34 protein-coding genes are annotated in these 43,411 nt (G+C 54.3%); 15 read left to right on the plus strand and 19 right to left on the minus strand.

What is annotated here, in order from left to right:
* Positions 1-66 precede the first annotated feature (66 nt).
* Positions 67-675, minus strand: a complete 609-nt coding sequence (locus EYC98_RS18775; RefSeq protein WP_279246930.1) for a glutathione S-transferase family protein — start codon at positions 673-675, stop codon at positions 67-69.
* A 22-nt stretch (positions 676-697) separates the two neighbouring features.
* Entirely contained in the window at positions 698-1,666 is a 969-nt protein-coding gene (locus EYC98_RS18780) for a potassium channel beta subunit family protein (RefSeq protein ID WP_279246931.1), read from the minus strand.
* A 204-nt stretch (positions 1,667-1,870) separates the two neighbouring features.
* Between EYC98_RS18780 and EYC98_RS18785 the strand changes: the two genes are divergently transcribed.
* The 4 genes from EYC98_RS18785 (at position 1,871) to EYC98_RS18800 (ending at position 5,946) form a co-directional block, all read left to right on the plus strand.
* A complete protein-coding gene (locus tag EYC98_RS18785) occupies positions 1,871-2,281 on the plus strand; it encodes a VOC family protein (RefSeq protein ID WP_279246932.1) in 411 nt (136 codons plus the stop codon).
* Positions 2,282-2,797: 516 nt separating this feature from the next.
* On the plus strand, positions 2,798-3,982 hold the full coding sequence (locus EYC98_RS18790; RefSeq protein ID WP_279246933.1) for a Fic family protein: 1,185 nt from the start codon (positions 2,798-2,800) through the stop codon (positions 3,980-3,982).
* A gap of 99 nt (positions 3,983-4,081) precedes the next feature.
* Complete coding sequence (locus EYC98_RS18795) at positions 4,082-5,065, plus strand: phosphotransferase (RefSeq protein WP_279246934.1); 984 nt, start codon at positions 4,082-4,084, stop codon at positions 5,063-5,065.
* Positions 5,062-5,946 carry a 3'(2'),5'-bisphosphate nucleotidase CysQ family protein gene (locus EYC98_RS18800; RefSeq protein ID WP_279246935.1) on the plus strand — a complete coding sequence of 295 codons (885 nt, stop codon included), beginning with the start codon at positions 5,062-5,064 and terminating at the stop codon, positions 5,944-5,946. Before EYC98_RS18795 ends, EYC98_RS18800 begins: the two co-directional genes overlap by 4 nt.
* A 25-nt stretch (positions 5,947-5,971) precedes the next feature.
* Here EYC98_RS18800 and EYC98_RS18805 read toward each other — a convergent pair whose 3' ends face one another.
* The 5 genes from EYC98_RS18805 to EYC98_RS18825 form a co-directional block, all read right to left on the minus strand.
* Positions 5,972-7,384, minus strand: a complete 1,413-nt coding sequence (locus EYC98_RS18805; RefSeq protein WP_279246936.1) for a spinster family MFS transporter — start codon at positions 7,382-7,384, stop codon at positions 5,972-5,974.
* A 55-nt stretch (positions 7,385-7,439) separates the two neighbouring features.
* The gene (locus EYC98_RS18810) at positions 7,440-8,186 is read right to left on the minus strand and encodes a ThuA domain-containing protein (RefSeq protein WP_279246937.1); all 747 of its coding nucleotides are present in this window, start codon (positions 8,184-8,186) and stop codon (positions 7,440-7,442) included.
* A gap of 71 nt (positions 8,187-8,257) precedes the next feature.
* A complete protein-coding gene (locus EYC98_RS18815) occupies positions 8,258-9,178 on the minus strand; it encodes a phytanoyl-CoA dioxygenase family protein (RefSeq protein ID WP_279246938.1) in 921 nt (306 codons plus the stop codon).
* An 83-nt stretch (positions 9,179-9,261) separates the two neighbouring features.
* Entirely contained in the window at positions 9,262-11,205 is a 1,944-nt protein-coding gene (locus tag EYC98_RS18820; RefSeq protein ID WP_279246939.1) for an outer membrane protein assembly factor BamB family protein, read from the minus strand.
* A gap of 97 nt (positions 11,206-11,302) precedes the next feature.
* On the minus strand, positions 11,303-12,109 hold the full coding sequence (locus tag EYC98_RS18825) for an acetoacetate decarboxylase family protein (RefSeq protein ID WP_279246940.1): 807 nt from the start codon (positions 12,107-12,109) through the stop codon (positions 11,303-11,305).
* Between the two features lie 327 nt (positions 12,110-12,436).
* Between EYC98_RS18825 and EYC98_RS18830 the strand changes: the two genes are divergently transcribed.
* The 4 genes from EYC98_RS18830 (at position 12,437) to EYC98_RS18845 (ending at position 17,456) form a co-directional block, all read left to right on the plus strand.
* Positions 12,437-13,288, plus strand: a complete 852-nt coding sequence (locus tag EYC98_RS18830) for a type 1 glutamine amidotransferase domain-containing protein (protein WP_279246941.1) — start codon at positions 12,437-12,439, stop codon at positions 13,286-13,288.
* A gap of 5 nt (positions 13,289-13,293) precedes the next feature.
* Entirely contained in the window at positions 13,294-13,683 is a 390-nt protein-coding gene (locus EYC98_RS18835; RefSeq protein WP_279246942.1) for a hypothetical protein, read from the plus strand.
* Positions 13,684-13,687: 4 nt separating this feature from the next.
* A complete protein-coding gene (locus EYC98_RS18840; RefSeq protein WP_279246943.1) occupies positions 13,688-15,547 on the plus strand; it encodes an arylsulfatase in 1,860 nt (619 codons plus the stop codon).
* A gap of 235 nt (positions 15,548-15,782) precedes the next feature.
* Positions 15,783-17,456 carry an AMP-binding protein gene (locus EYC98_RS18845; protein WP_279246944.1) on the plus strand — a complete coding sequence of 558 codons (1,674 nt, stop codon included), beginning with the start codon at positions 15,783-15,785 and terminating at the stop codon, positions 17,454-17,456.
* 12 nt (positions 17,457-17,468) lie between these two features.
* Here the strand turns inward: EYC98_RS18845 and EYC98_RS18850 are convergent, their stop codons facing one another.
* Positions 17,469-19,397: a glycoside hydrolase family 2 protein gene (locus tag EYC98_RS18850; protein ID WP_279246945.1), complete on the minus strand. Its 1,929-nt coding sequence runs from the start codon at positions 19,395-19,397 to the stop codon at positions 17,469-17,471.
* A gap of 278 nt (positions 19,398-19,675) precedes the next feature.
* Positions 19,676-21,010 carry a spinster family MFS transporter gene (locus tag EYC98_RS18855; protein ID WP_279246946.1) on the minus strand — a complete coding sequence of 445 codons (1,335 nt, stop codon included), beginning with the start codon at positions 21,008-21,010 and terminating at the stop codon, positions 19,676-19,678.
* Positions 21,011-21,156: 146 nt separating this feature from the next.
* Here EYC98_RS18855 and EYC98_RS18860 point away from each other — a divergent pair, with 146 nt between their 5' ends.
* Positions 21,157-22,164, plus strand: a complete 1,008-nt coding sequence (locus EYC98_RS18860) for an AraC family transcriptional regulator (protein WP_279246947.1) — start codon at positions 21,157-21,159, stop codon at positions 22,162-22,164.
* A gap of 32 nt (positions 22,165-22,196) precedes the next feature.
* On the opposite strand, the gene EYC98_RS18865 is transcribed toward EYC98_RS18860, so the two are convergent.
* From EYC98_RS18865 to EYC98_RS18875, 3 genes are all read right to left on the minus strand, one after another.
* On the minus strand, positions 22,197-22,655 hold the full coding sequence (locus EYC98_RS18865; protein ID WP_279246948.1) for a nuclear transport factor 2 family protein: 459 nt from the start codon (positions 22,653-22,655) through the stop codon (positions 22,197-22,199).
* 2 nt (positions 22,656-22,657) lie between these two features.
* Complete coding sequence (locus EYC98_RS18870; RefSeq protein WP_279246949.1) at positions 22,658-23,920, minus strand: aromatic ring-hydroxylating oxygenase subunit alpha; 1,263 nt, start codon at positions 23,918-23,920, stop codon at positions 22,658-22,660.
* 160 nt (positions 23,921-24,080) lie between these two features.
* Positions 24,081-25,421: an MFS transporter gene (locus EYC98_RS18875; protein WP_279246950.1), complete on the minus strand. Its 1,341-nt coding sequence runs from the start codon at positions 25,419-25,421 to the stop codon at positions 24,081-24,083.
* Between the two features lie 197 nt (positions 25,422-25,618).
* Here EYC98_RS18875 and EYC98_RS18880 point away from each other — a divergent pair, with 197 nt between their 5' ends.
* Complete coding sequence (locus EYC98_RS18880; RefSeq protein WP_279246951.1) at positions 25,619-26,383, plus strand: peptidylprolyl isomerase; 765 nt, start codon at positions 25,619-25,621, stop codon at positions 26,381-26,383.
* A gap of 19 nt (positions 26,384-26,402) precedes the next feature.
* The gene (locus tag EYC98_RS18885; protein ID WP_279246952.1) at positions 26,403-27,323 is read left to right on the plus strand and encodes a HupE/UreJ family protein; all 921 of its coding nucleotides are present in this window, start codon (positions 26,403-26,405) and stop codon (positions 27,321-27,323) included.
* Positions 27,324-27,399: 76 nt separating this feature from the next.
* Here EYC98_RS18885 and EYC98_RS18890 read toward each other — a convergent pair whose 3' ends face one another.
* Positions 27,400-28,680 (minus strand): spinster family MFS transporter, encoded by a 1,281-nt coding sequence (locus EYC98_RS18890; protein ID WP_279246953.1) that lies wholly within the window; start codon positions 28,678-28,680, stop codon positions 27,400-27,402.
* A gap of 324 nt (positions 28,681-29,004) precedes the next feature.
* On the opposite strand from EYC98_RS18890, the gene EYC98_RS18895 reads away from it, so the two are divergent.
* Positions 29,005-30,894 (plus strand): DUF3604 domain-containing protein, encoded by a 1,890-nt coding sequence (locus EYC98_RS18895; protein WP_279246954.1) that lies wholly within the window; start codon positions 29,005-29,007, stop codon positions 30,892-30,894.
* 62 nt (positions 30,895-30,956) lie between these two features.
* Here the strand turns inward: EYC98_RS18895 and EYC98_RS18900 are convergent, their stop codons facing one another.
* The 6 genes from EYC98_RS18900 to EYC98_RS18925 all read right to left on the minus strand — a co-directional run bounded on the left by EYC98_RS18900 (position 30,957) and on the right by EYC98_RS18925 (position 41,296).
* The gene (locus EYC98_RS18900; RefSeq protein WP_279246955.1) at positions 30,957-31,997 is read right to left on the minus strand and encodes an MBL fold metallo-hydrolase; all 1,041 of its coding nucleotides are present in this window, start codon (positions 31,995-31,997) and stop codon (positions 30,957-30,959) included.
* A gap of 67 nt (positions 31,998-32,064) precedes the next feature.
* On the minus strand, positions 32,065-33,522 hold the full coding sequence (locus tag EYC98_RS18905; protein ID WP_279246956.1) for a flavin-containing monooxygenase: 1,458 nt from the start codon (positions 33,520-33,522) through the stop codon (positions 32,065-32,067).
* A gap of 7 nt (positions 33,523-33,529) precedes the next feature.
* Positions 33,530-35,572, minus strand: coding sequence for a DUF3604 domain-containing protein (locus tag EYC98_RS18910; RefSeq protein WP_279246957.1), 2,043 nt, complete (start codon positions 35,570-35,572; stop codon positions 33,530-33,532).
* Positions 35,573-35,630: 58 nt separating this feature from the next.
* Positions 35,631-36,785 carry a glutathione S-transferase family protein gene (locus EYC98_RS18915; RefSeq protein ID WP_279246958.1) on the minus strand — a complete coding sequence of 385 codons (1,155 nt, stop codon included), beginning with the start codon at positions 36,783-36,785 and terminating at the stop codon, positions 35,631-35,633.
* Positions 36,786-36,794: 9 nt separating this feature from the next.
* On the minus strand, positions 36,795-38,828 hold the full coding sequence (locus EYC98_RS18920; RefSeq protein ID WP_279246959.1) for a DUF3604 domain-containing protein: 2,034 nt from the start codon (positions 38,826-38,828) through the stop codon (positions 36,795-36,797).
* A 92-nt stretch (positions 38,829-38,920) separates the two neighbouring features.
* Positions 38,921-41,296, minus strand: a complete 2,376-nt coding sequence (locus EYC98_RS18925) for a TonB-dependent receptor (RefSeq protein ID WP_279246960.1) — start codon at positions 41,294-41,296, stop codon at positions 38,921-38,923.
* 393 nt (positions 41,297-41,689) lie between these two features.
* Here EYC98_RS18925 and EYC98_RS18930 point away from each other — a divergent pair, with 393 nt between their 5' ends.
* The 3 genes from EYC98_RS18930 to EYC98_RS18940 are packed head-to-tail and all read left to right on the plus strand — an operon-like array spanning position 41,690 to position 43,102.
* The gene (locus tag EYC98_RS18930) at positions 41,690-41,986 is read left to right on the plus strand and encodes a hypothetical protein (protein WP_279246961.1); all 297 of its coding nucleotides are present in this window, start codon (positions 41,690-41,692) and stop codon (positions 41,984-41,986) included.
* A 39-nt stretch (positions 41,987-42,025) separates the two neighbouring features.
* On the plus strand, positions 42,026-42,556 hold the full coding sequence (locus EYC98_RS18935; protein ID WP_279246962.1) for a demethoxyubiquinone hydroxylase family protein: 531 nt from the start codon (positions 42,026-42,028) through the stop codon (positions 42,554-42,556).
* A gap of 15 nt (positions 42,557-42,571) precedes the next feature.
* On the plus strand, positions 42,572-43,102 hold the full coding sequence (locus EYC98_RS18940; protein ID WP_279246963.1) for a GNAT family N-acetyltransferase: 531 nt from the start codon (positions 42,572-42,574) through the stop codon (positions 43,100-43,102).
* Positions 43,103-43,411: the final 309 nt, after the last annotated feature.

Genomic DNA, 43,411 nt, shown 5'->3' on the forward strand with positions numbered 1-43,411 from the left:
TCGATACTTCGTTGGGCAACTGCGGGTCGTATTCGTGACTATAAGCGCCAGTGTCACCCTGAAACGTCACCCTAAAGCCCGCTGGAAGGCAGGTCGCGCCATCGCGCGTTCCAGATAAGCGCGCACCCGCTGGGAATCGGCAGTAATGTAGCCCAGATGGTCGGCGATCATCAACCCGAACACCAGCATAATATCGGCGGCACTGAAGCTGTCGCCGAGTATCCATTCCTGCTTCCCCAGTGCCTTCTCGACGACCTGTACAAGCGTTGGAGCAATCTGCTGGCCACGCTCTACCAGTGCCGGTATGCGTCTGTCCTCGGGCATTGGGCCGCTGTGGGCCGCTATCTCGCCCATGATCACAGTCAGTGGGTTCTCGCCATACTCCAGCCATTGGATAGCCAGCGCGCCCGCTTGCGTGTCGCGTGGCGGAATAAGTTGTCCTCCGCCGTATTTTGCATCCAGATACTGCAATATGGCGCTGGTCTCCCAGAGTACAAAGCCGTCGTCGTCGATGGCGGGTACTTTACCCAGCGGATTGACCTTCAGGTATTCCGGCTGTTGCATGGCATCGCTGAACATCTCAATGGTCTCCAGTCGATACTCGAGACCAATTTCCTCACAGAACCACACCACGCGCATGGAGCGCGACAGGGGTGAGTGGTGAATGGTTATCATGGTTTTGAGTCTCCGCTTTGCGCTATATCGCCGCCAACTTGGCCTGCACTTCTTCAGTCAACAGCGGCACCACATCCAACGCCTTCAAGTTCTCTTCCAGTTGTTCAATTCTGGAGGCCCCCAGTATGACTGTGGATACTTTGTCGTTGAGCAGGCACCAGGCCAGTGCCACCAGGGTGGGGGTTGTCTGCAACTCTGCGGCAATGGGTAGCAGATTTTCGACGCGCTTCATGCGCCCCTGTCCGCGCTCAGATTCGACCATGGATTTTTTCAGCCACTCGTAACCAGCCAGAGAGGCGCGTGAGCCTTCGGGAATCTCTTGCAGATACTTACCGGTCAGTGCGCCGGACGCCAGCGGCGACCAGGTCGTGGTGCCCATGCCGTATTTTTCATACAGCGGTGCGTATTCCACTTCAAAGCGCTCCCGGTCCAGCAGGTTGTATTGGGGTTGTTCCATGGCGGGTGGTGTCAGGTGGTTGGCCAGCGCAAACTCATAGGCTTCGGTAATCTCTGCCGCGCTCCACTCCGAGGTGCCCCAGTACAACACCTTGCCTTGTGCGACCAGGTTGTGCATGGCCCACACAGTCTCGCCGATGGGCGTGTCGGGGTCGGCGCGGTGGCAAAAGTACAAATCGAGGTAATCCACCTGTAAGCGTTTCAGGGCCTGATGGCAGGCTTCGGTGACGTGCTTTTTACTCAGGCCTTGTTGGGTGGGTGACGGGTTTGGGGTGCCGCCAAAAAACACTTTAGACGAGACGCAATAACTGTCGCGGGGTCGGGCCAGGGCTTTTAGCGCCTTGCCCATCACCACTTCTGATTCACCGGCTTCATAGCCTTCGGCGTTGTCAAAAAAGTTAATGCCGGCGTCAAAGCAGGTACCAAACATTCGCTCGGCCAATTGGGTATCAACCTGTTTATTGAAGGTGACCCAGGAGCCGAAGGAAAACTCCGAGAGTTTGAGGCCTGAGTTACCGAGCTTTCGATACTGCATGGTGCGTCTCCAATCAATGGCCGGTTTTAGTGGCCGGCAGGTGTGGCCCCTCTCAAGGGCGGTGGTGCCTAGCATAGAGCCGTGATCGTCGATATGCGACCCACGGGTTCAATAATCTGTATCGGGGGGTGGTTGATTGCCTCTGGTATCTTGCCTACGCTGATTGAGGTGAACTCAACTAATCTGTCGCAGGTGATAACAACTATGAAAACCAGCATCGATCAGTACTGCATTAACGTGTCCGACCTGGACAAGTCCATTGCCTTCTGGGAAGGGGCGCTACAGCTTACGATTACTCACCGTATTGAAACGGAAGGTTTCACGGAGATTGTGTTGGCAGGGGACAATGGCCATCGCATACAACTGGCCAGCCACCATGACCAGACCGGTCCTATTGAGCACGGCAACGGCTTTTGGAAGCTCTACTTGAATACCGATGATTGCGCGGGCTTGTACCAGCGCTGCATCGATGCGGGTGCAGAATCCATCTCAGCGCCAGAGCGCCTGGAGCACTGGCCGGTTACGGCGGCGTTTGTGCGCGACCCCGATGGTTATATGGTCGAGATACTGGAACACCATGGTGAAGCACCGGCACTGAGTGGGCCGGCGGCGTGACCCTGGGTCTATGCCGATTACTGTCTACCGAAATGTTCGGTTACGGCGACGTGTGCCCAAAGTGATACACCTCTAGTTGATAGAGTTGAGTTATACGACAGCAATGGCCGTGCCTCACGGGTATGGGCGTGTTGATTCGTGTTCAGGGCGTACGAAACATAATCGCTGGCGTTGGGTACACGTCTGATCTGATCGATTGGCCCTCTTTAGTGCGCTGGCTAGCGGCTTAGGCTCGCCTGGGCCATGCCATGCGGGACGGTATGAACACGGTCATGGCTTTGGGGTGCTCTAACTGAATACCAATGATTGCGCGGCTCGGGTGGGTATCGGTTAGATATTCTGGAGTACCATGACGAAGCACGGGTAGGGAGTCGATTGCTGGCGTTAAAGTGGCCATTTAAGCGGTCATATAGACGGTAATAATCTCTATATTTTACTTTTTAAATATATGATTATAATAGGAAATATGGATATTTTTATGTGGCCTATTAAGTGGCCATAAATGTGGCCACTATTATGGATCAGAAAGAAGACAAGGCTCTAATGGAGCCGATGAAGATTGCTGCCGATTCCGCTGGATACATGGGGTTGGTGGATTTGGCGCTAGATTTGGCCAGCGCGTCCGAAGGCTTCAAGCGCAGCATGCCAGAGGGCACGGTGCGCGCCGTGGCCGATATGGTCCGCTCAATGAATTGTTATTACAGCAATCTGATTGAGGGTCACGATACGCACCCGATCGACATAGAGCGTGCACTGGCCAACGACTACAGTGAGGATGCGCACAAGCGTGAGCTCCAATTGGAAGCTAAAGCGCACATTGAGGTGCAGCAATGGATAGATGCGGGCGGCTTGGCGGGGCGGGCGGTATCGGAAGTCGGGCTTCGAGAGACGCATAGACGCTTTTGTGAGCTTTTGCCGGCGGAGCTACTGTGGGTGAAAAGCCCAATGTCTGAAGAGCGAATTGCAGTCGTCCCGGGAGAGCTTAGACAAAGCGATGTGCAAGTTGGGCGCCACGTTGCAGTCAGCCCCGGTGCGGTGCCGCGTTTTCTGCAGCACTTTGAGAGTGCTTATGGCAACTTGGGTAAAACGGAAGCTCTGGTTTCTCTTGCGGCATCTCACCATCGTCTTTTATGGATACATCCGTTCGTGGATGGCAATGGTCGTGTCGCTCGTTTGATGTCTCATGCGCTGTTATTGGACGTGTTGGATACGGGTGGGGTCTGGTCGATAGCGCGTGGGCTGGCCAGGTCTGCTGCAGAATATAAGGCTACGCTACAGGACTGTGATTCTGAGCGCAGGGGGGGGCTGGATGGGCGCGGCAATTTGAGTCAATCCGCGCTGACAGGTTTTACTCACTATTTTTTGTCGACCTGTATTGATCAAATTAAATTTATGGAAGGTCTGGTGAGTCCAAATAAAGTGCGAGACCGAATTCAGAGTTGGTGTCGCTTGCAAATAGAGTCAGGCATCTTGCACAAAAAGTCGCCCTTGTTATTGGATGCGGTGTTGTTTCAAGGGCAAGTAAAGAGGGGTGAGGTTGAGCACGTTTTGCAGGTGGCTCCGCGTACCTCCAGAAGGGTCGTAGCTGATTTACTGGGTGCCGGTATCCTCGCCTCAGACGGAGTTAAGTCGCCATTGAGAATAGCGTTCCCAGCAAAGCTCGCTGCTGAGATTATGCCGGGGTTGTTTCCCGAGGTTTGAGGTTAGGTCACAGCAACAGTTGGGTTTAGGGGGTGCTCGCCGGGGACTAATTCGAGATATTGAGCTGAACATCTGCCCATTCATGGTTATATTGGCGGTATGCATGCAGCTATAACTGACACAGTCCTTGCGGCAACGGGGGCGCAGACAATTCGCAGCGCCACCGTCATTCAATCGCTATGGAGTGGCTACGGTGAGATCGTGCGCCTGGAGCTCGAAGGCAGTCGCTATCCCTCGGTGATTCTCAAGCACATCAAACTGCCAGAAGCGGGTCACCATCCCCGTGGTTGGAACACCGGGCTGTCGCACAATCGCAAAATACGCTCGTATCAGATAGAAGCTCGCTGGTATCAGGACTACGCGCATCGGTGCGACCAGCGCTGTCCGGTGCCTGACTGTCTGGCGGTCAATGCTGTAGAGGATGAAACCGTGCTGCTGCTAACAGACCTTGATTCGGCTGGCTTCGACCTGCGCAAAGAGCGTGTGACGATTGAGGACATCCATGCGTGTCTGGATTGGCTGGCGAGTTTTCATGCGACCTTCCTCAATAGTTCGGCAGACGGGCTGTGGGAGTGCGGTAGCTATTGGCATCTGGATACTCGTCCTGATGAATTGGCTGCCCTTGAGGATGTAAGTCTGCGGCAAGCGGCACCGTTGATTGACCAGCAATTGCGAGAATGTCGCTATCAAACTTTGGTGCACGGTGATGCCAAGCTGGCCAACTTTTGTTTCACGGGGGCTACCCCGAAACCCGGCGTGGCGGCGGTGGACTTTCAATACGTGGGACGTGGCTGCGGCATGAGGGACGTGGCCTATTTTATCGGCAGTTGTTTGCGTGAAGACGAATGCGAAGCGTTGGAAGAAACCCTACTGGATTACTATTTTGCCAGGCTGGGTGAGCAGGTTGCCGAGAAGCACCCCGGTGTAGATGCCAACGATTTGGAAACAGAGTGGCGCGGACTTTTTGATGTGGCCTGGGCGGATTTTCATCGCTTTCTCAAGGGCTGGAGCCCGGGCCACTGGAAGCTCAATAGCTATAGCGAACGGCTGACCCGCAGAGTCATCGAGCGGCTGCAAGCATGAATCAGAGCGACCTGCCTTTACAGCAGTTGTGTGATGTCGCTATGCAGGCGGCGAGACAGGCTGGTGAGTTTATTCAAAGCACCGACCGTAGCACCTTGCAGCGACAGTACAAAGACGCCGGCAGTAGCGCAGCATCCCAGCTGGTGACCGAGGTGGATGTGCGCAGTGAAGCCATTATCCGCCAGTGTCTGCAGGCAAGCTGCGAGCAGTGGGAGATTGCTTTCGTGGGCGAGGAGTCGTCGCAGAGCGTTTCTGACGCTATTCCCGAGCGCTTGCAAAAGCCCTATTACTGGTGCGTAGATCCGTTAGACGGCACGCTACCTTTTATGGAGGGCAGTTCAGGCTATGCGGTTTCGATCGCGCTGGTCGACCAATCAGGCGTGCCCTTGATGGGTGTGGTTTATGATCCGGTGAACGCTACGCTGATGCATGCCATTAAGGGGCAGGGCGCTTATCGAGATCAGATTCTAATCAGCGGGGCCGTATCAGTGTCGTCAGCGTTAATAGTATTCGCAGATACAAGCTTTAAGGCACATGAACATTACGCTGACGTACTCGACACCTTAAACCGCTGTGCACAGGGTTCAGGTCTGGGTGGCGTTGAATTGGTGTATGGCAGCGGGGCAGTGAAAAATGCCTGCCAGGTGTTGGACTATCCCGCTGCTTGCTACCTAAAACTGCCCAAGCCTGAAGACGGCGGCGGCAGTATTTGGGATTTCGCCGCCACCGCTTGTATCGTCAGCGAAGCCGGCGGCTGGGTCAGTAATATTCATGGGCAACCGCTAGACCTTAATCGTCAGGAATCCAACTTTATGAATCATCAGGGTGTGGTTTATGCGTCCAACGAACGCATAGCACGTTACCTGATCGATGCGCTTTGACCCCATGTCTTCCATCAGGGCCTTTCTAGTTCATTTTTGATGTCAGGTCTTTCTGCAACGTTTTGCAGGTAATGAGATAAAGCACACCCCCCACTCCGTACAACGACACCGCATACAGAATCGACTGGCCAAGCCCCTGTGCTCTGGCAGTCTGGCAGATTTCTGTCTGGGCTGCGCCCAGCGTTGCCAGCAGTTCTGCCGCAGTACCGTCACAGGCTTGGGCGCTGATCATTGCACCGCTTTGTAGCGACTCCAGTTGACTGCTCATCAGCACGTCGCTGAGAAAACCGACGAAGATTGGCCCCAAACCGTAACCGATCAGATTGACCACAAACAACATGATGGCGATGGCTGTGGCGCGGGAGCGTGGACTGGCAACCCCCTGGCAGATCGTATATTGGGCACCAAGATAGGAGTAGTGCAGCAGATTGCCGACCAGCAAGCAGGCCAGTGCAACATTGACACTGTCAGCGGAAAATCCTATCCAGTAAAAGGGCACGCACAGTATCAGGCTGACTCCCGGGATTACTGCCACCGCATTGGGGTACCTGCCACTGGCGCGCTCGGTCAAGTAGCCTGCCGCCAATGCGCCGACGGAGGCAGCGAGCCCTAGCGGAACGGCGATCTGGGTGGCTACTTCCGCCACATTCAAGCCGTGTGTGCGCTGGAAAAATGGCGCCGAAAAATTGCCGACTCCGTAGCCAACGAAGGCGAGAACTGTGGCGGCGGTGATGTTCATCCAGAAGGTGGTCTTCTGGGATAACTCCCGTAACGTTTCGCGCAGGCCCGTTCTCTCCTCGTGCTGGGTACCTGGCTGGTCAGAGTATCCACGCGGAGGTTCTTTGACGCTAAACAGTACGATAAACCCTATCACAATGCCGGGTATTCCCAACGCCAGGAAGGCTTCGCGCCAAGAGAACATCTGGGCAATAGGGCCTCCGAAGGCATTGGCGAGAACGCCGCCCAGCGTGACGCCCAGGGCGTAAATGGCCAGAGCCCTGGCGCGACTGCGCGCCGGGAAATAGTCCGCAATGATGGAGTTAGCCGGGGGGGTGCAGCCGGCTTCACCAATACCGACACCGATGCGAAATACCAGCAGGGCCACGAAGCTGCCGGCTATTCCACACAAGGCGGTCATTAGCGACCACAAGATAACACTACCGGCAATGATCCTTACCCGATTGTAGCGTTCTGCCCAGCGGGCGATGGGTATACCCATCACGGTATACATCAGCGCGAAGCCAAATCCTGACAGCAATCCAAACTGCCAGTCCTGCAGTTTGAACTCCTCAATGATTGGCTGCGCGACCACGCCTATCAGTACTCGGTCAATGAAGTTGAGGGTATAGACCAGAGTCAGTGAAATCAGCACGAAATTGCGATACCCACTCGTGCCGTAAGCCTGCCCTGTATTGATCAATGGTGTTGCCGCGCCCATCGGTATTCCTTACTGTTATTTTTATTTAGTACACAGTGTAACTTATTAGCGGCTACTACTTGCCACATCCCCAGGCAATACCACGCCGCAGCAATTCGTAGTAAGTGGGCGAATTCCAGGACCCTCTGACCACGGGAACAATGTCCGCAAGCGGTTTCATGTCGTGCTTGCCCGTGCAGTGACCTAGCGATAAGTACAGTACCTCTCCTTGGCCGTAGGGGTGCAGATACATCTGTGGATGCCTGTCCCGGTCTGTCCCGTAGTCTGACCGGACGTAACCTGTCGATGGCTCGTTGTAGCTGGCTTCAAGCAGTACTTTTTGTTCGCCCATAGGCTCACAGTAATAGGGTTCTTCATCTTCCACGACAAAATCGCTAATCCCTGCTGTCAATGGATGGCTGAAGTCCGTCACCTTAATTTCGATTGTTTGGTTCGCCGGATGCGCGATAAAACGGCTGCCCAGCAGTTCCATAAACTTGGGGGCTAAATTGGGTGTATCGGCCTTACCGTCGACAAACTCGAGCAATGCGTTGGTTGCATGCAACGCGAACCAGCGACCGCCCGACTCAAGGAAATCGGCTAGCGCGCTCTGCTGCGCAAGTGTCGGTCGTAGATCACAGGTGTAGGTAATCAGCAATTTGCTGGCGGCGATGCCGTCGGTGTCAGCAAAGCTGTCGGCAACCCTCGTGTGCACGTCCTCATCTTCAGCCAGTAACTTGAGCAATTCGAGTCTGGCAAAATTGGTGTCGTGATATTTCGCGTTGCATATCAGATAAACATCGGTCTGTTTACTTACTGTCACGAAGATCCCTATTCAGCTAGCGTCCATCGAACCTATTAAAGCACACCGTTGGGGCTTGCCTGGTTTGGCATTCAATCCTCAGGCGCCCAGGCAATCGGAAATACCTCAGGAAACTCGCCAAGGCTCTGGCCGTTTTCGGGTGTGTAGTCGTAAAGCGGCAACGGATCCGGTATTGCCTGGCTACGACGTTTCAGATAGGTGACATCCGGTCCTGCCCACAATGAAGCATGAGATCGGCGTGGGTGCGGTAGCTCCGCACCACCCAGCGCTGCGTGCAGGATGTCGCCGTGAAAGAGTATGACGTCGCCGGGTTGATAGTCCCAGCCCATGATATCAAAGGAGTCTTTCGCCGCTTCAATGTCCGGCAGTTGGGGTAGACCCGGGTCCAGAAACGAATCGAAGTAAGTCCAATGCTCATGGGCCTCTCGGCCAATCAAAATCTTGCCGGCTGCAAAATCATCTTCCAGGGCCTGAGCGGCTTCCGGATCGTCGGCAGGATCCATGCCCACGGGTGGACGGTAAGTCACATTCCACAGATGTGAGCCGCGCACCACTTCAAGGCTCGCGTTGCGTGGCGTCGGGTCCGCACAAATCCACGCTCGCGCCAATTGGTGCCCCTGCACATTGTAGTAACAGGTATCTTGATGCCAAGAGCTTGGAGATATCTTCCCTGCCGGTTTGTAGAACATCTGATCCATATAGAAGCGCACCGGTGCATTCAGCACGGTGCCGACAATCTCTGCGACCGGTGATTGGTCCAAAAACTGTTTTAGCAGCGGTGAATGACTTGCGGGGAACTGATCAATGCGCAGTGGCTCAGCAACTCCTGCGGACATGCCATCGGGATGATTGTTGGCGTGTTCTAAACCTTCTGCCAGCACCTCAATCCATTCTGGCCCGATAACGCCCTTTAGCAACACGGCGCCGTCACGATGATATCTGTCTATTTCATCGTCAGTAATATCTCGCACTAATCCGCTTAGCTGGCCCACGGTATCCTCCTGCGTTCAATGCCTATTAGCATACGCAAAAATCAGAACACATACAGGTGGATCATCTACGCATGATTTTGACCTCAGTCAAACATAGCGCAGGCCCTGGTCAGGTCCTGCGCCGCATGCTGTAGATTCGTCGGCGTCAAATTGACAACGCTTTGCTCCAGTATATTACCGAGAGTGTCGGCATCTTTAGACGTCATGTCGCCATCGCTGACGGCCTGGGTGATGGCGACACCGGCCTGCTTGAGCAATACCTGTATTTGCCGGATATCGGTGTTGATGGCCGCTGACTCGGTAGTCTGGTTCAGGGAGCTGGCATTGCCACCGCGCGCTTCGGCAGCGCAGATGGCGTCACGCGCCAGCAGGTCCAGGCGAATCGGTTTGAAACGTGCAATACCGCCGGTGATATCGGCTGTTAAATCAGGATACATGGCTTTGCCTACCGCGCGCCGTAAGGGCGAGTGGGCAACATAAAGACTGCCGTCGGGCGCTACCACGCTCATGGCCAGGGAATCTTCCCGGCCTTCGGCAAAGTAGCGTAGCTTGCCGGTTTGGCGGTCTAGCAGGCCCATACCCATATGCAACATCAGGGTCCTGCCCAGCAATTTTTTGCCCCCGCCGATCATAATAACCACACCGTTGGCGGTTACCGTTGCCGTCAACGCGTTGGATTGCACATCGACATTGGCATAACCATCAAAGCCCGTTAGCTCAGCCGTCCAGGTTCTGCTGCCGTGGTCACCGTGGTCGATGAGCTGGATTACATCACTGGCAGTGACGGCGTACAGCTCGTTGTTATCCGGTGACACCGTGATGGAGCCCACCAGCGGCTCGCCCACATCCACGCGCCACACTTCGTTTAATGCACTATCCAGCGCAATAACGTTACCCGCGTTATCAGATACATACAGGCGATGGCCGTCTGCACTTAGCGCCGGTGTTGATCCGGTACCGCCCTTGAAGGTCTTGCGGTTTAATACCTGGAATTGGAGACCACTGTTACCGTCGTCAATCAGGTCCAGGGCGTAAATGGCACCCAGTTCGGACCTGCCGTCTTCTGTACCGTCTGCTGCATCTTCCGCAGTAGCGGCCATATAGATGCGGCTGCTGTCAGGGTCGATACTGAAAAAGTTGGTCACAATACCGCCACCACCATAAATATAGTTCACGGCGGAGGAGAACAAGCTCAAGCCTTCGTCGGTTTTGCCAAAGGCTTCATCCATTAGCGGGTCGACCTTGTTAAGCACAAATTTGGGTATATTCGTGCCGTTGCCACTGATGGCGGGTGCGCCGGGGATTTGACCGATAGGGGCTATTAGCTCACCGGTCTTGCGGCTGAAGGCGAATAGCGCGCCAGCTTTGGTTATCGATACCAGTGAATCTGTTGCCGGGTGATAATTGAGACTATGGAATTTGGTGTTCGCTGTGTTGCCGGGGTCCGAGGGGGGCAGGCTTAAACCGGTAGCTTTACTCCATATCACGGAGCCGTCCGGGCGCAGGGCCATGACGCGGTTATAGCCCACGATATAAATGATCTGGGAGCCGGGGTTGTCCGGGTCGTTCAATATAAAGGCCGGGCTGCTTGCCTGTATATCGTTGTCGGCGGGCAGCGCCCAACGCCGTTCGCCGCTTTTGGCATCGAGTGACACCAGCACCACGCGTTCACCGTGGTAAAACTGTGGGCTAAAGTAGAGATTACCTTGGTTATCAAAGAGCGGGCCATTACCAATGAAGTACGCAGGTTCTGCCACCCAGTCCAGTTCAAACATCGGTGCGGCGACGCCCCAGACGCTGTCTGAATTGGCCACGCCAACATGTATGGCGTTGAATTTGTCGGGCTCGGGGATGATGTCGTAGTTGTGCTGCCCCGCCGCGCGAGCGCCAACTGGCTTCCACTGGGTTTTCTCCGGTGGGCCGAAGACCTTGGGGTTATGGGGCCGACCCTCGTCAAAGAAGATTTTAAACACGGCGAAGCCAACGATTGTGATCAATAACAAAGTGACTACTTTTCGGGTCTTCATTTTCAAGGCGCTCATTTTCACGTTAACCAATGTACCAAAATTGAAGCAGGCGAGTGGCTAGTCGATGCTACGTTGATAAGCCCATGTACACTCCTACTTATAATTTACCCCATTCCCATTTCAGAAATGCGTAGGGTGCAAATTCAATGGGATCCAGTTCTGCCAGCACCTTTCCGTCGTTTAACATGCTGTTATCACCTACGGAATAGAAGCCGCCCAGCATGCGCTTCACTGGCACTTCATGCCAGGGATCAAACTCGGATGGGGTCAGTTCGATTTCTACCTCTGCGAGAATAAACGTCTTTGGCCTGAACACAGTTTCTCCCTGAATTAACCGGGGCGGGTAGTCAAAAGCTTCACTTGCTACCGGAGAGGGGGAATGTTTGAAATTAAAAGCCAGGTTGGAGTATTCCCCTTTCGGATTCAAACCTAAACTCAGCATTTCATCCATTGCCGCGTTGTCGTTGAGCTTGCCCGTCAAGTTTGCCTTGACCTTCATGAATTGGATGCCATGTCGCTCTGTCCAGCCCTCAACTGTGTCACCTTCACGCTGCAATGCAATATTCGCCAGCTTCTTGGGGTAGCCCCATATTTCTCGCCCACCGGCCATGGCCATATCATTGGTTACCGGCATGGACAGGCAGTAAAAACCCTCCGTACCCTCAAAGCTCGCCCTTATCAAAAGAGCGGATTCCAAATACGGAAGACTAAAGTTGGTAGACGGATAATTGGCGACAAAAGCGAGTACCACAGGCCTCGAAGCTGGTTTCAGCGGGGGAGGCAGCAGTTTCTCAATCGCCTCAGGTGTGGTTTCCCAGACAAGCGTCAGCATCTCGGCATCGTAGAAATCACCACTGGCGGTAGAATTTCCCAAAATTTCTTCATAGGTCTTTACAAAGCTCATAATGGATATCCTGTGCAAATTTTCATGACAGTGCTTTCAGATTTCTAATGGGTTCGATTATAGAGATTGCAGGAGAATCTATAGAATCATATTCGGCCACGTTCGCTTCGGCTGTCCTTGCTGGAGAAATCAGGGGTTAGCTCCGAGCAACTGTTTAATGGGTTCTGCCAAGTTAATGCGTCGATTCTACCAATATCAGCGCATTAACTTGGCAGAACCACCTATTGAGAAAACTGCCGATAAAGCTTATTATGGCATATAGGCTGCCATAATAATTAGAAGCCAGAGAGTCAGCCAACTTCTATCTGATTACCAAGGATGCTACCCATGAGAAAGTCACTTACCGTCGTCATTGTGCTCATAGCTGTGGTGGGGACCCTGCTACTGTCATTGCCCACAATTTTGCACAAGGCCGGCCTACACCCTGAGTATGATGGACCATCGGTTGCATTACCCGGCAAGCGTGCCCTGATTATCACTACCAGCCACGGCGTGCTGGCGGCCCCGGGGGAAACCGAGGGCCCGGCCACCGGGGTGATGGCCTCTGAGTTTACCCACCCCTACTATACGTTCCTTGATGGTGGCATGGAGGTGGACATTGCCAGTATCCAGGGCGGTGAAATCCCCATTGACCCCCAGACTTTGCAATTTATGATTCGGTCGCCGGAAGACGATCGCTACCTCAATGATGCCATTGCCCAGGCCAAGGTGGAGAACTCCATCCCCATTGCCGACGTGGATATCGGCCAGTACGACATCGTGTTCATATCGGGTGGTTGGGGCGCAGCCTACGACCTGGCGCAATCCCCCGTGTTGGCGGCGAAGGTGAGCGAGTCCTACTACGCTGACAAGGCTGCAATGATTGGTGGCGTGTGCCACGGTGTGCTGGGCCTGGTTAACGCGCTCGACCGTGACGGCAAGCTGCTGATCGCCGGGCGCCGTATGACCGGGGTGACCGACAAGCAGATCAAGGAACTCGGTATAGAACTCACACCACTGCACCCGGAGTCGGAGCTGCGCAAGGCGGGTGTCGTATTCGAAAGCCAGACCGCATTCAGGGATATCTTAGCCACCCATGTTACTGTCGACGACGAGCAACGCTTTGTGACCGGGCAAAACCAGAATTCCGGGCTGGAAACAGCGCATCGCATGATGCAGGTTTTAGCTGCTCGGGAGTAAAGGCCATGAATAACGCGATGAATAAAGTACTAAAACTATTGGTATTGCTACCGGCAGTACTTTTTTTGGTGACCGGTATCCGCTGGCTGGTTGCTCCTGCAGGAGTAGCGCCGGAGTTTGGGGTGGTGCTGGGCCACGGAGTGGGCCTGAGTTCACAGGTGGGCGATATGTCCGGTTTTTTCCTGACGCTGGGCATCTGTATGCTCGTTGCACTGGTGACCGGTCGCCGCACTTGGTACTACCCACCCGTTCTTCTTCTTTCCATCACCGCCCTGGGGCGAATTGTTGCCTGGCTCTTCCACGATGCCACTTTGGCTGTGGACCTGATTGCTCCCGAAGTGGTGGTGTCGATTATTTTGTTGGTGGCTTCCCGCCGCTTGCCTGACGAGGCCTGAGCGAGTGAAGCGGTGTTCTGTTGTTAGTCAATTCATGGCAGGCGCAGTGTTGGCCGGCGCCTTGGCCGCTGGTTTTACCGCGACCGCAGCTTCTGCCCTGCAGTCAGAGAATGGCCAAAGTATTGGCGGCTCGGCGCCAGTGCCAGTAAACAGGCCGAACATTGTGTTAATTCTTGCCGATGACTTGGGTTTTACCGATATTGCGCCCTACGGTAGTGAGATCAATACACCCACCTTGTCTGCAATGGCGCAGCGGGGAATGAGTTTCACCAACTATCATACCGCCGCCAATTGCGCGCCGGCGCGGGCTATGTTGTTAACCGGTGTCGATGCGCATGTCGCCGGAGTGCCCAATATCCCCGAGATGCTGGGGCCGGAGCAACGGCGCCATGATCACTATCAGGGTGTACTGGGCAACAATGTTGTTACCGTGGCGACCCTGCTGGAGGATGCGGGCTATCACACCTACATGGCCGGCAAGTGGCACCTGGGTGCAGGGGCAGGCAAGCTGCCCAGCCAACGCGGTTTTGAAAGAACGGTGGCGCTTGCAGATTCCGGTGCAGATAACTGGGAACAGCGCCCGTACATACCCATCTATGACAAGGCCAACTGGTACGCCGATGGCAAGGAATATGAGCTGCCGGAGGATTTCTACTCGTCACGTTTCCTGGTGGATAAAACCATTGAGTTTATCGACAGCAATGTGTCGAACCAACGTCCGTTTTTTGCCTACCTGCCTTTCCAGGCGGTTCACATTCCTGTGCAAGCGCCCCAGCACTTTATCGATCCGTATATGGCTACCTACGAAGGTGGCTGGGATGAGTTGCGGGAACAGCGTCTGGCGCGAGCGATAGCACTTGGCATAGTCCCAGAGCGTACTGGTACCGTGCGCATGCAGACCACTGACGACTGGGAATTGCTCGATGAAGAGAGGCGGCGCTATGAAGCCAAGCGCATGGCGGTGTACGCGGGTATGGTGGAGGCAATGGATTTTCACATCGGTCGCTTAATCGAGTATCTCAAGGCGAGCGGCCAGTACGACAATACGATATTTATTTTTACGTCTGACAACGGTGCCGAAGCTAGTGGACCGGCCGACCTGCAGGATTTCGCCACCCAACGGATGGTCTCTTCCCTTGGCTATCGTACCGACTACGAAACCCTTGGCTTGAAGGGCAGTTACAATGCTATCAGCCCAAGTTTTGCCAGCGCTGCGGCGAGCCCGCTGGCGTATTACAAATTCTATGCCGGGGAGGGTGGCATGCGGGTGCCGCTGATCATAGCGGGGGCATCGTTACCCGCAAAGGGTGTGCTCAGTTCGGCCTTTTCTTTTGTCACGGATATCACACCTACGATTCTTTCCTTTGCGGGAGTCACACCACCAGGAGAACGTCATGGCGGGCGGCCAGTAGAGCCGATGATCGGTCGCAGTCTTGCACCTCTGCTGCTGGATAATGCTGCCGGTGTCTACGGACCGGAGGATGCCGTTGGTTATGAACTGGCCGGTCACGCGGCGCTGTTTCAGGGTGACTACAAAATTGTATTTAATCGAGGGCCGTTAGGAGATGACCGTTGGCATCTCTTCAATATCGTGGAAGACCCCGGTGAGAGTCACGAACTGTCGAGTGAAATGCCGCAGCGGTTTCAGAGCATGCTTTCAGCCTATGAACGCTATGCCAAAGATAGCCGGGTTGTGCCGGTTCCGCCGGGTTACGATCACCGCAAACAGTTGGTATTGAACATATTGTATGGTGGGCTGCGTACGCCGTTTGTCGTCGCCTGCCTGAGCGTGTTGATGTTGCTGCCGTTCTATGTGGCTTACCGGATGAGACGCCGGGATATGCGTCGACCGACAACACTTTAGTCGGGCGTTAGTGGCAGATTCAGCTTTCAAGTGCCAGTTTTTCAGAAAACCGTAAGGTAAGCTGTCAGTAACCCTAAACCAGCAACCTGCGGTTGCTGGGCGTAGCCAAGCGTTTTAACATGGACCCTACAGCGCCGTAGCTTCGTCGGCGGCAGTTCGTGCGATCCGCATTGGCCGCTGCAAGAGAGGCGGGCTAACGGCGCTAATCGACCCGCACCTTGAGAGTGGTAAAGCTATGAATCAACCGGCAACCAAATTGGTACTGCAAGCTGTTTACGAGTGGGAGCGCAGCGATCCGCAGCGCATCTATATGACGCAGCCCACAGGTAACGGTGGCGTGGTGGAATACAGTTGGGCTGAGACGCTTGACGAGGCGCGTCGTATGGCGGCTTACATCACGTCGCTGGACCTGCCGCCCTGCAGCCATATCGCCATGATATCTAAAAACTGTGCGCACTTTATTATTGCCGAGCTGGCGATCTGGATGGCCGGGCATGTAACCGTAGCCCTCTATCCAACCCTCAATGCAGATACCGTTAACTACATTCTCGAGCACTCAGAGGCCAAGCTGCTGTTTGTGGGCAAACTGGACGATTGGGACACAATGAGCGCCGGCGTGCCCGCGACGCTGCCGGCGATTGCTTTGCCGCTGGCACCGCCTACAGATTACCCGCAGTGGGATGATGTGATCGCTGGACAGGCGCCGCTGGGTGGAGAACCCTGTCCGCCGCCTGAGCAGTTGGCGCTGATCTGTTATACCTCTGGCAGTACCGGGCGCCCCAAGGGCGTGATGCATTCCTTTGAATCCATTTCGGCGCCGGCGCACCTGATGCTGGCCGAGCTGGATATCCGGGCCGATGACCGTATTCTCTCTTACCTGCCGCTGGCGCATGTTATGGAGCGATTGACCGTAGAATGTGGCTCCTTTTACAGTGGCCTGCATATCTACTTTGCCGACCAGCTGGATACTTTTTTACAGGATCTGCGCCGGGCGCGGCCGACCCTGTTTATCTCTGTGCCGCGGTTATGGCTAAAATTCCAGGGTGGTGTGCTGCAGAAGTTCCCTGAGCAGCGGTTGAATCTGCTGTTGAAAATACCGCTGTTGGGTGGGGTGGTCAGGCGCAAGATTCTTGATGGCCTTGGTTTGGCCGACGTGCGTTTGGCCGGCAGCGGCTCGGCACCGCTGCCAGCAGAGCTGATTGACTGGTACGACCGACTGGGGCTGCCCATCACTGAGGGCTATGGTATGAGCGAAGACTTTGCCTACTCGCACTTGTCCACCGCCCAAAGGCGCCGCCCGGGTTATGTCGGCTTTCCCTGCCAAGGCGTAGAGACACGCATCAGCGACAGCGGCGAAATAGAGATACGTTCGCCGGGTAATATGTTGGGGTACCTTAAAGAGCCGGAAATGACGGCCGAATGCTATACCGAGGACGGCTTTTTCAAAACCGGCGATCGCGGGCATTATTCCGACGACGGTTTGCTGCTGATTACCGGTCGCGTAAAAGAGCTGTTTAAGACCAGCAAAGGCAAGTACGTGGCGCCGGTTCCAATAGAAAACCTGCTCAATTCCGATGGCCTGATTGAACAATGCTGTGTGTCTGGCCCCGGCCGAGCGGCCTGCTACGCAACGCTACAACTGGCTGAAGACCTGCGCCCCAAATTGGCCGATCCGCAGTTCCAGGAAGAGATCACACCGCGGCTCGAGGCTTTACTGAAGTCGGTTAATACCCAGGTAGAGCCTTTTGAAAAACTGCAGTTCCTGGCGATTGTGAGCGAGGACTGGCAAGTCGCCAATGACTTTCTGACGCCAACGCTGAAGATCAAGCGTAACGTGATCGAGGACGCCTACGATCCACATCTGGACGCCTGGTATGCGAGCGGCCAAAAAGTGATTTGGCCGTCGTAAGGTTTCGCAGTTTCAATCTCTACTTAAGGGCTCTGACCCCTTAAGTACTGGCCACCGTGTCAGCCGGTCGTTTATCTGCGTAAGCCGCTCGGGCGGTATTTTGAATTTTTTGCGATCATAGGTGATAAGACCGTTTATCTCACTTTCGACATCCGTCGTCTGGGTATAGATCGCTCCGGCCAGACCGCGAGGCAACAGGCTTTCGATCAAGCCAAGTAAGTCCGCGTAAGCAGCCTCAAAATCCGCCTGACTGTCGAACGCCGAGTATCCCCAGCCCGCCTCAACGGCCAGATGACCATCAACAGGGTAGCCGAGGCCGCCAAACTCACCGTAGACCAGGGGCCGCCCGGGAATTTGCCTGGCAGGGAATTCTGCCTCGCGGCCATACATATGAAAGTCGCGTATATCGCCGGTACCTGTATCGGTCCAACCGCTGGGGCCGTCGACCAGCCGCGTCGGATCCAGTTCGCTCACCTCAGCAAGAATTTTATCGGTGTCGAACTGCCCCCAGGCCTCGTTGAAAGGTACCCACGCGACAATACTGGGAAAGGCCTGCAGCCCTGTTACCATCGATGACAGTTCCCGCCTGAAGTGATCCGCTGATTCAGGAGAACGCGCAAGGCTTACATTCCTTGAATCAAACAGCTGTGCCGAGAAAAAATCCCCTAACTGGTCGAATATCTGCGCAAATCTGCTGGAATCCCGGTCGCTGCCTGTAGGCATATCCTGCCAAACCAGTACGCCGAGGCGATCCGCGTGCCAGTACCAGCGTGCTGGCTCTACCTTTACATGCTTGCGAATGGTGTTGAAGCCCATTCGCTTCGTTGCCTCGATATCAAAGGCCAACGCCTCGTCCGTGGGCGCGGTGTAAAGCCCGTCCGGCCACCACCCCTGGTCCAGCAATCCTAGGTGGAAAACCGGACTGCCATTAAGCATCAGGCGCCAGGCTCCCTCGCTATCGCGGGCAACTGCAACCTCTCTGGCGCCGAAGTAGCTTTCCACTGTGTCGAGGAGTTTACCGTCTCTCCAAAGGCTTACCTGCAGATCGTAGAGAAAGGGATCGTCAGGTGACCAGGCTCGCAGGCCAGGCGGCGCCAGGCGCATTTGGATACCTTCTGCTTGCACAACATCACGTACGGTCATGACGACCTCTGCATCAGCCAGCACCTGAACCTCTACCTCGTCGCCGGGCCGGATATCGTTAGCCTCGATGGCCAGTGTTACAGCCCCCATCGTCAAGTTGGTATCAGTTACCGCTACTTTCTGGATGTGCTGTACAGGAACCGGCTCAAGCCAGACTGTTTGCCAAATGCCGCTAACCGCTGTGTAGCGAATACCATGGGGCACAAGGTGCTGCTTACCCACTGCGCCATTACCTTTGTTGGTCGGGTCCCACACGGCGACCACCAACTCCTGTGCATCGCCTTCGATTAGTGCCTGTGTTATATCAAATGAAAATGGATCAAAGCCCCCCTGGTGAACACCCATTTTTTGGCCATTGAGCCAGACCTCGGCCTCCCAGTCGACGGCACCAAAGTGCAGCATAAGTCGCTCATTACTATGGGATGGCGGCGCCTCGAATACACGCCGATACCAGAGTCTGTCTTGCGGCAACAACTTACGCTGCACACCCGAAAGGCGCGACTCGATGGCAAAGGGCACAACAATGGTCCCGTCATAATCAACCGGCACAGGCGCCTCGCGGGCTGTGATTGCATACTGCCAGGGGCCATTAAGGCTTTGCCAGCGATCACGACGCAATTGTGGGCGAGGATACTCTGGTAGCGGCGCCTCCTTATCGACTTTGTCGGTCCAGGGCGTGGATAGCGCCATAACCGTAACCGGTCGAGTGAATTTATAAAGCTGATAGCCTGCGGTCAAAGCTAACCCCGCGACAAAAATCAGCAGTACTAAGAGGGCTCTGGCCACAATTTTATTCATCTGCATATCCCAATGGATGAGTGCTACAGCGCTTTTCTGTACATAACGAAAGAGGTCCCTGAATGGGGCTCATGCAAAAGCGAAGCAACTACGCCATCAGTTTAGATGAGAAGTAGTTTACTTCGCCAGTCGGCCTGGTGTGACGGCGAAGGTACTGACAAGTGAATCTGCTTTCTCATGATCTGTACTTAAGGGCTCTGACCCCTTAAGTATGTTAAGTAGTAAAGGGCTCCGACCCCTTAAGTATGACCACTTAAGTAGTAAAGGGCTCTGACCCCTTAAGTAGATCCCTTAAGTAGTGTTTGCTGTTGCGCCAGGGCTCGGCCGCAGAGCCAGAAGTGCAATGAACCCCATAGGCCCACGAGCGTAAAGTAGGCAAGCGCCACGCTCAGGGCATCTTCGCCATAGCGAGGGCTGAGCAAATCGCTTAGCACACCCACCAGCAGCGGGCCCATACCCAGGCCGATGAGGTTGATGCACAGCATCTTGATGGCCGAGGAAACGGCGCGCATGTGCACCGGCGACAGGGTTTGCACCATGGCTATGGTTGGACCGAGAAAACAATTGCCGATCAAGCCTGGAATAATAAACAGCAGCATGGCCGTGGTCAGATTGTTAGCAAATAGACCCATAATAAAAAATGGTATGGAGACGAACGGAATAAGAGCAAGCATCCACAGGCCGTATTGGAAACCACGGATGGAAAGGCGATCAAACCACTTGCCGGCCAACAGCGCGCCGATCGCCCCTAATATGCCGAACACGCCTGCCATCATCATGCCGGTCTGGGATTGGCTGAGGTCGTGTGTTCTGATAAAGAAGGTCGGTAACCACTGGGTGAGGCCGTAAGACATCAGCCCTGCTACTGTCGAGCCCGCGATCAGGTGTCGCATCGCGGGGTTGGCCCACATATGGGCTGCGGTGGTGAGTATGGGTGGGGGCGGTGGAGGCGTCTCCGTTTCAAAGGCACCCCTGACAGGCTCTCGCAGTAATCTGGCCATACCCACTGCCAACAAAAGGCCAGGAACACCTACCGATACCATGGCGATTCGCCAGCCATAGGTTTCCGCAATAAGACCGCCGCCCATAAAACCCAGCATCATGCCAAAACTCCCGCCCAGCATTAACGTGGCCATGGCGAGCGCCCGACGCCGGGGCGGGAAGTAATCAGCGAGAATCGAGTGGCTGGCGGGGTTCACCCCAGCCTCACCAATTCCCACACCGATTCGAAATAGCAGTAGGCTAATAAAGCCGGCGGCCAGGCCGCTGAAGGCGGTCATCAGGGAGAAGATAATCAGGCTCGCGATAATGATCCACTTGCGGCTGTATTGATCAGACAACCGCGCAATAGGCAGTCCCATGGTGGCGTAAAACAGGGCGAATGAAATTCCACCTAACAACCCCAGCTGGGTATCGCTTAAGCCAAACTCTGCCTTTATATCCGGAAACAAGATCGACAGAATCATCCGGTCGCACATCGACAGGGTATAGGCCAGTACGAGTAGAGTCAGGGTGGTGCGGTAGCCGGCGATGGGTTGACTGGCTTTCTCAGCAGTCATGTCACCATCGTCTACTGCGTTGTAGAGTAGTTTCATGCCTTTTATGAAACTCATCGTGAATATCCTTGGTAAGTTTTAGTGCCTAATTTTTATTAGGCTGAAGTATAGTGTTCGATGAAATAAGTAGGGAATCATATCCGGCCAGGTTTTGATCTGCTTCCTTGATGACTGATTGCAGTTAGATTCACTGAGAGCGAGCGATGAGAGCAAATCGACTTCAGCGTGATCTTTTTACGCAGCTATTGTCCGAGTTAGAAAAGGTACGGGTTACCCCGGAACAATTGCTTACCCACGCCCACAAAAAGGGGATGTCGGACTCAGTTTCAGGTCAAAGTGAATTGGCAGGAGCTGATGCGTTAGTTCTGTTAGAGGCCGCGGTGGAGGCCACAGGTGATCCCGGCCTGCCACTACGACTTGGCCAGCGGGTTGGAATTGACAGTTATGGCACCTTTGGTTTTGCCCTGATGAGCTGTGCCAACCAAAGAGAATCTATCGAACTGTTGCTGCGCTATGGCAAAGTGTTTTTTGAGCCTACATGGGAGTCGCAGGAACATGATGGCGGACTATTGTTGCTAATGAGCATCACTCAAGGTACCCCGGCACAACAGCAGCTTGTTACTGAGCTGTGTTTTTCACAGTTAAGTTTTATTGGGCGCTCTCTTTTGCGGGCGCCCATACAGGGTGCAGAGGTACACTTTACATTTCCCAAACCTTCCAATGCTTCCATTTATCAGTCTATCCTTGACGCAAAAATAACCTTTGGGGCGCTGCGCAATCAGCTGTTTCTGCCAGCAAGCGTTCTCGATACGCCCGTTAAAACCGCCAATAAATCTGACCATGTGGTCTTTCATCAGCAATGCGAGGAAATGCTGCGCGGTCTCAACAGTGTCGAGCCAATCACCGCCGCCGTGCGGCAGTTGCTGATCCAATCCGCTGGTGACTTCCTCGATATTGCACAGGTGGCTGAGCGTCTGCACGTCAGTGAGCGTACCCTGAGGCGACGTCTGGAGGCCGAATCCACCAGTTTTAGAGCGACCTTTGAAGAAGTCAGGGATCTACTTGCTCGGGAGTATCTTGCAGAGACCGAGTTGACCGTTGCCGAAATAGCGCACTTGCTGGACTATAGCGAGACGGTAAATTTTCGCCGGGCGTTTGCGCGCTGGAACGGTGCAACGCCTAGTCAGTATCGCCAGCATCAAGTTGTGTAGCCCTGCCTCTTTTTAGAGAACCTGCCAAAGGTTCAAAAATCAAACGGCCGCTCCGGTAGTTCTCGTGACTGCTGCAAAGGGTTCCCGAACAGGCATCGTTCAACCAGGGCAGTATCAAAGAACGCATGGAGTTCCTTGACTTTGTCGTTCTCGAAACGAAATATCTCACAATACGTCTGGTAGTACATATCGCCCGATACCGTCGGGCCACCGCCCTGCATGATTCCGACCCCGCCCTCGTCATCCACGCACATGATCCGCCACTTCTGACTGAACCGTACTTCCTCGGGCACCAGCTGACCCAGCAGTTTTTTGTTGATCATTTCGCCCAGACATTCGTCCTTGCCTTCAAGCTTGCCGCTGACGGGAGTGCTACCTACCATGTAATAGACAACGTCATCGGCGTGCATGTCGCCTATTGTTTCCCAATCACCTGCAGCTAATGCCGTATACCATTGGGTTATTAGCTCTCGATTTCTTTCTGCTCCCACTGTCATTTCTCCTCAATGTATCTCATCAGGTTTTCATGAAAATGCCCCAGGCGACTCTCATCTTCGCCAAGCCGCAGAACATCGAAACTATCAGAACTCATTCCTGCCTGGACCAGCGGCAGCAGTGCTATATCCTGCTCCAGCACTTCATCAGAAGCGGGAAAACTACGTACCCCCCACTCCAGTACATCGCCAACGGTATCGACACCACCTTTGGCGATCTTGTAGGTAAAGGGTTCAATGTCTTCACCAGGTGCAAGCGGGGCAAACATGAGAAAATCAAAAAACATTCTCCCGGGGTCTCCACTCGGGTGGGGGCGGTAGCGCATAGCAACATGGAATTCAGCAAAACAGTTGAAATGGACGTTGGGAAATACCAGATAATGATAAGCGTCAGTAAGCTGACCGTCTTCAAGCGATTGGTAAGAGAAATGAGTGTCGTTCTGAAGTTTACGCTTGTGCTTCTGCACAGCTCCCCTGACGTCGAGACCCCGGCCATCGAACATCTCGGGGTCGATTCCCTGCCCGCGCAGGTATTCCTCAAGTTGTGCGCCAATCGTCTCTCGATCTTCCAAGGATGGACTGGGCACGCCATACTCATTGATCATCATACTATGCAGACCCAGTAGGGTTATCGGTGCATCTTCGTTTCCCCAGGGGAGCAACTGTCGGTGCAGCGCGGGGAAGTGGTAGCTTTCATTAAACGCATCAAGGCATGTCTTCCAATTACAGTCAAATTCAAACGTCTTGTAATCGATTAGCGTGGCTCTTTCAAACTGATAGCCGGCGAGTTTCTCGGGTATCTCACCGAGGAAATCCATCAGCGGTGCAGCGCCGGGGTTCAGGTTGAACCAGATCCATCCTCCCCATACATCAACTAGCAGAGGTGTCAGGTTAAGCTTTTCCAGTTCGTCGGGGTCGTCCAATTCCGCGAAGCGCTCCCGATGGGGAATATCGGTAACCGCTCCATCAAGGTCATACTTCCATCCATGGAAGGCACAGTAGAACGTTTTCATATTGCCGCTATAACGACGGCAAAGCACGTTCCCCCGGTGACGACAAACATTGAAAAATCCGCGTACCTCGCCTTGCTTGTTCAGCACAAATACCAGGCGCTCTTTACCCAGTGTATGGGTGACGTAGTCGCCCGGGTTGCGCAATTCATCTAGCCTGGGACCCATATTCCACACGCGGCCCCACAATCGTTGCCACTCCAGCTGCTGGAATTCATTACTCTTGTAACGATCTGCCGGTATCTCTGGCATGACTATCTTTCACCTCCCCAATGACTTGGATGACAACTCAACTCGCCAGTAACTATACGTGAGCTTACGCCGACTTTGGGCTATTTAACTCACTGGGCGTTGCCCCTGCAAAGGCTATTGTTGCCAGTATTGCTAATCGCCTTTACTGAGTCTGTCCCCGCTATCTTCCATTGCTCAGACGGGCGATGCTGCAAATTCCTGCCAAGAAGGTTAGCACCGCGCCGATGACAGCGGGTGAGCTGTCACTGCCGTGGCCTGTAGCGAGTAGGGCCGCTACCAGAGCGGCGCCCAGCGCCTGACCCGCGAGCCTATTTGTAGAGATCAAGCCTCCAGCCGAAGCTGCTCGAGCAATGGGCGCCGCAGAAATAACCAGCTTCGCATTGGGCGACAAAAATAGACCGTAACCAGCGCCACACACCGCCATGCGCCAAGCAATATCTATCTGCGTTGCACCCTCCGGTATTAGGGCGAGTAAAAGCATTCCCGCGGTTGCGATTGCCATGCCAATGCCGCCCAGAATGCCCGGGTGATAGCGATCAGATAGCATGCCGGCAAGAGGTGCAGTCACCATCATCGCCAGTGGAAAGGGTGCAATAGCTGCACCCACTTCGCTGGGCAAGAAGCCAAAATGTTCCTGCAGTCGAAAGGGCAGTGAGAGAATAAACGTCATTGAGCCGATAAATGCGAATTGTGCCCCCACTATAGACAGAGCCACCACGCGATCGGCCAAGAGGTCTACCGGCAGAATAGGCAAAGCCTGGGTCAGTTCGCGGCGCACAAAAACAACGGTGGCAAGTGCGCCCAATATGAGTACCGTCAGGGACGTAGGCAGGTGATCCCCCCGGGCCAAGGCCAGCAGCCCGGAAATTGTCAGTCCGAATGCCAGTGCACATAACAAAGCCCCTAATGGGCTTATTGGCTGGTCATGACCCTCCACATCAGGCAGGGCGCGTTGACCCACGACCAGTGCGAGTAAACCCAGCGGAACGGTAGCGACAAAGATCCAGTGCCAGTCCACCACGGAGACGATGTATCCGCCAAGAATGGGAGCCACGGCTGCCGCGCTTGCCACTATGATGGTGTTAAAGCCCAGGCCACGCCCTAATTGATTGAATGGATAAATGGCACGTACCAGCGCACTGCCAACACTGAGCGCTGCGGCGGCCCCAAGCGCCTGCAGCGCGCGAGCCGCAAGCAGCAGAGGTAAGTTGGGTGCCAGAAAGCACAGCAGCGCAGAGCCAATAAAGACACACAGACCCAGTTGGTACATTTTGCGTAAGCCGATACGACTGCCCAGCGCCGACAGGGGCAGCAGCGTCATCACCAAAACCAGCTGGTAAACACTGACAATCATAATCGCAGAGGACGAATCAATATTCATCTCGCGTGCAATCGTCGGCAGTGCGACATTAGGCAGAGCGCCATCCATTACCATTAGCGCTGTGCCGCAGGAAATTGCGAATATCGCCAGGTAGCGCTTGGGTTTGTCTAGCCCGTCCATAGTGTCTGTCTGTAATGCCTAAGGGGAAATCTGCTGATCGTGAATGGTTGCGCGAGATTGTACCCCGAAGCGTGGCGCCTGCTCGTATATTTAGAAGCTACGAGTCCCTTTTCTTTTAATCAATTGATAGGCGCCTGTAATGCATCAAATTGGACAGTTGTTACCCCTGAACTACTGCAGCTGGTAGGATACGCGCCATGAAAGAACCCCTGTTATGGTTTGTGCTGATCGGCATATTGCTATTCGCTGTCGATCGGTCAAGAGCGCCTGATGCAATCATCGTCAACACGGCGGTGAAGAGCCAGATTGCCACACTCTGGGAAACCCAGACGGGTACAAAACCTGGTGATGAAGCACTCGATTCGCTGGTGCACGACTGGGTGCGCGAGGAGGTGTTTTACCGGGAGGCGCTGAGGCTGGGTCTGGATCGGGAAGATACTATTGTTCGCAAACGCCTGGTACAGAAACTCGGATTTCTCGCGCGGTCGGTCGACGAAGACTCTATCACTGCTGAAGATATTCAGGCGTATTACAAGGTAAACATCGCCGACTACACTCTGCCGGTTCGATATTCGCTGTCGCAAGTCTATTTCAAAAATGCTGCGCAGTACGACGCATTAATGCAGCTGCTGAATGCTGGTGACAACTGGATGGAGGTGGGCGACGGCACAATGCTGCCGCTCCGTCTCGTGAAAAAAACTGAACGTGAGATCAAGTCGACTTTGGGTATCGAGTTTGCCGCTCAATTAGCCGGTTTGCGTCAGGGTGTATGGGTTGGACCCGTCACCAGCAGTTTTGGATTCCATATAGTCAGACTGGATGAACTGACACCCCAGACTCAGCGGCCGTTGGCACTCATAGAGAATCAGCTGATTGCGGAACTGTTACAGCAACGCCGGGAACAATCCCTCGATGACTATTACCAGGAACTAATGGATCAGTATGAAGTGGTGTACGAGTAGCCTTCTCTTTGTCGCTGCGTTGCTGCTCACCCAGACGTCCTGGGCCCATGAAATGCGCCCGGCGATATTGACGGTCAAACAGAGCGATGACTTCACCTACCAGGCGCTGTTCAAGCAACCCCAGGTTCAGGGCCGCTTTCTTGATCTGTCTGTCATAACCAATTGCGACAGCACACTCGTAAAATCCACCACCAATGCCAGTGCACTGGAGGAGACTTTTTCTCTGACCTGCGACGATGCTCTGGCAACTATTGAAGTTGTCGGTCTCGAAAGAACCTTGATTGATACGATTATCACTGTCGAAGACCGCAGTGGATCAACCGAAAACTACCTCGTCAACGGACGTGTGCCCAAAGTTAATCTTGGAGGCGGCACCGCCACGCCCGTCTATCTCATACTGGGCGTCGAGCATTTGTTCTTTGGTATCGACCATGTGTTGTTCGTGCTGCTGCTTGTTTATCTGGTGAGCGGATGGAGGAATCTGATCAAAGTGGTGACGAGTTTTACCGTAGCCCACTCCATCACGCTGGGCTTATCGGCATTCAACATCCTCTCCGTGTCACAACAACCTGTCGAAGCATTAATAGCGTTGAGTATCGTGCTACTGGCGGCGGAAGCGCTGCGCGGGGAAGAGGGGCTTATTTATCGCAAACCCTGGCTGATCACGTTCGCCTTCGGGCTTCTGCACGGGCTTGGTTTTGCGGGTGCACTGGCGGAGATAGGGCTACCGCAGGCAGGCGCCGCGATGGCGCTGTTGCTATTCAATGTCGGTATTGAAATCGGGCAACTGGCGATTATTGCAGCTGCCCTGGCGCTGACCTTTCTTGTTAGCAGGGCCGGATTACGGCCCACCGGTGCGATAATCGCTTTGCCGGTCTACCTTATCGGGGGCGTGTCTTTTTTCTGGTTTATCGACCGCAGCTTACAGGTTCTTGTCTGAACGACTCTTCAAATCGAGCCAGTTGGGGCTGAAAGAAACGCGCGGTTTTGATTCTGGCTATGTTCTGCTGACGCAATTAGTCGGCTGTATCGGTAAGCCCTTCGTCTAAATCCAGTACAGACGGCATCGCTGTCGAGGTCCAAAAATAACATAGCGCCGCAATGGTGGCTGCCGTGCCGCAAACCGCCATCAAAGCGTGGTTTAAGGACTTTGTTCCATAGGTGGGGGCCAACATGTCACTTAATAGACCGATCAGTAACGGGCCTATGGCCATACCGATCATAGTGGTAATCAGTAAGGTAAATGAGGTTCCCAGCGCTCGCTCTCCTGAGCCCACTGAAGATTGCAACATAGACATACTTGCGCCTTGGGGAATCATGAAAATCGCATAGGTCAGTGCAAAAAATCCGAGAAATTCCTCGAGGCTGTCGGCAGACAAACAGAACCAAAAGGCACTGACAGAACACACGATAGCGATAGCGGGTATCCATGCGCGCCAGCGTTCATCGCGCTTAACCATGTGGTCAGTCAAGTAGCCGCCGATTAATGGGCCAGGTATACCGCCGAGAATATAGGTTGTTCCCAGGTATAGGCCTACCTTGCCTAAAGATACATCAAAATTGCGCAGCATAATGGGCGCTAACCAAAGGGCCATCGCATAACCGACCATCGTCAGCATCGCAAAAGAAATACTAACGCGCACATAGACCTTATTGCCTGCTAAGGATTTTAAGGTACGCTTTAAGTCAGTGGCCTGCTTAGCGGATTCAACCCCCGCATCATAGCGACCTCGTTGCGGTTCCTTTACGGTGAAATACAGCAGAACTCCCAGCAGTATGCCAGGCACACCAAGCACGAAAAATGTCATGCGCCATCCCAGCCATTCGCCCAGTAAGCCGCCTATAATCAAACCTCCACCGGTGCCCAGTACTGCACCTGTAACATACACGCCCATGGCTCGCGCGCGCTCACTCGGCTTAAAATAATCGGCGATTATTGAATAGCTTGGAGGGCTGCCACCGGCCTCTCCAATACCGACTCCGAGTCGAGCGAGGAAGAGGCTCACAAAGCCAGTAGCTGCTCCGCATAGGGCTGTCATGCCACTCCAGATAATCAACGCGGTGGCTAGAATATTTTTCCGGTTAGAGACATCTGCCCAGCGTGCAATAGGGATACTCATAAGCGCATAAAATAACGCGAAGGCCAAGCCCGCGAGAACCCCGAGTTGAGTGTCCGTCAGCGTGAATTCAGCCTTAATATCTTCCAGCAAGATCGACAGTATCAAGCGATCCATAATGTTGATCATTGACACAATGGTCAAAATGATCAGTACGTAATATCGATAGTACTTGCCCATCTTTTGTTCCTGGTTTATCTCATTATATTTATATATCCCAATAGGTATTTGATTGCGCCTTGTATGCGCAAAAAGTACCAACCGCTGGGTGTGGCGGCTGTAAAATGACCAGCGCAGCAGTATACATTCTATTGAGGTTTATGCCGGTATAATCTTTGCGAACCGTGTCGGCATTGCCGCAAGCGGAGAACTCTGCCTTTGATACAGGCCAGCCATTTTCAGAAGCGCCTTGCAATATCATGGCACGCACAATCGATCAGCTGGTGATGGCTACAGAGTCAACTGAAGTATACTATCTGGGGAATGCCCAGAAGGAATACAGTGATGTTACGAAAATTGAGTTTGGCGGCGGTGATTGTTGCGGCGATGATTGTTGCGGCGCCATTGGCGGCTAGTGCTGACGAAAGCGCGGGTACTATTTATACGGCGGTAGATTATCCAACCCAAGTGCTCTGGGGTGACACGCATTTGCACACCACCAACTCACTGGATGCAAGGATTCTAGGGGTGACACTCAACGTAGCTGACTCTTACGAATTTGCACGTGGCGATGAGGTGGTGACCAGCAGTGGGCACAAGGCCCGCCTGTCACGGCCGCTGGATTTTCTGGTGGTATCTGACCATTCTGACGCCATGGGCGTTGTTGACAGGTTGATCAGTGGCAGCCCTAAACTAATGGCAAGTCCGGAGCTACAAGAGATGCGATCTGATCTTATCTCAGGTGGGGCTGGCACACTAAGAGCAATAGGCGCGATAACCGCTGTGCTGATCGATGAAAATTACTCGGGCCCGCTGCTGAATCAGGAAGTCATGCGATCAGTCTGGGATGACTATTTGGAGACGGCTGATCGTTACAACGAACCAGGGCGATTTACCGCCATGATTGGTTACGAATGGACGCCTACCCAGAGCGGCGACAAACTTCATCGCAACGTGCTCTACAGAGGTGATGCTGAAAGCGCTAGTCAAATGATGCCTTTTACGGCTAATAAGAGCATAAACCCGCAAGACCTTTGGAAGTGGATGCAACGCTACGAAGACAAGACCGGCGACAAGGTTCTTGCACTAGCGCACAACGGTAACCTGTCAAACGGCAAGATGTTTCCGGTAGAAACGAACCCCAATACGGGTTTTGCTATCGATGCGGAATATGTTCGCGCACGCGCTCGCTGGGAGCCACTCTTTGAAGTCACACAAATAAAGGGCGACAGTGAGTCTCACCCGGCGCTGTCACCGGAAGACGAGTTTGCCGATTTTGAAACCTGGGACCGCGGTAATGCCAGCCTGGCAATTCGCAAGACGCCTGAAATGTTGCCGTACGAGTACGCCAGAGAAGCGTTGAAGAATGGTCTTAAGCTGGAAAGACAGCTGGGCGAAAACCCTTATCAGTTTGGCATGGTCGGATCTACAGATAGCCATACAGGCCTTTCGACGGCAGATGAGAATTATTTTTTTGGCAAGTTCACCCATGAAGAACCCGTCGCGGATCGAATGAATGAACCCATGGTTGACAACGGCATGCCCGATGGTTGGAAAACCTGGGAAATGAGCTCCTCGGGTTATGCAGGCGTGTGGGCAAAAGAAAATACTCGCGCGGCAATATGGGATGCCATGCAGCGGCGTGAAGTGTATGCGACTACAGGACCGCGTATGACGGTTCGCTTTTTTGGTGGTTGGGAGTTCTCAGAGGATGATGCCAGTTTTCAGAAGCTGGCTTCCAGCGGTTACGCCCGCGGTGTTCCCATGGGTGGGACATTGCAAGCCAGCCAAGATATGGGCGCGCCAAAGTTCCTGGTCGGTGCGATGAAAGACCCGCTTAGTGGTCATCTGGACCGCATACAGATCGTCAAGGGGTGGTTGGATGCGGAAGGTGTGACCCATGAAAAGATCTTTAATGTAGCCTGGAGCGACCCTGATCAGAGAAAGATGCTGCAAGATGGTCGCCTGCCCCCAGTAGGCAATACGGTTAACGTGGCAGACGCTACCTGGCTTAACACCATTGGTGATGCTGAACTTGTGGGCTATTGGCAGGACCCGGAATTCGATGCATCACAGCCAGGGGTCTACTACTTGCGCGTGCTCGAGATACCGACCCCTCGCTGGACGGCCTATGACGCCAAGCAGTTCGGCGACACGCCGGCGGCAGGTACCGAGATGACGCTTCAGGAGCGAGCCTATACTTCTCCAATCTGGTACTCGCCTGACGCCAAGTAGCCCGTGTATAGCTATTCGGGGCGCCACTGTGCCGACAATGGCTTACCCGTCGAATTGGCTCGTCATGGGTTATTCACAACAATGTCGTCACTGTCTATGGGCAGCTCAAACCACATGAGGTCTTCTGCGAGCAGGAAGTTGTCCGGTATCCCGCGCTTGAAGATTTCTTTAAGTACTGAGTTTGGAGGGACTGGCACCAGGTGATAGAAGGCCACCATGTCTACGTCCGATTGCTTGCCGAGTTCAATCAGGGAATCGGTGGAAGCGTGGTAATCCATAACGTCAGCAACGATCTTGGACTGCCGTGTTTGGCCCGCTGCCCCCAATGCCTTGGACAGAGCGGTTACCGTTGGCAGTGACAGGGCGTCGTGCAGCAATAAATCAGCCCCTTCGACAATCTTCAGTGTTGCGCCGTTCACGTTGCTGTCGCCTGAAATAACAACACTGCGGCCGCGGTAGTCAAATCGATAGCCCACGGCAGGATGAATGGGTGGATGCTCAGCAACATAGGCGCTTATCTTGAGGTCTCCATCTTCAAGAATGACACCAGGAGCGATTGTCTTGTGCGCCAGTACACCCAGTGCCGGTACCAGCAAGTCTTCACCGTGATGACCGGTGCGATACATTCGATCCTGCCGGTAACTGGCATTGACGCCGTTCGTTACTTCATCAACACCCTTTGGACCAAAGATCGTCAAGGGGTGTGGTCTGCCCCGTACCCAGGAGGCCAGGTTCACTTCATAGATTTCTGCGATGTGGTCCGAGTGGAAATGTGTGAGCAGTAGGCCCTGCAAACGGTCAGTGGGCAGCCCCAGGCGATTAATGTTGTCGGTAGAGCCGGCGCCGGAGTCGATCAGGTAGAAGTGCTCCGGCGTTATGACGGCGATACAGGCCTGCGCCTGACCCATCCCCAGCGGCGATGCGCTGCCACACACATAGACCCTGAGGCTTTCTGATTCTGCCAGAGGTACGGCGCCGCGTTTGGCGATAGCCTCCGTGCCGCGTTCCAGTAACCTATCCTGTACTGCTGGTAGGGTGAGCAAAAAGCGGCCAATGCCGACCATAACCAGTAGTCCGAGCAGCAGTACTAGTATTTTCTTCATGTCTTTGGCTCCGTATGATTGCGATGTTTTGTCTGCGTGGCTGCAAGTGAAGCGCCTATTATTTCACTCACCTGAACTCTAGTTCATCATCCTTTAAGCTGCCGTAACCCAGACTGAAAAAATCCCGAATGTAGTCCTGATAGACCCGCCAGGGGAAACGATCCCCTTGCTTGGGGAACTGCTCCCGTGAACGCAGTACGTAACCTGCCTCAAAATCCATTAGAGGCGTATCGACAATTCCCGCTTTGACGCGGGGGGTGACGCTTTCATAGCCAGTGCGCTGCATACGGTTCAGCAGTCGACACATGTAGTTACTGGTGAGATCTGCCTTGAGGGTCCAGGAAGAGTTGGTATAGCCGACGACAAAGCCCAGGTTTGGTATGTCAGAGAACATCATGCCGCGATACACATAGTGCTGCGAGAAATCTATGGTTTCACCGCCAACGCTGTACTGCACGCCGCCGCCAAACTTAAGGTTGAGGCCCGTGGCCAGGATAATCAAGTCGGCGTCCAGTTGCTGGCCTGATTGCAGGCGAATGCCATCGCTATTGAAGTTCTCGATGTGGTCGGTGACTACGTCGGCGCGACCCTCGCGAATAGCCTTGAACATATCACCCTCGGGGACGGCACACAGGCGTTGGTCCCAAGGGTTATAGCTGGGTGTGAAGTGCTTGGCGACATCGTAGTCGGGCCCAAGCTCCTCGCGTACCTTGTTGAGTAAAAAATGACGCAGTTGCTTCGGCTTTCTGCGTGAGAGCTGGTAGATGTATCTTTGGAATAGCACGCGTTTCCAGCGGGTCAGTCGGAACACCAGAGAAACCGGCAGCCACTTGCGCAGCATTTCTGCCATGGCGTCACGCTCGGGTACATTGGCGATATAGGTGGGCGAGCGTTGCAGCATGGTCATACTGCGTGTCTCTTGAGACATCTCCGGTATCAGGGTAACGGCGGTGGCGCCGCTTCCAATAACAACCACCCGCTTGTCTTTATAGTCCAGGTCTTCGGGCCAGTGCTGGGTGTGAATGACTTCTCCCTTGAAATTATCGCGCCCGGCAAACTCGGGAGTGTAGCCTTTGTCGTAGTCGTAATAACCGCTGCAGCTTAGAATGAAAAGACAACTAATAGTGATGCTCTCGCCGGTGTCGCCTCGTGTTGCCGTGACATGCCAGCGCTTTTTTTCATTGGACCAGTCAGCCGTTACCACTTCGTGTTGATAGCGAATATGCCGCTCCACGTCGTACTCTTTGGCGGCCTCACGAATGTAGTCGAGGATCGAGCTGCCGTGGGCAATGGCCGACTTATGTTGCCAGGGTTTAAAACCGTAGCTCAAGGTATACATATCGCTGTCGGAGCGGATGCCGGGGTAGCGGAACAAATCCCAGGTACCGCCGCTGACGGCGCGTGATTCAAAAATGGCAAAGCTGCGCTTGGGACTGTTACGGCGCAGCTGGCAGGCGCCGCCGATGCCCGACAGGCCTGCTCCAATAATGAGAACGTCTACTGATTCATGGCTACTACTGTTCATATATATCTCAATCTACAAAGTTGTTGTTTTCACTCAACGCGCTATACCAGATAGGTGACGACCAGGCGCGCTCTTGAATAGTGGCTGGCAAGTCTGAGCGCGGTGCTTCACCCGCGCGCAGAGCGTCCCAGGTGGACCAGCGGCAGACCGGGTTTTCCAGTACGCGTACGTAGTAAAAAGCTTCTTGTCCCGGGATGAAGTCGGGGTCTTGCCACAGAGTTTTAAGTTCGCTGGCGCCAACATTAGCTGTGATGGAGCAGTCATCCAGATCAACGCGTGCGCCGTTGTCAGGGCACCGATGCGTTTGCGGGTCTACGCTCATGTCATCAGAGCAAGCTGCATCATAGACTCGCTCCTGGTGCTCACCGTTCTCGAGCCAGCCTTTGATAATTTGCACGCGCTGGAGTTGGGCTGTGTTTGGGTCGGCTACCGCCCAGGTTAAGAAGGTGGGTTGGCGATCACCGTTAGCTTGCAAGGTGCCTCCCATAGTGGTGCCGCTTTGGTAGGCGCCTTTAACGAGATCCAGGCTATTCAACTGCGCATCGGCGAAGTCATAGCCAGCAAAGAAGCGCACTTTTATCCGCGTACCGCTGGTGGCGAAGGTTTCCTTACGGCGCAATGCATCATAAATGGCTTCGCGGGTATTTTCTTCTGCCCATACCCCGGCAATACCGGAAGCGCCCCAGTACTTGTAGCCAGAGAAATTAAGATAGTTTTCGCCGTCTACCTTCTCGACCATTTCGGATGCGGCGAGTTTGACCAGCGTACCGTAGAGAAAGCTCGCCGGTATAGAGCCACGCTTTTCCGGGGAGCTGTCAAATGAGCCAATTTTTCCGAAGTAGTTGTCTTCCGCCAGTGAGGCCGCCCCTGTATGGGTATCACTCGAACCGATCACGCCAAATTTGTAGGGGTTTCCGGCATCGCGTTCTTCAATAGCTAACCCGCGTTGCCAGGCATTGCGTACATAGCTGCCCGGTGGGTCACTGGGTATTCTGGTGGAGGTGCGCAGGGGGAAGATTTCGAAATTGGCCCACTCGTCATTCTTTGACAGTAGCGGGTGGGTGTCTGATGTGCCTTTGACCTGTGTGATTTCTACCAGCGGCTCATTGCGCAAGCGTTGGTCAGCGTACTCCTGATCAATGGCGTTGCCGGCCCAGTCGGTAAACATAAACATCGCGCCGTTGGAGCCATTGCTATTGTGCGGTATCGCCAGGCTTTCTATATCTTGCTGACGCAGCGTGTCCATCCAGTCCCACAAGCCTTCTGGATTAAGGCTATTGAAGCGTGAAAAAGGCAGGGCGGGTAAGCGTTCGGTGCCGCGAAAAATAACGTTGCGATGCAGGCTTTCGCGCGCTGCGGTAGATGATGTGAATTCATACGCGGCAAAGGTGGTGAATGTGCCGGGTACGTAGGCCGCATTGGCAGCTTCAACGGTTTGTGACCAGGCCGATTTGCTGACATTGTTGACCGCCGCGTTGTCGATCACGCCGTCGAGCAGGCTGATCACCACATCGCTCACAAACCCGTAAAACACTTTGCTTCTTTTTGACAGGTCCAACAGGCCGCCATCTACCGACTCATTGATGTTGTGATAGGGCTTGGCAAAATCGTATTGTGAAATAGACGTGCTGGTATCTGCTGCTTCGTTGATCAGACCAAGAAAAACCGCGTGATCGGTAACCGCATAAAAATCCAGCGGTTGTGCCAGCTGTACCTCAAAGCCGCTGGGATGCGTGATGGCCTCACCTTGCGCGTAGCGGTAGGCGTCGGCTGGTGAAGCGGTTGTGCCAAAGGCAGAGGCATCAAATGAGAGTGTTGTATGCACGTGCAGGTCGCCAAAATACGCATTGCGGTCAGGGTTGGGCAAGGGTCGACCAGAATCGGGTGCAGGCGCTGACGGGAACGCTATGATTTCATCACTCGCCGGGATTATCGTATTGGTTGTGCGAAAGTATTCTTGTGCCTGCTCGCGCTTATCGGATTCTGATAGGTCGCCGGAGCAGGCGGCTGTGAGTGCTATGGCAATGCTCAGTGCAGTACGAAAAATCATAGGTTTATCTCTTTTTGTTAAGCCGTGACTATCTTCAACAGTAGTGGAGATAGGAATGCTAATCTTCCATTAAAGTTCTTGTTCGAAGCCTGTCCCTGCGCCACAGAACCGAACGCTGAAACATCAATGAATAATTTGGCTGTATGGGTTTAAACGGTATGTTCTGCCTGTCCAGCCAACGTGTTAATTCAGCACGCTGCTCCGCAGCAGCTTTTTCTATGGGTGCCAGTACCCGCTCGTACATCCATTGGCTGTAGGGTGTGCACAATCGCTTGCCCTCGGCATCATTCATCCGATAATCGGCTTTGCCAATAAAGCGGGGCAGCGTGTCCGCCTCAGGGTTTTTGTTTATCCAGTCTGCTGTTTTATCCATTAACTGATGAATATGATGCAGTTGATCCCGGCACTGCCATTGCAGAATCGGCACCAGAGTTTCGGGGATATTATCGCCGGGCAGCCAGTCGGCAATGTGCTGCGGGGTTTCATCCATACGTTCGAGCCAGGCCAGTAAATGTTTCCGGGGCTGTATCAAATGCTTTTTGGGGTAGGGGTCCAGCGCCAAGTGGGCATGCAATGGGCCGTACAAGGAAAAATCCCCGTAACAAGGTCGCCCTCCTAACAAATAGTCATACTGAGAAAAATGACAATCCAACTGATCCAGTAATTGCAGCGCCCATGCCTCTAGTGCTGACGTATTCGTCTTATTAATACCCAGCATAAATCGAGGGACGTTGCCGTATTTCAAAGCAGGTACGACGCCACCCAGGAACCGCGCCGCTTTTGGCCAATGTGCTTTGCGGGTTTGGCCAAAGGCATTAAGGATATATATCAGATTGAATCTTTTGAAATTCCAACGGTAATGCATCGCCGGAAAGACAAGCCATTCGTCACCCAGTAGCTCAAACAGGGAAGACACCACTTGCTGCTTTAGACCGGGTGGCGTAATCGAGCGATCTTTATGAGCAGACTCCAGTTCATCCAGGATAATACTGCTGTCCTGAATACAATCTCCCTGGGGTGTGGTTAAAACCGGAACAACACGCCAGCCACCGGTGGCCGGCTTAATAATGTTTTTGGCGACCTTGTCAGATGCCCGAATCTCGGAAAAATGTAAGCCCTTATAAAGCAAGTAGGAACGAACTTTAACGGTGTAATAAGAGACAGGTGACCCATATAAGTAATAGCCATTATCTGCTTGATGGGTTGAATTCATACCAAAACGTTACTTAATCAGCGCGGGGTCAAGCCAGATGGGGCTGGTCCAGGCACGCTCTCGTATGGTTGGCGGTGCCCGTGGGTCGGGTTCGCGCCCCAGGCGGATAGCGTCATAACTTGACCAGCGGCAGGTCGGGTTCATCAGCACACGAACATAATAGAAGGCACTTTGCGCCGGATCGTAGTCGGGGTCATGCCAGACGGTTTTCAGCTCATCGGCGCCGGAGCCCTGACTAAAGCTGCAGGTTTTGAGATCAACAGTGGCACCATTGTCCGGGCAGCGGCCTGTTGCAGGGTCGGCCGTTAGCCCATCGGCGCAGGCAATATCAACCACCTTTTCCTGAGTTAGTCCTTGCGCATCGATCCAGCCCTTGATCATTTGCACTCGCTGCAGTGGCGCATCGATGGGGTCGCGGGTGGCCCAGACAAAAAAGCCGGGTGAACTCTCTTGTGTTGCATCCGGGCGCAGTACGCCGCCCATGGGTACGCCACTGGCCATCAAAGACTGCACTGCATCGGTGTCCTGCTTCACTGCCTGATCAATGTCCCAGCCTGCATAAAGGCGCACGGCCATGCGTGGGCCGGACGTGGCGTAGGTTTCGCGGCGGGCAAGGGCATCAAAAATTGCTTCGCGGGTATTCTCGGGTGCCCAGACTGCGGCGATGCCGCCCGAGGTATGGAACTTGATACTGGATTTATAGGCGGCTGTTTCCTCACTCTGCCTCAGGCGCCGAAACGCAGAGGACGTGACTGATCCCGCAGCACCGGGGAAGTCCCATTCCTCCACATCACCCGGGTTGGAATTATGGCTGTCGGTAGCGGCGATAAAGCCGACTTGTAGCGGGTTAAACCCCAGCTCCTGCTCCAGCTCCAGTCCGACCTTAAGACCCTGGCGGACAAACCCTGTCTGGAAGGCACAACCGGTTGTTTCACCCGGCTGGCAGGGGTCAAACACTTGTTCAAAGGCGCATTCTTCATCGGTAGCGCCAACCCCCAGAGCACATTCCTGAGCGCCCTTGATCTGGAATATCTCCGTCAGCGGCTCGCGCTTCTGGCGCAAGCGCCAGTCTGCTTCGTTATATTCCTGCCCATCCCAGGTGAAGCGCGAATAGGTTAACCCCCATGCTTTGTTGGGGTTGTGCGGTATGGTCAGGAAGTCGCAATCCTCGCCACAATTGGCTTCAAGTCCCTTCCACAGTTCAATGGCGTTTGGCACATCCAGACTTGAAAGTGCGCGTTCAGGAACCGTGTTGGAGCGGAAAATAACATTGCGGTGGTGCTTGCCCTGGTCGGGCAGCGTGGGCGAAAACTCATAGGCAATCAGTGTGGTTAACTCTCCTGGTTCATAATATTGGTTTGCCAGATCAATATAGCGACCCCAATCGTTGTTGGCGTTTTTATAGCATCGTTCGAGCGCGCCATCGCCAAATTTGCAGGTAGGGAAAGAGCCGGGTGGAAGGGGTTGGCGGGTCGTCTGTTGATAAACGCCGGCGGGTTTTGATGGGTCACCGGGGCCTGCGGTGCCGCGCAAGCCATCAACCAGTACTTTAAACACCATGGGGTTGGGAAGGTTTACCAACCAGCAAGCGGCGCGTTCGCGCAGAGACAGGTCTGGCTCATTGCAATGGGTGCGAGTGCCGAAGCCTTCCGCATGATCGGTGATCGCCACAAAGTCGAGCGGGCGGGTGAGCTGCATAAGTTCGCCACCGGGTGTGTTGAGTGGCTCGCCTTTGGCGAATCGATAGGCGTCTTCAATGCCCAGCGTGTTACCAAACAGGGTTGCATCAAAACTTTCGGCAGTGTGTAGATGCAATTCGCCCCAATACAGGTTCATCGCAGGATTGGGTGCGGGCTGAAAAATCGGTGCTTGTGCTGCAGGCAGCGCTAACCTGCTGTCGTCTTGTAAGGCATAGTCGCGGGCGGCGGTCTCCGGACCAAATTTGTCGGCCGAGTCCTGAATGGGCAGGACGAATTTCACGCTGACAAAGCCGACGACCGCGAGGAGCAGGACAACAATGCCTAAGCCGATTTTCTTGAGCATACTTTGCTTCCCGTGTTGTCTTTATAGGGGCCTTAGCCCCTGATAATGCTATCTAATGGCTTTCACGCAGAATGCCGTCACAAGTTATCACCTTAGAAACGATAACGCGCCTGCACAGCGATTGAGCGAGGCCTTTGTGGCAGGCCAAAATAGCTGTTGGAGTTGGTGATAGGGACATCGTTTTTCCAGACATAGGTTTTTTCGTCGGTGAGGTTCTTGCCGATCAGTGCCACAGACCAGTTGCGGTCCATGTTGCTCAACGCGATGCGCGCATTAATGATGGTTGCAGCGTCGTGATTGGTGTTCGGGTCCAGGTCCAACGCTGAGTAAAACTCATCCTCGTAATTGATGTCCAGGTTACCCGCCAGCAGTAGATTCTCACTCAGAGGCATCGCGTAGCGGGCGCTCAGGGTGGCGCTCCATTCCGGAGCAAACAGCAGTGTCTCGTCGGTTAGATCCTGACCGCCAGACTCTCGCCCTGTAATATTACTGCCATCTTCTCTCAGACAGCCGGGGTTGTTATCTGGATCGGTGGTTTGTGGGATGGTGCAGGTGGCACCGGTGAAATCCTCATAGTAAGCATCCAGGTAAGCAGCGGCAGCGCTGAGGGTAAAACGTTCAGTGACTCTCCAGCGGCCGTCCACTTCCACGCCCTGGCTGATGGATTCGCCAGCATTGCCGACACGGAATACATCGCCCACCAGAGAGCTGGTTTGCAGATTTTCGTACTCCATTCGGAACAGGGCTATGTTCAATTCCGCCGCCCCATCCAGCAGGCCCATCTTGGCGCCAATTTCATAGGCGAGAACTTCCTCTGGTTCGTATTCGAGTACGGAGGGATCGTTACCCGGTACCGACTCACCTGTCAGCTCACCTGAAAGGTTCGCCAGACGAATCTCGTAGCCGGCGCCGCTGTAGGCCTCGTCATAGCCGCCGCCCTTGAAACCGGTACTGATGCTGGCGTAAAGCATAGCGTCATCGGTGGCATCCCACTGCACGCTGCCGGAGAAGGTCCACTTGTCTTCGTCACGACTTAGGTCGGTAAACGAGTGCTGCCTCACGTCAGCAATCAATTGACCGTTGAGTGGGTTGGCGAGAAAGGTGTTGTTGCCCAGCCGGATTTGCAAGCCGTCGGCATAGCGTTCTTTGTCCAGGTCTTTGGTTTCCTTGTTATAGCGCAGTCCTAGTGAAAGCCGCAGCGTTTCGGTGGCGTTCCAGGTGCCCTGACCGAAGATGGCCCAGCTTTTGGATTCTTGGTCGAAGGTGCTGGGTACGCCAGGTTCGTCAGCGTAAAGGGCGCCGGCCACGCTGAGCGGACCGGAGAGAGCGAAATCGATGGCGTCGACCCGCTGGCTGATATTCACTTCACTTTGCTGGTAGTAGGCGCCGGCAATCCAGTCGATGGTCTCGCCGCCGGGTGATACGAAGCGAATTTCCTGGCTGAACTGCTCGTAGTCCTCAAACTTCGTCCGGTGCAGTGCTGCTACTGCCGCCATATCTGTGTTGCCAGCTGATTCATAGTCATAGGCAGAGTAGGAGGATATGGAGGTCAATGTAGCGAAGTCTAACTCCCAATCTACCGTGACGGCTAATACGTCGGTCCTGTTGTCACTAGTGCCATCAACATCGCCGGCACCATCATCCCGGTCAGAAACCACAGGGAAGGGGACACTGCCGAAAGCGTTCTGCTGGCCTTCAAAATCAGACTGGTATACCACGGTAGGTCGAGAGCCACGGTCGAAGTCACCGTACTCGTATTTGGCGTGGATCTCCAGCGTATCGCTGGCCCGCCAGAGGACGCTGCCGCGGGCATACAGGTTTTGTTGATTGGGCCCCTCGGCGCCGGTGATGGTGTTTTTCCACCAGCCCTCCATCTCATCGTAGCGCACCGCCAGTCTGCCCGACAGGCTATCGGTGAGCGGGCCCGACAGGACCAGATTGTACTGCTGCTCGCCATGGTCGGGCTCATACAGCGCTTCTACCATACCCTCAAATTCATCGGTCGGTTTGGCGGTGGTGATATTCACCGCACCGGCCACGGTATTCTTGCCAAACAGAATGCCCTGCGGCCCTTTCAGAATTTCGACCCGTTCCAGGTCCATGGTGGTAGGAACCGATGCCAATAGCCCACGCCCGGCATACACCCCATCGATGTACATTCCCACGGACTGCTCGAAACCGGCATTAGTGCCCGAGCCGACGCCGCGAATGAATAGGTTTGGCGTGCCGGCGCCGTTGTTAATGGTCACATTGGGTATGTACTGGGTCAGCTCCTCCAGACCGGTGATGCCAATATCGTCGATTTTCTCACCGCTAACAGCGGCGATGGAAATCGGCACATCCTGCAGGTTCTGGACCCGCTTCTGGGCGGTAACGATGACTTCCTCCAATACCGCGCTCTGGGCCAGTGTGCCAGTGCCGTATAAAGCCAGCGCTAGTGCAGATGTTAGGGGTCTGATTTTTATCATTGTGAGCCACCGTTATAGTTTTTATTCGACAGCCTGAACTATAGTGCGGTGCAAGGTAGATAAAGGAATCATATTCGGCCAAATTCCTGATCTTGCTGCAGGCTATATATGAAAAGGGGTCTGAAAAGGGGTCATGAAAAGGGGTCAGAGCCCTTTATGGTAAAAACGCGAGTGGCGGGGAGGGGGAAAAGGGGTCAGAGCCCTTATTGTGAAAGAACATTGATCATAAAGGGCTCTGACCCCTTATTGCGCTGACCCCTTATTGCGGCCCCCTTATTGCGTGACCCCTTATTGCGCGAGGGCTAAACGTTGTACAGTTTCTGACAGGCTTGCCTAGTGTGCGGGTTGATCTGGCGGCGGTCGGCGCTGGTATAACAGATTAGGAGAAAAACTATGCAAGCAATACTTATAGACGGAGCTAAGCAGTCCATAGAGCTTATCGATGCGACACAGGACGACCTGCCAGGTCTGATCGGGTTCGATACTATGATTGACGACGACATTGGTGAGGGTCACTGCGTGTTCTTTGATGAGGACTGTTTTATTCGGGGTACGCCGGGGCGCTTTCGTATCGACGCGTTGGCACCGATTGCCGGGCGTGCGGTTATTCTGGCGGTAGATGCAGGCGGTACACCCGCCGCATGCCAGTTGAGCGTTGACGCAGTGACGACGCGCGTTGCGTTTCAGTAACGGATTGTTTTGCACGCCAATCCCACAATAATAGCTGCAATGCCGCCTGCGACTACGCTGCCGGTGGCGGTGCAACGCGATCTGCGCTCAGATCACGCCGGCGAAACCGGGGCGGTGTTTATCTACCGCGGTATTTTGCACTGTACCCGGGACAGCGTCTTGAGGGAGTTTGCTACGGAGCACCTGGCCACTGAGGAGCGTCACCTGGCATTTTTTGAGCACTGGTTGCCGCCGGCGCTGAAAAGCCGGTTGCTCCCTCTGTGGAAGGTAGGCGGTTGGTCGTTGGGTGCATTGGCACTGCTAGGCGGCAGGCGCGGCGTGTTCCTTACCATTGAAGCCGTCGAGACCTTTGTTGTGGCTCATTATCGGGAGCAGCTGCCGCGATTGCGTGCAGCAGGGCAGGAGGCATTGGTAACAACGGTGTGCGGCTTTATGGATGACGAGGCAGCGCATCGAGATGATGCGGCCTCGCGTCGGGTTGCTGGTCCCTATGTTCGCTTGGGCCGGTTCTGGTGCGCATTGGTGGGGTCAGGCTCTGCTGCGGCGGTAGCTGCTGCCAGAAGGCTGTGAGATGGGGGTGCTGTTGTGCAATCGACCGCTGTTCAGCTAGACGCGCTTAAGCTAAGGCAGGGCGTGGGTGCGGATCTGCAGACGATTAACGCTCTTATCGCATCGGCTATTGGCACATGGCAGGTGACTGAACGGGTTCAGCGCCAGTCCCTGCGAGTGCATGTGTATGACGAAGTGGATCTGTTGCATCTTGATACTGTAGTAGCGGTGGCGGCGCCAGCGGGGCTGGAGCAGCTTTCCAGCGGCGAACAAATTGTTGGTGTTGCGACTCTGGAGCCCGCTGCGGCCGCAGAGGTGCCCGCGCAACAGCGGGGTTTGCTGTTGCATGGGCTCTACGTACATAAGGATTACCACGGTTTGGGTGTCGGTAGCGCGTTGTTAGCCTGTGCCGCCGACAAGGCCCGCCAAGGCGGTTATGCGGGGGTGTTGGTGAAAGCCGCGGCAGATTCGATCCGTTTCTTCGGCCACAAGGGGCTGCAGGCTGTGCCGGTCGCTGACCCCCAGCGCGATTACCCGCATCGTTTCTGGTTAGCGCTTCACGGCTAAACGTGCCCTTAACATTGCGGGGTCACGTTACGTTGCGGAGTCAGGCCTGACAGTTTTCATCTTCACAGGCTCAGTCTGCTGGAATGAGAACAAAGGAAAAAGGGGTCAGAGCCCTTTATGCGCATTGTTCTTTGTTCTTTCGAAAAAGGGCTCTGACCCCTTATCGTATTTGTTCTTTCGAAAAAGGGCTCTGCTTGGATTCAAGAATCAAGTGCAACACGTATCAACCCTCCGTCCATTTCACGCTCCATTAGTTCTTGCGGTGTTTTAAACCCAAACCGCTTGCGAGGTCGCGTATTCAGAAGCCAA

It is taken from the genome of Candidatus Litorirhabdus singularis (genome assembly GCF_026262625.1).
Classification (GTDB): domain Bacteria; phylum Pseudomonadota; class Gammaproteobacteria; order Pseudomonadales; family Halieaceae; genus Litorirhabdus; species Litorirhabdus singularis.

Coding starts and splice junctions, on each gene's coding strand:
- EYC98_RS18775 (WP_279246930.1), bottom strand. CDS start 675: ATGATAACCATTCACCACTCACCCCTGTCGCGCTCCATGCGCGTGGTG.
- EYC98_RS18780 (WP_279246931.1), bottom strand. CDS start 1,666: ATGCAGTATCGAAAGCTCGGTAACTCAGGCCTCAAACTCTCGGAGTTT.
- EYC98_RS18785 (WP_279246932.1), top strand. CDS start 1,871: ATGAAAACCAGCATCGATCAGTACTGCATTAACGTGTCCGACCTGGAC.
- EYC98_RS18790 (WP_279246933.1), top strand. CDS start 2,798: ATGGATCAGAAAGAAGACAAGGCTCTAATGGAGCCGATGAAGATTGCT.
- EYC98_RS18795 (WP_279246934.1), top strand. CDS start 4,082: ATGCATGCAGCTATAACTGACACAGTCCTTGCGGCAACGGGGGCGCAG.
- EYC98_RS18800 (WP_279246935.1), top strand. CDS start 5,062: ATGAATCAGAGCGACCTGCCTTTACAGCAGTTGTGTGATGTCGCTATG.
- EYC98_RS18805 (WP_279246936.1), bottom strand. CDS start 7,384: ATGGGCGCGGCAACACCATTGATCAATACAGGGCAGGCTTACGGCACG.
- EYC98_RS18820 (WP_279246939.1), bottom strand. CDS start 11,205: ATGAAGACCCGAAAAGTAGTCACTTTGTTATTGATCACAATCGTTGGC.
- EYC98_RS18825 (WP_279246940.1), bottom strand. CDS start 12,109: ATGAGCTTTGTAAAGACCTATGAAGAAATTTTGGGAAATTCTACCGCC.
- EYC98_RS18830 (WP_279246941.1), top strand. CDS start 12,437: ATGAGAAAGTCACTTACCGTCGTCATTGTGCTCATAGCTGTGGTGGGG.
- EYC98_RS18835 (WP_279246942.1), top strand. CDS start 13,294: ATGAATAACGCGATGAATAAAGTACTAAAACTATTGGTATTGCTACCG.
- EYC98_RS18845 (WP_279246944.1), top strand. CDS start 15,783: ATGAATCAACCGGCAACCAAATTGGTACTGCAAGCTGTTTACGAGTGG.
- EYC98_RS18850 (WP_279246945.1), bottom strand. CDS start 19,397: ATGAATAAAATTGTGGCCAGAGCCCTCTTAGTACTGCTGATTTTTGTC.
- EYC98_RS18855 (WP_279246946.1), bottom strand. CDS start 21,010: ATGAGTTTCATAAAAGGCATGAAACTACTCTACAACGCAGTAGACGAT.
- EYC98_RS18860 (WP_279246947.1), top strand. CDS start 21,157: ATGAGAGCAAATCGACTTCAGCGTGATCTTTTTACGCAGCTATTGTCC.
- EYC98_RS18870 (WP_279246949.1), bottom strand. CDS start 23,920: ATGCCAGAGATACCGGCAGATCGTTACAAGAGTAATGAATTCCAGCAG.
- EYC98_RS18875 (WP_279246950.1), bottom strand. CDS start 25,421: ATGGACGGGCTAGACAAACCCAAGCGCTACCTGGCGATATTCGCAATT.
- EYC98_RS18880 (WP_279246951.1), top strand. CDS start 25,619: ATGAAAGAACCCCTGTTATGGTTTGTGCTGATCGGCATATTGCTATTC.
- EYC98_RS18890 (WP_279246953.1), bottom strand. CDS start 28,680: ATGGGCAAGTACTATCGATATTACGTACTGATCATTTTGACCATTGTG.
- EYC98_RS18895 (WP_279246954.1), top strand. CDS start 29,005: ATGTTACGAAAATTGAGTTTGGCGGCGGTGATTGTTGCGGCGATGATT.
- EYC98_RS18900 (WP_279246955.1), bottom strand. CDS start 31,997: ATGAAGAAAATACTAGTACTGCTGCTCGGACTACTGGTTATGGTCGGC.
- EYC98_RS18905 (WP_279246956.1), bottom strand. CDS start 33,522: ATGAACAGTAGTAGCCATGAATCAGTAGACGTTCTCATTATTGGAGCA.
- EYC98_RS18910 (WP_279246957.1), bottom strand. CDS start 35,572: ATGATTTTTCGTACTGCACTGAGCATTGCCATAGCACTCACAGCCGCC.
- EYC98_RS18915 (WP_279246958.1), bottom strand. CDS start 36,785: ATGAATTCAACCCATCAAGCAGATAATGGCTATTACTTATATGGGTCA.
- EYC98_RS18920 (WP_279246959.1), bottom strand. CDS start 38,828: ATGCTCAAGAAAATCGGCTTAGGCATTGTTGTCCTGCTCCTCGCGGTC.
- EYC98_RS18925 (WP_279246960.1), bottom strand. CDS start 41,296: ATGATAAAAATCAGACCCCTAACATCTGCACTAGCGCTGGCTTTATAC.
- EYC98_RS18930 (WP_279246961.1), top strand. CDS start 41,690: ATGCAAGCAATACTTATAGACGGAGCTAAGCAGTCCATAGAGCTTATC.
- EYC98_RS18935 (WP_279246962.1), top strand. CDS start 42,026: ATGCCGCCTGCGACTACGCTGCCGGTGGCGGTGCAACGCGATCTGCGC.